The 57671-nt window shown below is 62.9% G+C and carries 43 protein-coding genes, 1 tRNA gene and 1 pseudogene (2 of these 45 only partly in view); 26 read left to right on the top strand and 19 right to left on the bottom strand.

Translation table 11 applies throughout. The features are described 5' to 3' along the window. The 8 genes and pseudogenes from ABIE53_RS31980 to ABIE53_RS08250 all read right to left on the bottom strand — a co-directional run. Positions 1-16086 (bottom strand): annotated as a pseudogene (locus ABIE53_RS31980) (amino acid adenylation domain-containing protein) (it extends 807 nt beyond the left edge of the window). A 103-nt stretch (positions 16087-16189) separates the two neighbouring features. Further along, a complete protein-coding gene (locus ABIE53_RS08280) occupies positions 16190-19783 on the bottom strand; it encodes a condensation domain-containing protein (RefSeq protein ID WP_107710854.1) in 3594 nt (1197 codons plus the stop codon). Between the two features lie 227 nt (positions 19784-20010). After that, positions 20011-20835 (bottom strand): ATP-binding cassette domain-containing protein, encoded by an 825-nt coding sequence (locus tag ABIE53_RS08275; protein WP_029972050.1) that lies wholly within the window; start codon positions 20833-20835, stop codon positions 20011-20013. Between the two features lie 16 nt (positions 20836-20851). Further along, positions 20852-22498: a cyclic peptide export ABC transporter gene (locus ABIE53_RS08270; RefSeq protein WP_192700565.1), complete on the bottom strand. Its 1647-nt coding sequence runs from the start codon at positions 22496-22498 to the stop codon at positions 20852-20854. Positions 22499-22537: 39 nt separating this feature from the next. Next, complete coding sequence (locus ABIE53_RS08265; protein WP_107710856.1) at positions 22538-23422, bottom strand: YqcI/YcgG family protein; 885 nt, start codon at positions 23420-23422, stop codon at positions 22538-22540. Positions 23423-23589: 167 nt separating this feature from the next. Further along, a complete protein-coding gene (locus ABIE53_RS08260; RefSeq protein WP_107710857.1) occupies positions 23590-25026 on the bottom strand; it encodes a cupin domain-containing protein in 1437 nt (478 codons plus the stop codon). Positions 25027-25096: 70 nt separating this feature from the next. Beyond that, positions 25097-25987 (bottom strand): thioesterase II family protein, encoded by an 891-nt coding sequence (locus ABIE53_RS08255; protein ID WP_107710858.1) that lies wholly within the window; start codon positions 25985-25987, stop codon positions 25097-25099. An 18-nt stretch (positions 25988-26005) separates the two neighbouring features. After that, positions 26006-26239 carry an MbtH family protein gene (locus tag ABIE53_RS08250; RefSeq protein WP_107710859.1) on the bottom strand — a complete coding sequence of 78 codons (234 nt, stop codon included), beginning with the start codon at positions 26237-26239 and terminating at the stop codon, positions 26006-26008. 354 nt (positions 26240-26593) lie between these two features. Between ABIE53_RS08250 and ABIE53_RS08245 the strand changes: the two genes are divergently transcribed. The 5 genes from ABIE53_RS08245 to ABIE53_RS08225 all read left to right on the top strand — a co-directional run bounded on the left by ABIE53_RS08245 (position 26594) and on the right by ABIE53_RS08225 (position 30849). Then, complete coding sequence (locus ABIE53_RS08245; RefSeq protein ID WP_107710860.1) at positions 26594-27217, top strand: nitroreductase family protein; 624 nt, start codon at positions 26594-26596, stop codon at positions 27215-27217. Positions 27218-27726: 509 nt separating this feature from the next. Next, positions 27727-28947, top strand: coding sequence for a tyrosine-type recombinase/integrase (locus tag ABIE53_RS08240; RefSeq protein ID WP_107710861.1), 1221 nt, complete (start codon positions 27727-27729; stop codon positions 28945-28947). Positions 28948-29010: 63 nt separating this feature from the next. Next, the gene (locus ABIE53_RS08235; protein WP_376914965.1) at positions 29011-29304 is read left to right on the top strand and encodes a helix-turn-helix transcriptional regulator; all 294 of its coding nucleotides are present in this window, start codon (positions 29011-29013) and stop codon (positions 29302-29304) included. Then, positions 29261-29611, top strand: a complete 351-nt coding sequence (locus tag ABIE53_RS08230; RefSeq protein ID WP_132384641.1) for a hypothetical protein — start codon at positions 29261-29263, stop codon at positions 29609-29611. The genes ABIE53_RS08235 and ABIE53_RS08230 overlap by 44 nt, the downstream gene beginning before the upstream one ends. Then, entirely contained in the window at positions 29608-30849 is a 1242-nt protein-coding gene (locus tag ABIE53_RS08225) for a virulence-associated E family protein (protein ID WP_107710863.1), read from the top strand. Before ABIE53_RS08230 ends, ABIE53_RS08225 begins: the two co-directional genes overlap by 4 nt. A gap of 536 nt (positions 30850-31385) precedes the next feature. Here ABIE53_RS08225 and ABIE53_RS08220 read toward each other — a convergent pair. Next, entirely contained in the window at positions 31386-31538 is a 153-nt protein-coding gene (locus ABIE53_RS08220) for a hypothetical protein (protein WP_165919886.1), read from the bottom strand. Between the two features lie 25 nt (positions 31539-31563). Between ABIE53_RS08220 and ABIE53_RS08215 the strand changes: the two genes are divergently transcribed. The 6 genes from ABIE53_RS08215 to ABIE53_RS08190 all read left to right on the top strand — a co-directional run bounded on the left by ABIE53_RS08215 (position 31564) and on the right by ABIE53_RS08190 (position 34969). Further along, on the top strand, positions 31564-31827 hold the full coding sequence (locus ABIE53_RS08215) for a hypothetical protein (protein WP_132384642.1): 264 nt from the start codon (positions 31564-31566) through the stop codon (positions 31825-31827). 227 nt (positions 31828-32054) lie between these two features. Further along, positions 32055-32450 (top strand): hypothetical protein, encoded by a 396-nt coding sequence (locus ABIE53_RS08210; protein ID WP_107710865.1) that lies wholly within the window; start codon positions 32055-32057, stop codon positions 32448-32450. A gap of 99 nt (positions 32451-32549) precedes the next feature. Beyond that, positions 32550-33497: a hypothetical protein gene (locus ABIE53_RS08205; RefSeq protein WP_107710866.1), complete on the top strand. Its 948-nt coding sequence runs from the start codon at positions 32550-32552 to the stop codon at positions 33495-33497. After that, entirely contained in the window at positions 33494-33883 is a 390-nt protein-coding gene (locus ABIE53_RS08200) for a hypothetical protein (protein ID WP_107710867.1), read from the top strand. The genes ABIE53_RS08205 and ABIE53_RS08200 overlap by 4 nt, the downstream gene beginning before the upstream one ends. A gap of 14 nt (positions 33884-33897) precedes the next feature. Next, entirely contained in the window at positions 33898-34080 is a 183-nt protein-coding gene (locus ABIE53_RS08195) for a hypothetical protein (protein ID WP_132384643.1), read from the top strand. A 163-nt stretch (positions 34081-34243) separates the two neighbouring features. Further along, positions 34244-34969, top strand: coding sequence for a hypothetical protein (locus ABIE53_RS08190; protein WP_107710869.1), 726 nt, complete (start codon positions 34244-34246; stop codon positions 34967-34969). A 67-nt stretch (positions 34970-35036) separates the two neighbouring features. On the opposite strand, the gene ABIE53_RS08185 is transcribed toward ABIE53_RS08190, so the two are convergent. Next, positions 35037-36506: a PIN-like domain-containing protein gene (locus tag ABIE53_RS08185; RefSeq protein ID WP_192700564.1), complete on the bottom strand. Its 1470-nt coding sequence runs from the start codon at positions 36504-36506 to the stop codon at positions 35037-35039. Between the two features lie 148 nt (positions 36507-36654). Continuing rightward, a tRNA-Ser gene (locus ABIE53_RS08180) sits at positions 36655-36745 on the bottom strand. Between the two features lie 110 nt (positions 36746-36855). Between ABIE53_RS08180 and ABIE53_RS08175 the strand changes: the two genes are divergently transcribed. The 3 genes from ABIE53_RS08175 to ABIE53_RS08165 are packed head-to-tail and all read left to right on the top strand — an operon-like array spanning position 36856 to position 38195. Continuing rightward, positions 36856-36996 carry a hypothetical protein gene (locus ABIE53_RS08175; RefSeq protein WP_161966567.1) on the top strand — a complete coding sequence of 47 codons (141 nt, stop codon included), beginning with the start codon at positions 36856-36858 and terminating at the stop codon, positions 36994-36996. Positions 36997-37046: 50 nt separating this feature from the next. Then, a complete protein-coding gene (locus tag ABIE53_RS08170; protein ID WP_107710871.1) occupies positions 37047-37859 on the top strand; it encodes a hypothetical protein in 813 nt (270 codons plus the stop codon). Positions 37860-37871: 12 nt separating this feature from the next. Then, positions 37872-38195 (top strand): hypothetical protein, encoded by a 324-nt coding sequence (locus tag ABIE53_RS08165; protein WP_376914960.1) that lies wholly within the window; start codon positions 37872-37874, stop codon positions 38193-38195. A 100-nt stretch (positions 38196-38295) separates the two neighbouring features. Here ABIE53_RS08165 and ABIE53_RS08160 read toward each other — a convergent pair whose 3' ends face one another. From ABIE53_RS08160 to acs, 3 genes are all read right to left on the bottom strand, one after another. Continuing rightward, complete coding sequence (locus ABIE53_RS08160) at positions 38296-40314, bottom strand: sodium:solute symporter family protein (RefSeq protein ID WP_006051181.1); 2019 nt, start codon at positions 40312-40314, stop codon at positions 38296-38298. A 4-nt stretch (positions 40315-40318) separates the two neighbouring features. Continuing rightward, entirely contained in the window at positions 40319-40777 is a 459-nt protein-coding gene (locus ABIE53_RS08155; protein ID WP_107710882.1) for a DUF4212 domain-containing protein, read from the bottom strand. A gap of 177 nt (positions 40778-40954) precedes the next feature. Then, complete coding sequence (acs, locus tag ABIE53_RS08150) at positions 40955-42937, bottom strand: acetate--CoA ligase (RefSeq protein ID WP_053858991.1); 1983 nt, start codon at positions 42935-42937, stop codon at positions 40955-40957. Positions 42938-43641: 704 nt separating this feature from the next. On the opposite strand from acs, the gene ABIE53_RS08145 reads away from it, so the two are divergent. The 8 genes from ABIE53_RS08145 to ABIE53_RS08110 all read left to right on the top strand — a co-directional run bounded on the left by ABIE53_RS08145 (position 43642) and on the right by ABIE53_RS08110 (position 50195). Then, positions 43642-44208, top strand: a complete 567-nt coding sequence (locus tag ABIE53_RS08145) for a TIGR00645 family protein (protein WP_006051184.1) — start codon at positions 43642-43644, stop codon at positions 44206-44208. A 51-nt stretch (positions 44209-44259) separates the two neighbouring features. After that, a complete protein-coding gene (locus ABIE53_RS08140; RefSeq protein ID WP_006051185.1) occupies positions 44260-45783 on the top strand; it encodes a fumarate hydratase in 1524 nt (507 codons plus the stop codon). Positions 45784-45962: 179 nt separating this feature from the next. Then, positions 45963-46442 (top strand): bacterioferritin, encoded by a 480-nt coding sequence (gene bfr, locus ABIE53_RS08135; protein ID WP_006051186.1) that lies wholly within the window; start codon positions 45963-45965, stop codon positions 46440-46442. Between the two features lie 142 nt (positions 46443-46584). Next, positions 46585-47472, top strand: a complete 888-nt coding sequence (gene murI, locus ABIE53_RS08130) for a glutamate racemase (RefSeq protein ID WP_107710873.1) — start codon at positions 46585-46587, stop codon at positions 47470-47472. A 238-nt stretch (positions 47473-47710) separates the two neighbouring features. Beyond that, entirely contained in the window at positions 47711-47944 is a 234-nt protein-coding gene (locus ABIE53_RS08125) for a (2Fe-2S)-binding protein (RefSeq protein ID WP_029972066.1), read from the top strand. A gap of 314 nt (positions 47945-48258) precedes the next feature. After that, positions 48259-48993: an energy transducer TonB gene (locus ABIE53_RS08120; protein WP_107710874.1), complete on the top strand. Its 735-nt coding sequence runs from the start codon at positions 48259-48261 to the stop codon at positions 48991-48993. A 27-nt stretch (positions 48994-49020) separates the two neighbouring features. Beyond that, a complete protein-coding gene (locus ABIE53_RS08115) occupies positions 49021-49749 on the top strand; it encodes a MotA/TolQ/ExbB proton channel family protein (RefSeq protein ID WP_006051190.1) in 729 nt (242 codons plus the stop codon). A 26-nt stretch (positions 49750-49775) separates the two neighbouring features. Then, a complete protein-coding gene (locus ABIE53_RS08110; protein WP_006051191.1) occupies positions 49776-50195 on the top strand; it encodes an ExbD/TolR family protein in 420 nt (139 codons plus the stop codon). A gap of 393 nt (positions 50196-50588) precedes the next feature. On the opposite strand, the gene ABIE53_RS08105 is transcribed toward ABIE53_RS08110, so the two are convergent. Continuing rightward, positions 50589-51575: a LysR family transcriptional regulator gene (locus ABIE53_RS08105; protein ID WP_053857838.1), complete on the bottom strand. Its 987-nt coding sequence runs from the start codon at positions 51573-51575 to the stop codon at positions 50589-50591. Positions 51576-51696: 121 nt separating this feature from the next. Here ABIE53_RS08105 and ABIE53_RS08100 point away from each other — a divergent pair, with 121 nt between their 5' ends. The 4 genes from ABIE53_RS08100 (at position 51697) to hemP (ending at position 54271) form a co-directional block, all read left to right on the top strand. Next, a complete protein-coding gene (locus ABIE53_RS08100; RefSeq protein ID WP_107710883.1) occupies positions 51697-52575 on the top strand; it encodes a pirin family protein in 879 nt (292 codons plus the stop codon). A gap of 213 nt (positions 52576-52788) precedes the next feature. Then, positions 52789-53187 carry an OsmC family protein gene (locus tag ABIE53_RS08095; RefSeq protein ID WP_029972119.1) on the top strand — a complete coding sequence of 133 codons (399 nt, stop codon included), beginning with the start codon at positions 52789-52791 and terminating at the stop codon, positions 53185-53187. A gap of 86 nt (positions 53188-53273) precedes the next feature. Continuing rightward, positions 53274-53756 carry an SRPBCC family protein gene (locus ABIE53_RS08090; RefSeq protein WP_006053096.1) on the top strand — a complete coding sequence of 161 codons (483 nt, stop codon included), beginning with the start codon at positions 53274-53276 and terminating at the stop codon, positions 53754-53756. Between the two features lie 251 nt (positions 53757-54007). Beyond that, positions 54008-54271: a hemin uptake protein HemP gene (hemP, locus tag ABIE53_RS08085; protein ID WP_006053097.1), complete on the top strand. Its 264-nt coding sequence runs from the start codon at positions 54008-54010 to the stop codon at positions 54269-54271. A 296-nt stretch (positions 54272-54567) separates the two neighbouring features. On the opposite strand, the gene ABIE53_RS08080 is transcribed toward hemP, so the two are convergent. The 4 genes from ABIE53_RS08080 to ABIE53_RS08065 all read right to left on the bottom strand — a co-directional run. Next, entirely contained in the window at positions 54568-55974 is a 1407-nt protein-coding gene (locus tag ABIE53_RS08080; RefSeq protein ID WP_107710875.1) for a 4Fe-4S binding protein, read from the bottom strand. Next, a complete protein-coding gene (locus ABIE53_RS08075; RefSeq protein ID WP_029972116.1) occupies positions 55971-56816 on the bottom strand; it encodes an FTR1 family iron permease in 846 nt (281 codons plus the stop codon). The genes ABIE53_RS08080 and ABIE53_RS08075 overlap by 4 nt, the downstream gene beginning before the upstream one ends. 79 nt (positions 56817-56895) lie before the next feature. Beyond that, positions 56896-57228, bottom strand: a complete 333-nt coding sequence (locus ABIE53_RS08070) for a cupredoxin domain-containing protein (RefSeq protein ID WP_006053100.1) — start codon at positions 57226-57228, stop codon at positions 56896-56898. A 128-nt stretch (positions 57229-57356) separates the two neighbouring features. Continuing rightward, positions 57357-57671 carry the 3' portion of an iron transporter gene (locus ABIE53_RS08065; RefSeq protein WP_006053101.1) on the bottom strand. 234 nt of this gene lie beyond the right edge of the window, so the window shows 315 of its 549 coding nt (coding positions 235-549); the start codon falls outside the window, past its right edge; its stop codon occupies positions 57357-57359.

Here is a 57671-nt window from a genome sequence, read left to right as displayed (position 1 = left end):
TTCGCCGCCGATGCACAGCTCGCCGACGCCGCCTTGCGGCGTCAACTGCCCGCTCGCGTCGACGATGCGCAGCGCGTTCGCATGCAACGCGCGACCGATCGTGATAGGTCCACTCCCAGACACGCGAGCGCAACTCGACCAGATCGTCGTCTCCGTGGGACCATACAGGTTCCACAACTCGACACCGCGTTGCACAAGCTGCACCGCGAGATCGGCGGGCAACGGCTCGCCGCCCGCGATGCCGGTAAGCCGCCCGCGCGACGCCCCATGCCAACCCGATTCGATCAGCAGACGCCAGCCGCTCGGCGTCGCCTGCATGAACGTCGCGCCGCTTTCGTCGATAAGCCGCGCGAGCGCCGCGCCGTCTGCCACCGTTTGCGCGTCGGCCATTTCGGCACACGCGCCTCGCGTCAACGGCAAGCAGAATTCGAGCAGCGAAATATCGAACGACGGCGTCGTGACCGACAATAGTACGTCATCCTGATGAAGTCCCGGCGCGATGCCGACGCTTGCAAGCAGCCGTGCCAGCGCGCCGTGCGAAACCGCAACGCCTTTCGGCCGGCCCGTCGAGCCCGACGTATAAATCACGTAGGCGAGCTGTGAATCGGTGCACGGCGATATGGGCGGCAGTGCGCTTGCTGCGTCGTGGACCAAGGCATGTTCACCGCTTCCCGCGTCGAGCACAATGCGGTTATCGAGCGCGCCACCGAGTCGCGCCCGGCCCTCGTCATCCGCGATGACGCGCACAACGCCCGCATCTTCCAGCATGCCCGCGAGGCGTTCGGCCGGGAACGACGGATCGAGCGGCACATAAGCCGCGCCGCTTCGCCACACGCCGAGCATGCTCGCGATCAGCGCGGGCGAGCGGCGCATGCAGACGGCCACGCGCTCCTCTCGCGCGACGCCGCTCACGCGCAAGCGTGCATCGATTGCGACGGACCAGCGGGCGAGCGTCGCGTAGTCGAAGGCCTCGCCGTTCTGGCGCACCGCGACGCGCTGCGGCACGCGCGCGGCTTCGACCGCAAAGCGCTCGTGGCAGGCGCGCAGCGCGGGCGGCGGCAACGGCAACGGCTCGGCCTCCGGCGCACCGCGCCGCGCCGCGAGTTCGCCGACGAAGCGCGGCGCGCGCTCTCCTTCATCGGCGAGTTGGTCGATGAGCGCGAGGTATTGCCGCTGCAACTGCTCGACCTGCGTGCGCGCAACGCGCCGGCTGTCCCACTGCCATTGCAGTTCGATGCGCGTGGCCGGGAGGATCGTCAGCGTCAGCGGATAGTGCGTGCGCTCGAATGAATCGACGGAGTCGACGCGCAGCGCGCCCGCTTGCGCCGACGCCGCGCGCGTCGCAACCGGATAGTTCTCGAACACGATCAGACTATCGAATAGCGCATCGCCGCTGCGCCCGGCCCACTGCTGCAACGACGCGAGCGGCGTATGCTCGACCTCGCGCATTTGCAGGTTGTACGACTGCAACGCGTCGAGCCACGCGGCTATCGTGACGTCGCCGCGCACCGTCGAAAACACCGGCAGGCTATTGATAAAGAGTCCGAACATATCCTCGGCGTGAGGCAACGATGCGGGGCGCCCCGCCACCGTCACGCCGAACGCGACCGACTGCTTGCCGCTCAGCCCGCGCGAGCAGCACGGCCCACGCTCCCTGCATCAGCGTATTGAGTGTCACGCGATGCCGCTGTGCGGCGCGGCGCACGCGCGCATCGAGCGGCGCGTCGAGTTTCAGCGCGATCTTGCGCGCCGCGCTCGCGGGTTCGCTCGGAGCCGTGTCGAGCGGCGCGGCGAGGCTCGAGGTCAACGTACCGGCATCGTCGGCGGCTTTCAGGCGCTCGCTCCACCAGTCGCGGGGATCGGGCTGCGCCGCGAGCCATTCGACGTAACGACGATACGACGGCGGTGTATGCGCGGGGGCGTGCGCAGCGGCGTGCGTGACGCCCAACGCGCGCTCGTAGTCGTCGAAGACTTCGGCGAGAAGCCGTGCACCGCTCCAGCCATCCGTCAGCACATGATGATGCGTGCGCACGAGATCGAAGCGGCCATCGGGACGGCGGAACACATTGACGCGCATCAGCGGCGCACGCGACGGGTCGATGCCCGCGGCGACGTCGGCCGAGCGCCACTCGGCAAGACGCGCATCGTAGTCCTGCACATCGCGCCAGTCGTGCACTCCGAACGGCAGCACGGCTTCGCGCTGCACGATCTGCAATGCGGCTTCACCATGCCGCCACTCGAAGCGCGTGCGCAACATGTCGTGCCGCGCGATAGCGGCCTGCCAGGCCGCGCGCAGCGCGGTGGCGTCGAGGCGGCCGTCGAGCGTCAATTGCAACTGATTCACGTAGACGCCTTCGCCACGCTGCAACTCGCTGTGATAAAGCAGACCCTGCTGCAAGGGCGTCGCGGGATAGATGTCGGCGATGCCGCCAAGCGCCAGGTTCAGCGCGCGTAGCTGCGTCTGATCGAGGCCCGACAGAGGGAAGTCCGATGCCGTCGCGCCTTGGGGCGCGGCGACGCAATGCGCGATCATCGCGTCGACATGCTGACCGAAAGTATCGACGATGCGCTCGACGCTCTCGCGATCGATCCGCGCCGGGTCGAAACGCCAACGCAGCAACAGCGTGTCGCCGGTGACGATGCCGTTCAGGTCGAGCGCGTAATCGAGGCGTGCGCCGGCGCCGTGGCTGCTGCCGGCATCCTCGGAACTAAAGGCGAAACGCGACGCCGGATCGAACGACTGATCGAAGCGCCCGAGATAGTTGAAGCTGATCGCGGGGCGCGGCCGCGTGCGGCTCGCGTCGAGCAATCCCCAATGCAAGCCCTTGTTCGGCACCGCGCGCACACGTTCCTTGACGGCGATGAGCGCGTCCCCCGGCGCAGCGGGCGACGCGGGCAGCGCGACCGGGAAACGCGTCGTGAACCAGCCGACGGTGCGGCTCAGGTCCGCGCCGTCGATCACGTCTTCGCGGCCGTGGCCTTCCAGTTCGACGGCGATCTCGGCCGCGCCGCTCCATGCGCCGAGCGCCTGCGCAAGCGCGGCGAGCAGCAGTTCGTCGACCCGCGTCCGATACGCGCGCGATGCGTTGTGCAGCAATTCGCGTGTGCGGCGTGCATCGAGTGTCCAGTCGATCGTTTCGCTTTCAGCGACGCGCGTGCCTGCGGGTGCGCGAAGTGGAAGATCGGGAGCAGCGTCGACGACGCTTAGCGCTTCGCGCCACCAGTTTGCTTCGGACTGGACGTTGTTTGATTCGGCATACTGATGAAGTTCACGGACCCATGCGCGCCAGGGCATCGACGGGGCCGGCAGGTGGATGGGTTCGTTGCGTTCTGCTTGTTCGTAGGCGGTTTGCAGTTCTTCGAGAAGCACGCGCCACGAGACGCCGTCCACTGACAGGTGATGGATCGCGATCAGCAGACGGGTTTCGTTTGGAGTCTCGAAGTGACCGATGCGCCAAAGCGGGCCGCGCTCGATGTCGAGGCTCGACTGGATGTTGTTGCAGGCCGTTGCGAGGTCGGCGAGCGAGGGGAGCTTTTCGTGGCGGACGATGGCGGTTTGCGAATCCTTCGCCGCTTCCGTTACCACGGTCTGCTTCCACTCCCCGGCGTCTTTTACGAAGCGCAGACGCAGCGCGTCATGGCGCGCCTCCAGGGCCGCGACCGCGCGCTCGAGCGCCTCAGGCACGAGCCGCCCCTTCACCTTCAGCAGCACCGCCTGGTTCCAGTGCGATTCCCCTTGCGGATAGCGCTCGAAGAACAGCCGCTGGATCGGCGTCAGTGCGAGCGGCGCGCCGTCGTCGGCTTCAAGCGCGACGTGCGAGTCGAGCCGTTGCGCACGCTGCGCGAGACCGCTCACCGTCGGATGCTCGAAGATCTGCCGCGGTGTCAGCCGCCATCCCGCCTCGCGCGCCCGTGCGATGATCTGCAGGCTCTGGATCGAGTCGCCGCCAGCTTCGAAGAAGTTGTCGGTGACGCCCAGATCGTCGCGTCCGAGCACGGCGCTCCAGATCGACAGCAGCACCGATTCGATCTCGTTCGATGGCGCCACGCACTCGCGCGCTTCCGTCTGCGGTGTGGGCAGTGCGGCGCGGTCGAGCTTGCCGTTCGGCATCCACGGCAGCCGCGCGAGTATCGTCACCGATGAAGGGACCATGTAGCTCGGGAGCTTGTGCTCGAGTTCGCGGAGAAGGCGTGCGGTGTCCAAGGTGGGTGATGTCGTCGTGGTAGTCGTTGCTGCGCCTGTCTTTGCAGCGGTACTTGCTGCATCCGTCGTCGCCACGTCAGCCTCTACCGCGCCACCATCTCCCGCCACATACGCCGCCAACCGCTGCGTCTGCCCTTCGCCGACGACAATCACCGCCGCCTCGCGCACGCCCTCGCACTGACGCAGCACCGCCTCGATCTCGCCCGGTTCGATGCGCTGCCCGCGCAGCTTCACCTGCTGATCGAGCCGTCCGAGAAACTCGACAGTACCGTCCGCGCGCATGCGGCACAGGTCGCCGCTGCGATACATGCGTGCGCCCGGCGCGCCGTGCGGGTCGGGCACAAAGCGCTCGGCGGTGAGACCCGCGCGGCCCAGATAACCGCGCGCCACTGTCGGTCCGCCGATGCACAGTTCTCCGAGCCCGCCGACCGGCGCTTCATCACCGAATGCGTCGAGCACGCGCGCCGTGCGGCCCGGATACGGATGGCCAATCGGCACCGTCACGTCGTGAACATCGTCGGCCACAGTGTGGCGATACAACGCGGCGACTGTCGTCTCCGTCGGTCCGTACAGGTTATCGAGCCGGATGTCCGCGAGCGGTCCGTCGCGCCAGCGCGCGAGCGCGTCGCCAGGCAGCGCCTCGCCGCCGACCGTCACCTGGCGCAGCGCAAGCTGCGCGCGCGGCGGCGCATGGCGATGCCACTGCTGCCACAGCGCCGTCGGAATCCGCGCGAATGTCACTTGCCGTTTCACCAGCCGTTCGCTCAGGCTTTGCAGATCCCACGGCTGCATCCCGCGCATTTCCACCGTCGCGCCGCGCAACAGCGCGGGCAGCGTTTCGTGCAACGCGACGTCGAAATTGATCGTCGATGAGTGGAGCACTGTATCGTCGTCGCTGATTCCGTAGGTTGTGAGGAAGTCCCGCAGGTGGGTCCATAACGCGCCGTGGCTCACGCCCACACCCTTCGGTCTGCCGGTCGAGCCCGAGGTGTACAGCACGTAGGCGAGCTGGTCGGGGTGCAGCGCGATGTCGGTGTGGTTCGCTGACTCCGGCTCCATCAGTGACTGCGAACCCACGTCCAGTACTTCACATTCAGCAAGCACCTCCGCCACCCGCGCCGCGCTCGCCGCATCCGCCACCACCTGCACGATCCCGGCATCGCCGATCATCTGCGCGAGGCGCGCGGCCGGGTAATCCGGGTCGAGCGGCACGAACGCACCACCGGAGCGAATAATCCCAAGCAACGCCGCGATCAGCGCCGGCCCTCGCGCGACACACAATCCCACGCGCCGCTCAGCACCGACACCTCGCGCGATGAGCCGCGAAGCAATTGCCGCCGACCACGCATCGAGCTCCGCATACGTGAGCGACTCATCTTCACAGCGCAGCGCAATCGCCTGCGGCGTACGCTTTGCCTGCGCCGCAAGCGCCATCCCAAGCGACTCGAACGCATAAGACGTCAGCGGCTTCGCTTCACGCTGCAAAGGCAACGTCAACGACCCAACCCGTCGCTCCACATCATCGACCATCTGCACAATCACCGCTTCGTACTGCGCTTCGATCCGCTCCACGGTCTCGCGGTCGATGCGCTCGCCGTCCCACGCCCATTCGAGCGAAAGCGCCTGCCCGCGCGGAATGATCGCGAGCGCGAGCGGGTAATGCGTCGGGTCAATTGAATCGACGGACGCGACCTTCAGGCCCGCATCGCCGTTTCGAGCGGCATCGACGGGATAGTTTTCGAACACGACGATGCTATCGAACAGCGCATCGCCGCTGCGCCCGCTCCACTGCTGCACGCGCGCGAGCGGCGTGTGTTCGTGCTGGCGCAGCTCGGTCAGTTCGCCTTGCAGTTTGCGCAACCATGCGCCGAGTTCAGCGCTCGCGTCCACATCGACGCACACCGGCAACGTATTGATGAACAGCGCCGAGCATCCGTTCGACGCCCGGCAGATGCGCCGGCCGTCCCGCGAACGTCGTGCCGTAAGCGACGCCGCGCCGATGTCCATAGCGCGCGAGCAGCACCGCCCACGCGCCCTGCATCAGCGTATTGAGCGTGATCTCGTGACGACGCGCCGTCGCCTGCAAGCGCGCGACGAGCGTTTCGTCGAGCGCGCGGCGCCGCGCATGCGCGCCGGGCTCGGCCGCGCGCGGTTCGCCGAGACTCGCGGTGAGCGTCGCGGGATCGTCGGCGCGCGCGGCCCACGCGCGCCACCATGTCTCGGTCGCGGGATCGTCGGCGGCCTCGCGAATCCATTCGACGTACTGACGATATGGCGGCGCCGTTTCGAATGCCGCAGCAGCACCGCTCGCGCGCATCCGATAATCGCGCAGAACTTCGGCGAACAGCAGCGACACGCTCCAGCCGTCGAGCAACAGATGATGGTGCGTCCACACGACGTCGGCGGTGTGCGCGTCGCGAACGAAGAGCGCGATGCGCATCAGCGGCGCGGCGTCGGGCGCAATGCCATCGGCGAGGTCGCGCGCGCGCCACTCGGCGAGACGCGCGTCGTAGTCCGCGGCGGCTGACCAGTCGTGCGTCTCGAACGGCAGTGCGATCTTGCGATGGACGATCTGCATCACCGCACCGCCGTGCTGCCACGCGAAAGCCGTGCGCAAAATCGCGTGACGTTCAAGCGCGGCCTGCCACGCGGCCTGCATCGCGGCGACGTCGAGCGCGCCGGACAGCGTCGCGCGCATCTGATTCAGATACGCGCCCTGCCCCGCGTCGGCGAGCGTGTGATAGAGCAAGCCGGCTTGCAGCGGCGTCGCCGGATACACGTCCTCGATATGCTCGGGCGTGAGGCCGAGCGCGCGCCACAAATCGGACGATGACGAACCGTTCGCGCCAGGCACGGCGTCCGCAGCCGTGGTGGACGTGAACGTGGACGTCGATGTCGACCCCGACTCAGCGGCCAACGGTCGCGCCGCGCGCGCGAGCTGCTGCACGGTCGGCGCTTCGAACACCATGCGCGGCGTGACCAGAAAACCGGCATCGCGTGCCTTCGAGACGATCTGCAGACTCAGAATCGAATCGCCGCCGATCACGAAGAAATTGTCGGTCACGCCAATGTCGTCGCGCCTCAGCACCGCGCGCCAGACGGTCAGCAAAGCAGCCTCGGCAGGCGTCGATGCGGCGACGGCTTGCGCGGCGTTGGCGACGTCCTCGGGCGCAGGCAACGCGCGTCGGTCGAGCTTGCCGTTGGGCGTCAGCGGAAAGCGCTCCATCTCCACATACGATGACGGCACCATGTGCGCCGGCAAGCGCGCGGCAAGCCATGTCTGCCAGCGCGCGATGTCGCGCGTATGCGGTTCTTCGCGCGGCACGATGTAAGCGACGAGGCGCTGGTCACTGGCGTTTGCGTTCGCACTGCCGCCCGACACGAGCACCGCAGCCTCGCGCACTTCCGGATGCGCAAGCAGTGCCGACTGAATCTCTCCGAGCTCGATCCGGAAGCCGCGGATTTTCACCTGATCGTCATTGCGGCCCAGGTATTCGAGGTCGCCATCGGGCAGCCGTCGCGCGAGGTCGCCCGAGCGGTATAAACGCGCGCCCGGCGCACCATACGGATCGGGCACGAAGCGTTGTGCGGTCAACTCGGCGCGGCCCTGATAGCCGCGCGCGAGACCCGCGCCGCCTACATACAACTCGCCCACCGCGCCCATCGGCACGCGGTTCATATCGGCATCGAGCACATGCAGCGTGAGATCGTCGAGCGGCGCGCCGATCACGCTGCGGGCATCATGCAGCGCTGCGTCATCGAGAGTGCGATGCGTGACATGAACCGTTGTCTCGGTGATGCCGTACATGTTCACGAGCGACGGCAGCACACCCTTGCGACGCGCGCCGTCCGCCCATCGCGCCAATGACGCAGGCTCGAGACGCTCGCCGCCGAAGATCACCACGCGCAGTGAATCGAGCGTGTTGTCATCGTCGGCATGCGTCAGTTGCGTGAATGCCGAGGGCGTCTGGTTCAGCACCGTCACGCGCTCTTTGCGCAGCAGCGCATGAAACGCCGCGGGTTCGCGTGCGCTCCAGTGCGGCACGATTACGAGCCGTGCGCCATGCACGAGTGCGCCGAAGATTTCCCATACTGAGAAGTCGAATGCGTACGAATGGAACAGTGTCCAGACGTCGGATGAATCGAATGCGAAGCTCGATTGCGTTGCGTCGAAGAGGCGTGCGATGTTTTCGTGTGTGATGCCCACGCCCTTTGGCACACCCGTCGAGCCCGAGGTGTAGATCACGTAGGCAAGCTGTTGCGGACGCGGATACATCGCGACGTCGAGCGGCTCATCATTCTGCAACGCATCGCGCAACGCTAGAGCATCAAGCGTCGGCCGCGTGCCGAACAACGCCGCATGCTGCGCGAGACTCGGCGCATCGGTGACGATCAGACGCAACTGCGAGTCATCGACGATATGCGCAAGGCGCTCCGCCGGATACGACGGATCGAGCGGCACATACGCCGCGCCCGCGCGGAGCACGCCGAGCAACGACGCAACCAGCGCCGTCGAGCGCTGCATCGCGACACCTACGCGCACTTCCGCTCCCGCGCCGAGACGAATCAACTCCTGCGCAATCGCGCCCGACCACGCATCGAGTTGCGCATACGTCACCTCTTCATCGCCATCGACGAGTGCAACAGCGTCAGGCCGCGCGTGTGCCTGCGCAACAATGCGCGCAGTCACCGGCTCGTATGCAAACGCGGCGGGCATACAACGCGCCGCGTCGTCACGCAACTCACGCAATTCGAACGACGCAAGCCTTCCCTGCGGCGCCGCGCTCCACTGCTCGAGCAATCCCGTGAAATTGTGCGCGAGCCGTTCGATAGTCGACGCGTCGAACACATCGGTCGCGTAGGTGAACGTCAGGTCGATCGCGTCGCGGGCACTCTCAGCGATGTTGAGCATCAGATCGAACTGCGCCTCGCCGTTGTCGACTTCCTGCAGCGACACGCGCAACCCATCGCCAAACGATGCCATCAGATTGTGGCGCTGCTGCTGATTCACGAGCACCTGAAAAAGCGGCGTGTGCGTGAGATCGCGCTCGGACTGCACCGCCTTGACGACGCTCGCAAACGGCACGTCCTGGTTGGCATATGCGTCGAAGAACCGCTCGCGCACATCGTCGATGAGTTGCGCCGCGCGCATCTCGCCGCGCGGCGCGGTGCGAATCACGACGGTGTTGACGAAAAAGCCCACGACGTTCGCCGTATCCGGCGAATCGCGGCCCGCGAGCGGCACGCCGATGCGAATGTCGGATTGGCCCGAGTATCGATAGAGCAACGCGTCGAACGCAGCGAGAAGCGTCATGAAGAGCGTCGCGCGATGCGTGCTCGCGAGCGCGCGCAGCGCATTCGCGGTGGCGGCCGGCACGCGTGTGCGATGGCGCGCGCCAGGCGCGCGGCGCGTGCCGGTGCGAAACGCGGTCGTAGGGTAGCGCGAGCGTCGCGGGGGAATCGTCGTCGGTGGCGAGCGTGGTGCGCCACCATGCGAGTTGTTCGGACTCGCGCTCGGGTGTGAGTTGCGCGGCGCGTGCGGCGACGATGTCGCGATAGGCAGCCGCTGATTCGGCTGCGTCGTTCGCATCGTTAGTGGCGGGTTCGACGGAACCCGTGAGCGCTGCCGCGCAATGCTCGCGATACAGACGCGAGAAGTCGGCGAACAACAGGCCGATCGACCAGTCGTCGCTAACGATGTGATGCAGCACCAGATGCAGCGCGTGACGATTTTCGTCGATGCGCACAAGCGTTGCGCGGACGGGCGGCTCAGCGGTGAGATCGAAAGGGATGCGGGCGAGCGCTGAGAGACAATCGGCCAGTGCTTTGTCGCCGGCGTTGTCTGTGTCATCGGACGCGGACTTCTCTTCTGTCGGCGGCAGTTCGAGCAGGTGGATCTCGCTGTGGCTCGCGGCGTCGATATGTTGAAACGGAACGCCCTCTACTTCGGCGAAACGCATTCGCAGTGCGGGGTGTCGTTGGGTCAGCGCGCGGAACGCGGCACGCAACGCATCGACATAGAGGCGGCCGTCAAAACGCAGCGCACCGTTCACGTGGTATGCCGCGCTTTGCGGGTCGAGCTTCCATAAAAACCACAGGCTTTGCTGGGATGGCGATAGAGGGATCGGTGCGGTTAGGGTGGATTGAGTGGGTGTGTTGGTGAATAGTTGTTCTGTGGTGGCTGGCACTGCGCGCGCATCAGACGAACTGGTGTCCACAGTAGCAATAAAAGCGCCGACTACTTCCGACGCCTGCGCCAGCGCATCACCGCTGAAAATTTGCGCGCCGCGCAGCAGCGTCGCAAAGTCGTCGAGCCGCGGATGCTCGAATAACGCGCGCAATCCTGGCGCATCGCCGAAGGCCGTCCGCACCGCCGATACAACGCGCACCGCCAGCAGCGAATGCCCGCCGAGCAGGAAGAAATCGTCGAGTGCGCCGACACGCTCAACCCCGAGCACCTGTTGCCAGATCGCTGCAAGCCGCGCCTCGGTTTCGTCGCGCGGGGCGACGTAAGATGCACGGCCCTTTGCGTTGGCGACGTCCTCGGGTCCGGGCAACGCGCGTCGATCAAGCTTGCCGTTGGGCGTCAGCGGAAACCGCTCCATCTCCACATACGATGACGGCACCATGTGCGCCGGCAAGCGCGCGGCAAGCCATGTCTGCCAGCGCGCGATGTCGCGCGTATGCGGTTCTTCGCGCGGCACGATGTAGGCGACGAGGCGCTGGTCACTGGCGTTTGCGTTCGCACTGCCGCCCGACACGAGCACCGCAGCCTCGCGCACTTCCGGATGCGCAAGCAGTGCCGACTGAATCTCTCCGAGCTCGATCCGGAAGCCGCGGATTTTCACCTGATCGTCATTGCGGCCCAGGTATTCGAGGTCGCCATCGGGCAGCCGTCGCGCGAGGTCGCCCGAGCGGTATAAACGCGCGCCCGGCGCACCATACGGATCGGGCACGAAGCGTTGTGCGGTCAACTCGGCGCGGCCCTGATAGCCGCGCGCGAGACCCGCGCCGCCTACATACAACTCGCCCACCGCGCCCATCGGCACGCGGTTCATATCGGCATCGAGCACATGCAGCGTGAGATCGTCGAGCGGCGCGCCGATCACGCTGCGGGCATCATGCAGCGCTGCGTCATCGAGAGTGCGATGCGTGACATGAACCGTTGTCTCGGTGATGCCGTACATGTTCACGAGCGACGGCAGCACACCCTTGCGACGCGCGCCGTCCGCCCATCGCGCCAATGACGCAGGCTCGAGACGCTCGCCGCCGAAGATCACCACGCGCAGTGAATCGAGCGTGTTGTCATCGTCGGCATGCGTCAGTTGCATGAACGCCGAGGGCGTCTGGTTCAGCACCGTCACGCGCTGTTCGCGCAGCAACGTATGAAAGGCCGCGGGTTCGCGTGCGCTCCAGTGCGGCACGATTACGAGCCGTGCGCCATGCACGAGCGCGCCGAAGATTTCCCATACCGAGAAGTCGAATGCGTACGAATGGAACAGGGTCCAGACATCGGCTGCATGGAATGCGAAGCGGGATTGTGTTGCGTCGAACAGGCGTGCGATGTTTTCGTGTGTGATGCCTACGCCTTTTGGTGTGCCCGTTGAGCCCGAGGTGTAGATCACGTAGGCAAGCTGTTGCGAATGCGGATACATCGCGACGTCGAGCGGCTCATCATTCTGCAACGCATCGCGCAACGCTAGAGCATCAAGCGTCGGCCGCGTGCCGAACAACGCCGCATGCTGCGCGAGACTCGGCGCATCGGTGACGATCAGACGCAACTGCGAGTCATCGACGATATGCGCAAGGCGCTCGGCCGGATACGACGGATCGAGCGGCACATAAGCGGCACCCGCGCGCAACACGCCGAGCAGCGATGCAACCAGCGCCGCCGAGCGCTGCATCGCGACACCTACGCGCACTTCCGCTCCTGCGCCGAGGCGAATCAGCTCACGCGCAATCGCGCGCGACCACGCATCGAGCTGCGCATAGGTCACCTCTTCATCGCCATCGACGAGTGCAACAGCGTCAGGCCGCGCATGCGTCTGCGCAGCAATGCGCGCGGTCACCGGCTCGTAGGCAAACGCCGTTTTAGCAACGGCGACAGAATCCGCAGCAAGACCACTCGTCAAATCACGCAGCCGCACATCGGTGCCATTGCTGTCGACAAGCGCCTTCGCGATCCCATCCAGCATCCGCTCGAAATATTCGGCGACGCGTGCAACGTCTTCCGCCGGCACACGCGCCGCATGCCGATGCCACTCGAGCCTCAGTGCATCGCCGCCGCCGACGTGACGCGGCGCGACGACCAGCATCAGCGGAAAATGACTGCGGTTGTGCGCGTCGACGGCGCGCACGCGCGGCACGCCGCCGATCGCATCGAGCGCGTCGTCGAGCGGATAGTTTTCGAACACGATCAGGCTGTCGAACAACGCATCGACGGTCGAGTCCGCCCACTGCTGCAAGCTCGCGAGCGGCGTGTGCTCGACTTCGCGCAACTCCGCGTTATGCCGCTGCAACGCGGTGAGCCACGAGCGCAACGGCGCATCGGATTTCACATCGACCCACAGCGGCAAGCTGTTGATGAAGAGACCGACGATCGACTGCGCATTCGGCAGATCCACGGGCCGACCGGACACGGTCATGCCGAATGCCACTTGCGTGCGCCCCGAAAAACGCGCGAGCACGAGCGCCCACGCTGCCTGCACGAGCGTGTTCAGCGTGACCTGTGCACGCTGCGCGGCGCGCTTCAGGCGCGCGTGTGAGTCGCCGTCGACTTCGCGGATCAGTGCTTGCGCCACCGAACCGTCGACACCGTTCGACGACGATGACCGCAACGCACTGCCGAGCGCGTCGACAAGGCGCGCTGGGTCATCGCGCGTCGCGAGCCGTGCGCGCCAGAACGCCTCGGTGTCGGGTTGGTTGCGCAGCCAGTCGACGTAATTCGCATACGGCGCGCCAGGCGACGCATCGGCCGCACGGCCTGCGTCGAGCGCGGCGTACGCGCGCGCCACTTCGGTGACGACCTGCGCGGTGCTCCAGCCGTCGGTCAGCGCATGATGGTGAGTCCACAACAGATCGTGCGCGCCGTCGGGACGCTCGAATACATCGACGCGCATCAGCGGCGCGACGCCCGGCTCGAAACCACGCGCGACGAGCGCCGTCCGCGCGGTTTCATATGCGTCGTCGTACTGAGCATTTATCGACGTGGTATCCGACGAACCAGGCGCAACAGGAACGATGCACGCATGGACTTCGAACGGCATACGTACGTGCCGCTCGACGACTTGCAACGGCTCGCCGCCAGCAGGCCACACGAAACGCGTGCGCAAAACCGGATGACGCGCGATCACCGCGTGCCACGCCGCGCGCATCGTGTCGAGGTTCAGCGCGTCGATCGTCAGACGCAATTGCGATACGTACATGCCGGGCTCGCCGTCGAGCATCCCGTGAAATAGCAGACCCTGCTGCATTGGCGTGGCCGGATAGACGGCCTCTACTGACTCGCGGGAGGCGCCGGCTTGTGCGAACAAGAGGTCGTCGCCGGCCGCGAGTTGCGCGGTGGGCGATGGATGTGTGGTGGCGTTCGTGGCTTGCGCTGCCGCGATTGGGGTGGCGTTGGTTGCGTTGGTTGCGTTGGTTGCGTTGGTTGCGTTGGTTGCGTTGGTTGCGTTGGTTGCGTTGGTTGCGTTCGTGGCGCTGCTGGCGTTGTTGCCGGCGTTGGTGCCGACGCGAGTACCCACGAAGTCATACGCAGACGCACCGCCCGATGCGCCAACGCTTCCCCCACCGCTCGCCTGCATGCCCGCCCCAGCATTCGCACTCGCATTCCCCACCACCGCCACCGCGACCCGCGCCGCGGCCTCGATCGTCGGATAGTCGAACATCTGCTTCGGCGTCAGCTTGAGCCCTGCGCTGCGCGCCTTCGCGATGATCTGCAAGCTGAGAATCGAATCGCCGCCGATCTCGAAGTAGTTGTCCGTTACGTCGATGTCCTCGCGTTTCAGCACACGTTTCCAGATCCCGGCAAGCGTGCGCTCGGTGTCGTTGCGCGGCTCGACGCGCGCGGCATTCGCGGCCTCGTGTTCGCGCGGCGCGGGCAACGCGGCGCGATCGATCTTGCCGTTCGCGGTGAGCGGCAACGCGCCGAGCACTTGCAGCGACGACGGCACCATATAGTCGGGCAGTTCCGCGGCGAGACGCGCGCGGATCGCGTCAACGTCGAGCGCCTCGGCGGAACTCAGATAGGCGACGAGGCGCGGCGCGCTGCTGGCCGCGCCCTCGCTATCCGTGTGCGCGATCACGACCGCGTCGCGCACGCCATCCTCGGCACGCAGACGCGCCGCGATCTCTTCGGGCTCGACACGAAAGCCGCGGATCTTCACCTGGTCATCGAGACGGCCAAGAAACGCGAATTCGCCGTCCGGCAGACGGCGGCTGCGGTCGCCCGTTCGATAAAGCCGCGTGCCCCGACCGTCGGGGTCGGGCACGAAGCGCTCAGCCGTCAGCGACGGCCTGTTCAGATAACCATACGCGACACTCGCGCCGCCGATGCACAGCTCGCCCGCCGCGCCCTTCGGCACCGCGTTGCCGTCAGCATCGACGATGCGTGCGTCGACGTGCGCGAGCGGATGCCCAAGCGGCAACGTCGCCGCGCGGCTTTGCGCGCCGCAGCGCGTGAGCACGCCGACAGCCGTCTCTGTCGGCCCGTAGTGATTGATCAACCGGCATTCGGGACGCAGCGTCGCGATGCGCTCGGCAAGACGCGTCGGCGCGGGCTCGCCGCCCATCACGAGGCAACGGCGCGGCAGCACGCGCTCGGGCAACTGCGCCTGCAACAGCGCGTCGAGATGGCTCGGTACGATCTTTAGGAGCTCGACGGAATGCGTGTGCATGTAGACGGCGAAGGCATCGGGATCGGCGGCGATGTCGGCATCGATCAGATGCAGCGTCCAGCCGTGCCAGAGCGCGCCGAACAACGACGTGTGGCCGAGATCGGCGGCAGGCGTCGACAGATATGCGGCGCTCGCGATGTCCCCGGGCAGCCGCTCGGAGACGCCGCGCAGATATGCAGCGAGCGCGGCATGGCTTTGCACGACGCCCTTCGGGCGGCCAGTGGAGCCCGATGTGTAGATCACGTAGGCGGGCCAGACGAGGATGCCGTCGTTGAGTTGCGGATAGGCGGCGGCATCGCCGAGATGAGCGGCGAGTGCGGCGCTGTCAGTAGCGTCGCGTAGCGTGTGTGGGTTCAGCGTCGCGATGCCGTCGGGTAGCCATGAGGGCGCGGCTGACTTTGGTGTGGCGTTAGCGTCCGAGTTCGTGGCGGCAGTTGTAAAGAGATTCGTTGAAGCGTTCGCTGCGGGCTTCGTTGCAATGTCGGCTACGGCGCTCGCTGCCGTCTTCGTTGCAATGTCGGCCACGGCGCTCGTTGCCGTCTTCGATGCAATGTCGGCCACGGCGTTCGCTGCGCGATGGACCGTGACATTGGCCACATCATCGAAGCCCGCATCGCTCGCTGCGCTAACCACTGCGTCCAAAGCCCCGCCCATCACAACCACCCGCGCGCCGCAATCCTCAGCCTGCCAGCGCAGCCGCGCTTGCGGCGACGCCGGATCGAGCGGCACGTAACACGCGCGCAATCGCCACACAGCCAGTATCGCCGCGACGAGCGCCGAGCAGCGCGGTAGCGCGAGCACCACGCGGTCTCCCGGCCGCACGCCCTGGTCGGCGAGCGCCGCGGCAAGCCGCCCCGACCACGCCCACAAATCGTGCCACGAAAGCGGCCCGTCGCTATCGACAAGCGCAACGGCGTCAGCCCGTTCGATGGCAAACCGCGCGACGCGGGCGGGCAGGAAATCGGTATCGAAATGGATGGCTTGCATGGTGTCCGTGAAGAATGCAGATGTATTCAGATGTCTGACGCCCGCGCGCGTAAGCGCGGGCCGAGATGAGTCGATGCGCGTCGACACGCGATAAGCAGCGCGCTCAGAACGCGTACGCGCCCGCAACCGGCGACGCGCTGTTGGCCGCTTCTTCGTCATCAAGACGCAATTCGCCGATCGCGCAACGCGGCGTGTCCACGACCTGTTCGAGCAGCGAGACGTAGTGCCGCGCGAACTGCGCGACGAACGCATCGTCGTAAAGCTCGGCCGCGTACGCGAACACGCAGCGCAGTCCGTGGTCGCCCTCGCGCAGCACGTCGAGCGCGAGTTCGAAGCGCGCGTCGCTTGCGTCCGCATCGATCAACGCGCAATGCACGCCATCGAGGTCGAGCGCGGTGTCGAACTCGTCGTGCAGCACGAACTTGATCTGCGCGAGCGGACTGCCGCCCGCGCGGCGCCCCGAGTGCAACGCGGCCACGACGCGCTCGAACGGCACGTCGGCATTCGCCTGCGCGTCGATGCTGTCGTCGCGCACTTCGCGCAGCAATGTGGCGAACGGCTTCGCGCCCTTCACCGACGCGCGCATCGCGAGCGTGTTGACGAAGAAGCCGATCAGCGGCTCCGTTTCCAGCCGGTCGCGGCCGGCGACGGGCACCGCGATCGCCACGTCCTGCGCGCCGCTGTAGCGCGAGAGCAGCGCGGCAAACGCGGCGAGCAGCACCATGAACAACGTGGCGTTTTCCGCGCGCGCAAGCGACTCGAGACGGCTCGCAAGCGCAGCCGGAATGTGTGCGCCGACGCGCGCGGCGCGAGGCTCATAAGGACGGCCGCGTTCGTGCAGGGTCGGCAGATCGAGCAAAGTGTCATAGCCCGCGAGACGGCCGCGCCAGTAGTCAAGCTGCGCGTCGAGTTGCGCGCCGCCGTGGATCGCGAAACGCTCGCGCTGCCACGCGGCGTAATCGGCGTATTGGATCGCTAACGCAGGCAGCGCGTTTAGTGCCTGCTCCGCGCCCTGCTGCGCCGCGCGATAACAAGCAGCGAAATCGCGCAGCAGCACATTGATCGACCAACCGTCCCCGACGATGTGATGCATGACGAAATGCAGTACATGTCGCTCATCGTCGCGGATGAACAGCGTCGCGCGAAACAACGGACCGCGCGTCAGATCGAACGGCTCGCGGGCAAGGCGGCGCAATTGCGCGTTGAAGGCGTCGTCGGTTAGGTTGCGTGCGTCGACGGTTTCCCAATGCCATGCGTTGCGAACAGCCGCCAGGTCTTCTACGGGCGCAATCAGTTGACGCGGCGCGTCGCCGCTATCGTCAAAACGCGTGCGCAACATCTCATGACAATGCACCAGCGCATCGAGCGCGCTTTGGACGGCGTCGCCGTCGAGCGGACCGCCCATCGCGAGTGCGGCCGAAATGTTGTACGCGGGACTATCCGGGTCGAATTGCCACAATACCCATAGACGTTCCTGCGGCAACGAGAGCGGCGCCTCGCCGCGCTCGCCTTCAGCGCGGCGCGTGAGAGCGGCAACCGTTGATGTGTCCTGCGACGGGGCGGCCCAGCGCTTATCTAGCGCATCCGCCAGAACACAAAGCTTCGGATGGCTAAACAACAGGCCAACCGGCACTTCGTGCCCGAACTGCGCGCGCAACCGCGACGCAACCTTCGCGGCCAGCAGCGACCGCCCGCCGAGCGCGAAGAAATCATCCGATGCGCAAGGTGTCGGCACGTCGAGCACCTCGCTCCACACGCGGGCGATAACTTCCGCGGTCGGCGTTAATGCACCGTCCTTCGTGTTTGAAGCGAGTGCATCCGTCCCGGCACCTTGCGTCGGCGCAATTTTCGCATCACGTACCGCAAACGGCACCAACGCACCGCTTTGCCATGCTGCAACGCACGCGCTGCGCTGCAGTTTCCCGCTCGAAGTACGCGGCAGATCGCCGGGTTCGAGCAGTAGAATCAACGCGGCTTCGTACTGAAATGCGTCACCGAGCGCGGCCGCGATCGCATCGAAAATCGTCTCCGGCGACACCTGCCGCGTTCTGCCACGCGGTACTTCCGCCGCGACGCCGATCGCTTCGGCGCCATCCGCTCCTTCAACCGGAAACGCGGTGATGCGCCCACGGCGCAGCCACTCGACGCGATCCGCGAGCATTGTTTCGAGATCCTGCGGATACACGTTCTCGCCGCGCAGCACGATCATGTCCTTGCGCCGTCCGCAAAAAAACAACTGACCGCCGTCGACGAAACCCAGGTCGCCGGTGCGCAGCCAGCGTCCGCGGAAACCGGGCGCGTCGTCGAGAAACACAGCGGCTGTGGCCTCCGGGTTTTGCCAGTAACCGTGCGTGATGCTCGGGCCGCCGCACCATATCTCGCCGATATGCCGTTCCGGCAAGCGCTCGCCTGTGCGCGGGTCGACGATTGCAAGCTCGTGACCGAACGCCGTCACGCCGCAACCGACGACGGCCTTGCTGTCGTCATCCCTCTCGTTGTTCGAAGCGACGGCGCGCGCAATCGGCGACGGCTGCGCGAGCGCCGATGCCGAAAAGCGCGTCTCGGGCGAACCTGTGCCGACCTCAACGCCGGTCAGAAACAGCGTTGCCTCAGCGAGCCCATAACAGGCGTACATCGCGCGTGGATCGAGACCGTGCGCGCTGAAGCGCGCGGCGAAACCGTCGAGCGTCGTCTGGCGAATCGGCTCCGAGCCGCAGAACGCCACACGCAGCGACGACAGATCGAGTCCCGCAAGCTGCGCATCGCGCACGCGGTCCGTGCAGAGTCGATACGCGAAGTCGGGACCGCCCGTGACGGTCGCGCGTTCTCGTGCGATACCGGCGAGCCAGCGCGCCGGCCGCTCCAGAAAATGCAGCGGCGAAATCAGCGTGACCTGGAAGCCGCACAGCACCGGCATCAGCACGCTGCCGATCAGTCCCATGTCGTGATAAAGCGGCAGCCACGAGAACATGCGGTCGCCGGCGCGGCAACCCATGCCGCGCGACATCGCGCTCACGTTCGCACATAAGTTGGCATGACTAACGATGACGCCTTTCGGCGACGCGGTCGAACCGGACGTGTATTGCAGGAACGCGACCGCATCGGGTTCGGCGCGCTCGATGCGAAAGCCGTCGTCGCTGCTTTCGTCCGGCGACACGAGCGTCGCGCCGTTCAAGCCCGGCTCGTGATTCAACGCTGCAAGCGACGCCTGCGATGCGCGCTCGACCACCGCGATGCGCGCCATGCAGTCACCCGACATGCGCCGCAGCCGTTCGATATGTCCGCTTTGCAGCGCTTCGGCCGGATACGCGGGAACCGCGATCATTCCCGCATACTGGCAGGCGAAGAACGACACGACGTAATCGAGCCCGCTCGGCAGCATCAGCAGCACGCGGTCGTTCGGCGCACCATGTTGGCGAAGGACCGCGGCAAGACGCCGGGCGCGCGCATCGAGCGCTGCGTAGGTGAGCTCGTGCGCGTCGGTGTCGCCGTCGACGAGAAAGCGCACTGCCAGTTGATCGGGGCGCTCGGCAACATGCAGCTTCATCACCGAGACAAGGTCGTTCGCGGGAGCCGCCGCGGTCTGGAACGGCGCGTCATCGAATGCCGCCGTATTGCTTACCGCGTGTTCGTGAGCAGCGCAATTCGCCGCGTGCTTGTCCGCGCCATCGTGGCGCGGCGTATTGATAACAGACATCCTCGCCTCCCGAGATTTGCCGCGCGCCGCGCGGCCGTCGTCGCGCTGGACCGCATCGCGCGGCGCACAGCGATCGCCGCCGTCGCATGCGTTGCGACGGCGGGCGTCAATTTCGTAGTCATTGCGGGGAGCAAGGCGTCTCTTGGGAACGCCGTTATGTGATGCGGGTCATGCGGTGCCGGTTACGGTGCATCACAGCGATGCAAACGCGGCCCGGCACATGACGATCAATACGCGAAACTGATTGGCGTGCCGCCGCGCGGATGCGCAACCGTGCCCATCGGCACGCCGTAAATTGCGCCAAGCATCTCTTCTTCGATCAGCTCGTGCGCGCTGCCGCTCGCAAGCAGGCGGCCGCCCTTCAGCGCGATCAGGTCGTCGCAGAAACGCGCTGCCATGTTGACGTCGTGCAACACGACGACCACGCCGAGACCGCGCTGCTGACTCAGCGTACGCACGAGGTCGAGCACTTCCAGTTGATGCGCGATGTCGAGCGCCGAGATCGGCTCGTCGAGCAGCAGGCACTGGCTGTCCTGCGCGACCAGCATCGCGATCCACGCGCGTTGCCGTTCGCCGCCCGACAGACTGTCCACTGCACGGTCCGCGAAACGCGTGATGTCCGTCAACTCCATCGCCTCATGAACCTTCTCGCCGTCGACGCCGGTAAAGCGGCCAAGCGCGCCGTGCCACGGATAGCGGCCGAGCGCGACGAGTTCGCGCACCGTCATGCCGCTCGCCGCGGGCTGCTGCTGCGGCAAATACGCCACCTGGCGCGCGAACTCGCGGTTCTCCCACTCGCGCAACGGACGGCCCGCGAAACGCAGCGTGCCCGCACTCGGCGACTGTTGACGCGCGAGCAGCTTCAGCAGCGTCGATTTGCCCGAGCCGTTGTGGCCGATCAGACCGCACACGCGGCCCTTCGGCAGCGTGAGCGCAAGCGGATGCAACAGCACGCGTTCGCCGATGCGAAACGACACGCCGTCGAGTTCGTACATCGGCTCGCCATGCGCGAGCTGCGCGGACGCGGAAATAACGGACGGATTGGCATTCATGAGCGGTGAATCCTGATCAGTGATAAGCGGACGCGAGACTCGCGGCATGCGCGGCGCCCGAGCCGTCTTCGACGATCTGGCCGAAATCGAGCTTGATAAAGCGCTCGGCGAGATGGAAGTAACGGTCGTCGTGCGTGATGACGAGCACGGTCTTGCCCTTGGCCTTCAGTTCCGGCAGCAGGCGCTTGTAGAAGACGTCCTTGAAAAGCGGGTCCTGGTCCGCGGCCCATTCGTCGAACACATAGAACGGCCGGTCTTCCAGATACGCGACGACGAGCGCGAGCCGCTTGCGCTGCCCTTGCGACAGATCGAGCGTCGAGAACTTGCCGTCCTTCACGCTGACCTTGTGATCCAGTTGCAGATCGGCGAGCAGTTGTTGCGCGAGCGCATCGAGTCCGTCGGCGTGCATGCCGAGCAGCGTGTCGAACAGAAAGAAGTCGCTGAATACGACCGAGAAATGTTGACGGTAGGCGTCGCGCCGCGCTTCGTCGACGGGCTCGCCGTTCAGCAGCACGCTGCCGCTTTCCGGCACATAAAGTCCGACCAGCATTTTCGCGAGCGTCGTCTTGCCGCTGCCGTTGCCGCCGATCAGATACACGAGTTCGCCCGGACGGAACGTGAGGTCGATCGGTCCCAGCGTGAACACCTCGTTTTCTTTTTCCCGGAAGTAGCGATGCGTGGCGCCGTCGAGCGCAATGCTTTCGAACGATGCCGCGACAGACGGCTCGAGCATCACCTCGCGCGGCAGTTCGGCATTGACCTGCTCGATGCGTTCCAGTGCGACGCGCGCCGAACTCAGGCTCGGCATCGCGGCGAGGACGGCTTCGATCGGCATGATCATGTAGACGAACACGATCGCGTAGCCCGACATCACATGCGGATCGACGCGGATGTAGCGCGCGAACACGAAGAGCGTCAGGCCGATGAACGCGAACAGAATGAAGTTGCCCCAGCTCGACGCCGCCGCGTACAACATGTAGCCGCGCGTGCGCTGCACGCGCACCGCTTCGACGTTGCTCGCGAGCGTGTCTTCGACGAACGCGTGCTTGCGGGCGCGATGCAGCTTCAGTTCCTTCGCGCCGTCAAAGAGCGCGCGGAAGTGCTTGACCAGATCGTCCTCGCGCTTGCGCGACGCGCGCAGATGAAACATCGCGCGGCTATGCGCGTAGCGAAAACCCGTCATGCCGAGCACGATCGTCACGATCGCGACGATGAGAATCGGCCACGACATATAGCCGAGATACGCAAGGCAGCCGACGATCACCGCGCTTTGCATCGCGAGCGAAGGCAGGCTCACGAAAAACACGACGATGGTATCGAGGTCCTGCGTGAGCACCGCGAGCGATTTCGCCGCGCCCTGCTTTTCCAGATGCGCAAACGCGGCGTCGCCGATGCGACGAATCGTACGCATGCGCAGCGTCGCCTTCGCCTGCTGACCGAGCCACATGAAGAGCGACTGCGCGAGCGCGCGCATCGCGAGCACGCCGAGGCCCACCGCGAGAAACTGCAAGCCGAGCCGCGCGAGGCCATCGGGCGTCGCGACCAGCGCCTGGTTGATGAGGGCGAGCAGCGCGGCATTGCCGAGGCCGCCGAGCACGCTCGCGATCAGCGCGACGGCGATCATCCAGCGCGATTTGCTGACCAGTTGCAAAAGTACGGACATGAAGCTCCTTTCGTCGCGGCGTCAATGCAAGGGGCCGCGTCAGTTATCGGCGCCCCGCGCATCGTCCCGATGCGCGAAGGCTTTTTCGTGTTCGTTACGCGCGCCGTGCGCGGGCACATGACGGCGCGCCTGCGCCGAATGTGCCGCGGCCTGCGCGCGGCGCTTCAAAAACGGACAGCGCTCCTCGATGGGCGCGTTTGCGTCGTCCAGAAAGTACTGCTTCCATTCGAGGTTGCCCGGATCGCCGTAAAAGCCGAGATCGGGATGCGCGGGAATGTCGTCCCATGTTTCCAGACGCTTGCGCACCTGATTGCGTGCCTCACGGCCAATCACCTTGTTCGTGATGGTATCGACAAATACCGAACGCGGCTGGAACAGCAGCACCATTCCAGGACCTAAATTACGGCTATGGCGCGCGCGAAACGACGGACACGCGCACACCACGAACATCTGCACACCCGCATATGAAAACTCCCACGCTTCATCCATCGGGTCCGGCTGCTGGTCTGCCGCCGGGTCCGGGTCGATGTCGTGCAACCGCTGCAGAATGCCCCAGAAAAGCGTTCGATATGCATCGTGCGAAAGCGGCTCCGGGTCTGGCTCGAAGAATACCGCGATGTTATTTCTCCTGTACTCCGGCCGCACCGCGAGCTCCGCGAAAGTTTGCATCGTCGCGGGCAGATCGCGCAGATCGCGGCCGTTCACGAACGAATAGAACATCTCGCCGCGCCGCTCCGCCATCGTGCCGAAAAAGCACGGATACGCCGGATCGAGGACCTGCTCGCGCAGCGTCGCATATGAAGCGTCCAGCCACGCGGGCGCGGACACCGCGGCGCCCGTCGCTCTGCCGGCAATGATCCGGCTCTTCCAGTCGCTGACCTCGAATCGATCGGCCTCTCCGACAGCACTGTTGCCTGCTTGCATCGTTCGCTCTCTCTTCCTGACCCACTGTTGTGCGCGCCGAGCGCGCGAGGCATCCCGGACCGCGTGGCCGGGACGTCGATACTGTCGTGGGGAAGAGGCACCTCTGTTGTCGATCTTCGCCGTGGGCGCCTGCATGGTGCTGCGGTTTTCTTCTTGTTTGTATTCGCTTACGTCGTGGCCGTCGCCGGTTCGTCGAGTTCGGCGACGAGGGCCTCGATCCACGCATCGGGAATGATCGGCTGGTGATACGTGCATTCGTTCGACACCACCGTCGAGCCATGCAGACGTCCATCGGGAATCAGCACCATGTCGCCTTTGTGCATTGCGTGCTGCATGCCGACGTTGCCCCAGAAGAGCATGTCGCCCTCCTCGATCGTGACGAGGCGATGATCGTTGTGCACGTGCGTCGTCGAACACATTTCGTGCGGTTCGACGAACGTCTCGCGGTCGATGCCCGGGCACTCGGTGTCGATGCGCGCGCTGATGCGATGCGCGAACGCAACGTACTCGCGAATCGATGCAAGCCAGCGCAACTGCTCGCCGAGATCCCAGCGACCACGTGCGGCAAGCCGCTCGCCCGCGACGATGCCTTGCACATACTGCGCACGCGCCGCCGCACCGAAATTATCGGCCACGCGCCGCAATGCTCGCGCGCAGCGCTGTTCGAGCGCGCTTTTCAATGCTTCGGCATCCGTATGATTTCGGCCAGCCGGCTGCAAGTGCGCGCAGGCGCGTTCGAGCGCGAGACCGAAGGCGAGCCATTCGGCTTCGGCCGCGAATGCCGCGCCGATCAGTCCGAACGCGCGATCCGGCCGACGCGCGAGCGCGTACAACAGGTTGCATTTCGCGGTGCTGGTCGGCAGATAGAACTGCCAGTACGCGTGCTGTCGACGCGTCACGCCGCTCGCCGACGCGACGCGTTCGAACAGCGCGTCGTCAGGCGTTTCGCGATGAAGGCTGGGCCGCTCGTCGGGCGGGAGCATGTCGAAGAAGCCGCTTGCGCCGGCGCGCGCGAGCGCGCGGCGCTTGGAGACCGCGAGCGCCCAGCGCTGAACCATGATGAAGCGCAGCCCTTCTTCGAGGTAGTCGTTGCGCATGAGCCGCGCGAAGGTGTCGCTCCAGAACGCAAGCTCGTCGTCGACAATGCGCGTGATGCGCGCGCTCGCAGCGCCGATATCTTCGCTCGTGTTGACGTCTTTCGTCAGGTATTCGAATGCGTACGCTTCGAGAAACGGCGCGATCTGCGCGCCCAGTTCGCGTTTGTCTTCGCTATAGAAATCGGTGAAGCGTTGCCAGTCGGCAGGCTCCGCGCTCAGCGGCGGACGCGCGAGATCGAGCTCATAGATCGACATCAGCGTGCGCCCGGACGCGAGCGCCGGAAGACGGCTCACGTTGTGCTCGCGCACCGGCTTCATGAACTTGAGGAACTCGAAGTCCTCGGGACGCAACGGGCGGCGATGGAAATCGTCGTCGAGCAGCAACTCGTCGACCGTCGCGCTGCGAAACGGCTGCGCCGCCGCGAACTGCTTGATGAGCGCGACGTAGCGCTCGCTGTGGCCAACGAACGGCGAGAAATCGAAGATCGGCAGCGAAGCCTGGCTCATGGTCATTCGGTCCTTATCCGGGTTGCCTCAAACTGCGAGTGTTGGTTGCTGGGCGTTTCGCGCGAGCGAGTCACGCGAGGGCCCGGTGCAACGGTTGCGTCGTCGTGTTGGCGGGCTGCGGCGTTTGTGCGGTTTGCGGCTGGTGTGTTCCTTGCGCTTCTTGCATTCGTTGCGCGAGCGACTCGGCGACCGCTGCAAGTACCACGTCGCGCGCCGTGTCGATGAAAAAATGCCCGCCGTCGAACCAGTGCACCTGGCATGGGCCGCGCGTCTGTTGTGCCCACGCATCGACGTCTGTGCTGTTGGCCGTGGCGGGATCGTCGCGGCCGACGAATACGTCGATCGGACAGTCCAGCGCCGCGCCGCCAGCCGACGTGCCGGCGTGCGCCATCGTATGCGTCGTCATACGCGTCGGATGCGTGCCGCACAAATGAAAATCGGCGCGCAGCAGCGGCAACATGAAGTCGACGAAATCCGCGTCGTCGAGCAGTTCGGCCGGCGTGCCGCCGCGCTCGCGCAGGCATGCAATCATTTCGTCATGCGAACAATCGAGCCAATGCGTTTCGTGTTTGCGGCGCGCCGGCGAGATGGTTGCCGATGCACCGAACCAGACGGGCGCCGGCTTGCCCCGCTCGCGCAGCGCATGCATGAGTTCCAGTCCGACGAGCGAACCCATGCTGTGGCCGAACAACGCGAATGGAGCGCCGCCATCGACGAGCGCGAGCAGTTCGTCCGCGAGTTGCGCGACGAGCGCTGGCCATTCGGTATGCGGCGCTACGGAGCGGCGCATGCCGTGACCCGGCAGCTCGAGTGTGCGCACCTGCACGAACGATGGCAGCCGATGCTGCCAGTCCCGATACAGCGCCACGCTGCCGCCGGCATGCGCGAGACAGACGAGCGTCAGCGTGGTGGGCGCGTCGTGCATCTCAGGCACATTCGGCATGCGATTCGGCGAGCTCATCGGTTCAATGCTCGCGCATCACGAGTTGGTCACGCGGTCGGCCGCTGCGCTCTCGGCCATCGCCTTGCGCAAGCTCAGCGGACGCATATCCGTCCAGACTTCGTCGATCCATTGCAGGCATTCGTCCTTTCTGCCGGACTTGCCCGCTTCGCGCCAGCCGGCGGGAATGGCCTTGTAGTCAGGCCAGATCGAATACTGTTCTTCATCATTTACAACGACAACGAAATTGCTGTTTTCGTCACCCCAGCTCATCGCGGCTCCTTGCTGAACGAAGTTGTGTACGTCTGGTTGATCGGGTGAAGGCATCGGCTGCCCTTCTGTGCCTTCAACATCAAAGCACTGCTGCTTCACTTCGATCGACGGCTTATCCGTTTCGCATTTAAATGCGAATCATTTGCATTTAAATTTACTCGTCGGCCGCTGTGAATGTCAAGGCCGGCGACGTCCTGCTTTTGGTCGCCGTTCTCGCAGCCTCACGCAAACGTGTGCGGCTGCGGAAAAGGAGCTTAAGCCAAAACGTTTCATCAGACAAGCAAATAAGAATCATTTGCATTGTCATGCGTTTGTCGCCATCATCGGCGAGATTGGAAACTCGAGGCACTCGTCATGGACAACTCGCAAAGCGGCAACGTGGACGACACCGCGTCACGGGCGCGGCACGCTTTTTTCGACACCCTGCTCTCGCGTCAGTCGCACTGGCCGCTCGCCGAGCCAAGGCCCAGCGAGACGGAGCTGGGTCTCATCTTCGATGCCGCGATGCGAGCGCCGGATCATGGCTCGCTGCGTCCGTGGCGCTTTGCACTGATACGCGACGACGCGCGGGCCGAGTTTGGCGATGTGCTCGTCGATGTCGCGGCGCGTCGCGAGCCTGCGAAGCCTCGCGCGGAGTTGGAGCATCGGCGGCAGCTTGCGTACACGGCGCCGCTTATCATCGTGATCGCCGCGGCGCCTTGCGCGGACTCGCATGTGCCGGAAACGGAGCAACTGCTGTCGGTCGGCGCGGCCGCGATGAATATGCTCAACGCGATTCACGCGCTCGGCTACGGCGGCTTCTGGGCGACGGGCGCCGACGCCTACGATCCGAATCTGCGGGCCGCGCTCGACTTTGAGCCGTCCGAGCGCGTGCTGGGATTTATTTTCGTTGGGACACCGAAATCTCGTGAGCCTTCGGCGGTGCGGGTGTCGCATTCTCTTTATGTGCGTGAGTGGTTGGGGCGTGCGTCGATTTGAGGTGGCGAGGGGAAGCGTGGAGGAGCGTCGGTGAGGGCTGCGGGCCTGTTTAAAGAGGAGCAGCGGCAATGTAGTCCGTATACGTCTTCGCGCGACCGGAGGGGGCAGGCGGTGCGCTTCATCGGGACAGACGAAAACGTTGCGTGCAGCGGCAATCTTGCCGCCGCGTTTTCTACTGTGAGCGTGCGAGGATCGTCCGAGCAGCCGGCATCGCCGGTTATCACGTGGCAGTCACAATGAGCGGATCGAACGATCGGCAGCAGAGTGCGGGTCGTAGCGTGGGAATTGGATTTGACGCAAAAAAGCCCACGAAAAATCATGGGCTTAATTGGTTTCCTGGGGAGAGAGGGTCCGCATACGACGAGTATCCATGAGTTTGCAAGAGTCTTTATGTCGGCCTGAAACCACCGCCCGGTAAGGCTTTTTGGTGTGCTTGAGTTTGCGTCAGTGTGGTACCATCTGCTCAACAAGTGTGGGTAGAAACGTGGGTAGCTCAACGAGGCGGAACAATGGCGCGACCAATTAAGAAGCTGTCGGCAACCAAGGTTCGACAGGAAAAAACACCTGGCTACTATAGCGACGGCGGAGGCCTGTATTTGCAGGTCAGTCCTAGTGGCTCGAAATCCTGGATCTTTCGATACGCCAGGAACAAGAAGTCGCACGAAATCGGGCTGGGGGCTTATCTGAATGTCTCGCTGGAATCAGCCAGGGAAAAAGCAGAGGGGATGCGGCGGGCGTTGGGGAATGGCGATGATCCGTTGGCCATGCGCCAGTCAGAGCGTGCCAAGATCGCGGCGAAAATGACTTTCACGGAGTGTTCGGACGCTTACATTGAGGCGCACCGACACGGATGGAAGAACGAAAAGCACGCGGAACAATGGACCAACACACTGGCAACGTATGCAGCCCCGTTTATTGGCAAGAAGGACATTGCCCTGGTTGACACGCACGACATCACGCGAGTGCTAGAGCCGATCTGGACGACAAAGAACGAAACGGCTTCTCGCGTTCGCGGCAGACTAGAAAAAGTGCTGGCATGGGCGACTACTCGCGGCCTGCGTAGTGGAGAAAACCCGGCTCGATGGAAGGGCCATCTAGACACTCTGCTCGCAAAGCCAAGCGCGGTGCAGAAAGGCGAACATCACGCGGCGCTGCCCTATGGCGACATTGGCACGTTCATGGACGATCTTCGCGGCATGCAGGGTGTGGCGGCTCGCGCGCTGGAATTCTGCATTCTCAACGCATCCCGAACGGCTGAAATTATCGGCGCACAGTGGAGCGAGATCGACCTAGATGCCAAACTGTGGACTGTTCCAGCGGAGCGCATGAAGATGAAGAAGGAACACCGCGTGCCGCTAAGCAAGCGCGCTGTTGCGATCTTGAAGGAGATGCAAGCGGCGCGCCATGGCGACTTCGTGTTTCCCGGTATGCGTGAAGGGACCGGCCTTTCTAACATGACCTTGCTGGCGGTGTTGAAACGCATGGAGCGCCAGAACCTAACCGTGCATGGGTTCCGCTCGACGTTCCGCGATTGGGCCGCCGAATGCACCAACTTCCCGCGCGAACTGGCGGAAAAGGCTCTCGCCCATGCCGTTCGCAGCGAGGTCGAGGCAGCCTACCAGCGAGGCGATTTGCTCGCGAAGCGCGGAAAGATGATGGAAGCTTGGGCCGCATACTGTGCGAAGAAACGCCAAGACGGCAACGTGATACCGATTCAACGCCAAGCCTAACGCCCAGTACTAAGCCCGTTTAAACGGGCTTTTTTGTATCCATGTGCGGGCTGAGAAACCCTCATGTGGAATGCAAAAACCCCCACGTGGAGAATGTCTGCATCGGTCTTCAAAATCCGACACACACCAACGAAACTTCGGGTACACACGATGCAAACACACCAGCAACCGACGAAGATTATCCGCATTGCCACCGTGCTTGATCGGACCGGCCTATCAAAGCCGTTCATCTATCAAATGATCCGGCGCGGTGAATTTCCAGCGTCTATTCGATTGGCGCCACGCTACGCCGGGTGGGTCGAACAGGAAGTGAATGATTGGCTCGATCAGCGTATCGCGGCCGCCCGTGGTCGATAAAAAAGGGAGCACCACGACCATGGCACTCCCTCAAGAAAAGCAAGCTACCGTCGAAAATTTTAAAGCGTGGGCTGCTGCGACACAAGCGCGACGACAAGCGCTGGAAGCAGCTATCCGCGATGATGCGCGAGAGAACGTTGTTCGATTCACGACGCGGGAAATGCGAAAAGGCTATTCCCTGGATGAAGCTGGCGATATGTTTCTGAAAATCGCTAGGTCGGCCCCGCGTCGCCCGGAAGCGTTTATCCAGGCTGCCCGCGAAACACTAGCCGAAATGGGCTGGACCCCGAAGCGGGAGCGCGCATGACCGATAAGGCAGTAACGGGCGCAGTCGTGACCAATCCGTGGCTGGCGTTTCAGCGCCTCGCTGCCGCTGGGGTCAACGTGCATCCGAACGGACGCGGCGAACCGATTGGAACCGTCTCTAACGTCCGTGAGGTACTGGAAAGGCATCCGCGCTTCACCGGCCGCTTCTGGAACGATACGTTTCACCAACAAGTTTTTACGACATGGGATTGCGAGAAGCCGCGACGCTGGACCGACGTGGACCGCATCGCAATCGCGGATGTGCTGCAAGGCGAAATGGGGTTGGTGAAATTCACGCCCGATATGGTGGAACAGGCTGTGATGGTCCTGGCGATGAAGCACCAACGCGACGAATTGCACGCCTGGCTGAGATCGCTTCGCTGGGATGCTGTGCCGCGTTTGGATTCATGGCTGACGCAGGCGGCCGGTGCGCGGCACGACGAATACCATAACGCCGTCGCACGAAACTTCCTCATCTCTATGGTTGCTCGCGGCATCGCGCCGGGTTGCAAGGTGGACACTATGCCCGTGTTCGAAGGCAGCCAGGGCAAAGGCAAATCGACACTGCTAGCGACGCTGGGCGGCCCGTTCTACGCGGAGCTTACCGACTCCCTAGACAGCAAAGATTTCTTCGTGTCCATCCAAGGCAAATGGCTGGTTGAGATTGCCGAACTGGACGCGTTTCGAAAGTCGGATATTACGCGCATCAAGCAGGTCCTTAGCTCACAAACTGATAGATTCCGGCCGCCATATGCCAAGCATTCCATCGACGCTCCCAGGCGAACCGTATTCGCAGGCACGACGAACGAAAGCGACTATCTGCGCGACGCAACGGGCGCGCGTCGATTCTGGCCGGTAGCTGTCGGCAAGATCGACATCGAATGGCTCGCGCGTAACCGCGAACAGCTATTCGCAGAAGCCGTGGAGCGCTACACGGACCGGGCGACTTGGTGGGAAGTACCCGAGCAGGCGCACCGCGAGCAAGCCGAAGAACGGCGCGAGGATGACGCTTGGGAACCGGCAATCTCCGATTACTGCTTGGGACGCAGAGAAATTGTCGTGTCCGATCTGCTGCGCGACGCCATCGCGCTGGAAATCGCCAAGCAGGGAAAGGCCGAGCAAATGCGCGCGGGAAAAATTCTTCGCGCGCTGGGGTGGGAGCGCAGAACCACCCGAAAGGGAAGCCGACTTGTCAAATCGTGGCTTAGAGTCGCACCCGAAACCGCCACACCTTTTTGACCTATACCCGCTTCGGCGGGTTTTTTTGTTCCCAGCTTGTTACCGGCTTCGCGGCGAGGTGGTAACGCGGAAACCCGTGCCGTATATAGGCTGTTACCTCGTTACCTCTGTTACCACCTCAAATCAAAGAAAAATCAAACTTGAGTAAGTAGGGGTAGAAGATCAGATTGATTGTTTTTGCGGTAACAGTGGCAACACTTCGCGCAGACCAATACCAGCAAGCATTGCGGCGTAACCACCCAATTCCCCAAGGCGGATACGCGGTAACGTGCCAATCCAAAGAATGCGTTTAAACGCATTAAAATCGAGAATTACATAAGATAGAAAAATACAATGACGTCTAGAAAATGTTTCCATAAGAAAACAAATTTGAGAATTTACTCATCAAATTCAACTAGTTACGAATTCAGCACGCGGCTTTGTTTCCATTAATCAACGTTGCAGGCAATTGCGCGCCATCTTAGTATTCGCGTCATCAATTAATGTCTAGAGTACTTCAAATGTCAGAAAGACTTAGCGACGTGGTTCTGGCTGCCTTAACGCAGCAGGTAGCCGGTGAAATGGAACACGTTCTGGTTAGCCGGATTCACGCGATGGGGATTGCAACCGTAACGGTCGGACTGAATACCGACTCCGCGAATGAGTTGCGCCGTGTGGTGCGTCGGATTATCGGAGAAACTGCTCTTCAATATCGCGCTGCGGTGGGGAGCGACGATGCAAACGCCTGATGTCACGAAGAAATATTTGGCTGCTCGTGATGCGCTGGGCAGGCGGCACATGCAAATGCTGCGTGAGGTTGAACGCGGTGACGTCTCCGCCTGGATGACATGCGGATGCATCGTGGCTGCGGAGGCCTTCGCCAACGGATTGAGCGCATGGGACCGCCGCGCAGATGGGATTGTCAGGCCGCGCAGCATTGCGCCGACCGAAGGCAACGGCTTTGCGTACGCGCTGACTCGACGCGGCGTAACAGCATAGCCGGTGCATTGAAGCGACAGCGCGCCGCCTAGACCCTCCCCCCTACATGGGTCCTTCCTGAGGGGGTGACGGCACGGGGTCCAAGGCACCGCCTGAATAAATTTCTGAGAGGGTTCTAAAACCTCACGCTACGACTATGTTCGATATACGAACATTTTGATTCGACAGCCGAAAGCGACTTTCCAGAAGTAGTTCCCGACGCACTTTAACCAACAAGGACCGCCACGATGCACGACGCTACAAACCACGCGATGAACGACCACAGCCCCGCATATGCTTGTACGGCAGAAAGGATGGCCATGCTGTTTGGCATCCCCGCGCAAAACGTTGAGTTGTATGCACGCAATGGCATGCTTCCCAGCCTGGCTGACGGGAAACATGATTGTGTATGGCTTCTCAACCTCGCAATCGGCCAACAAATCACCGCTGGCCAAAATGCATCGTTGCCTGTTACCGCCACTGTCGTGCTGGGCTGGCTGGATTCCATCGGGGATGATCTTGAAGACGATGACGTTCGCGCCTTCATTGCAGTATTCGAGCGCAACGGCTTCACTCGCAGCGATTTCAATTCTGCTCTAGATGCAGCGCTTTACTTCTGCGATTCCCGACAGGCATTGCGGTAGGCGCAAGCAAAACCCCCATGTGTAGTTAGTGCGCAGAAGTCTGAATAATGCAGATGAACGCGCACTTGTTCGGATTCCTACTCATTTGTTAAACCAAAAATGCCCACACAAAACAAGCTTTCAGACCTTTTCGACTTTGCCCGCAACGCGCCAGGCGATAAGCCGTTGTTTAACCAGAATGGCGACGTGCGCGCCGTCATTCCGGGCAGCCCGTCCGTGCGCGGCACTATCGACCTGAACAGTGACGAGCTGCCGAAAATTCAGGCCGCAGATGGCACGCTGAAGCGCCCGCCGAACGGCAGGCCCGCAGTGGAAAACCTGCGCATCGACGCAGCAATCGTGCGCCAGTCGCTGGTGGCACAGGCTGGCGCCGAAATCATTATTTACAAAGACCCCACCGAAGCCGTTTCGACAGGCGTATTGGGCGACGTAGTGATGATGAGCAAACAGGCTTACTTCGAAACGTTCGAAGCTGCGCCGTTTGCCCTTGTTGCGGACGGCTCGGAAGTGGCCGCCACGCCGCTGCCGATCAAGCGCGCTGCCATTCATCTGGACGCAGCAGGCGGCCCGCAAACCAATACGGCCATTTATGGCCTGCGGTTCGAGTTCAGCCGGGCCACCCTGAAAGGCTACCCGTCGATTGAAGACTCGATCATGCACGCCATTGCTCAAGGCCTGGCGCGCACGACGGATGCCGTACTGACGGGCGCAATCATCGCAGCGAATCCCGCCGCGTTTAGCCTGGCTGACGCTGCCGCCGCAGGTGTTCGCATGAGGGAGCTGCGGGCACTGGTCGGTACGGCTGGCCACGGCGCCGCAATCGACAACAACGGCGTGTTGCGCGCTGCTGGCATTGCTGCCGAACTGACGCCCGATATGGCTGCCACCATCGTGGGTTCGTTTGCACGTTCGGCCGTGATGATTCGCAGCGACGTGGACGTGATCGTGGACCGTACCAACATCGACGGTTCGCTGGCCGTGACGGCATGGGCTGCCCTTCAGTCGCTGCTGCCGGATACGACGCGTTTCTGGACGGTGCAGGCATGAGCGGCGGAATTCATGCCTATCTCAAAAAGATGGCGCGCCTGACCGGTCGGAAGAAATCGCCAAAACTGGTTAAAAAATCGGCGCCCATCATGCTGCCGCAGGAAGTCCAGCACGCGGTGGACAGCGCTAGATATATGGCGCGCACTCCGACCCAAAACGGCCCGCGCGTGATCGTTTCCATGGTCGGATTGGGGCGGCTGGTCGTGCAGGATACGACCGATCTGGAAGCGCGGATTTTGCGGGCATGGCCAGAACTGGACCCGGCACAGGTGGCCCGCGTGATACGCGCCATCAATGTAGGGGTTGCCAATGAGCTTGCGCAGCCCGGCTTAGGTTTCAGGTTGCCGGATTCTGCAAAGCCCTGGATGGAACGGTTTAAAGATTGAAAGGCGCTGTCAACATGCAAACAAACACTTTTGAAGCAACGGCAACCAAAGGCCGCTTTACCGTGGTGGCTGAAGCTGAATTGATGAAGCACATCGAACAGCACAGGCAGCGAGTGCAGCAGCAAACGGGTGTGCGGCTGTCACTGAGCCAAGCCGCCACCGGCCTGCTGCGCCGTGGACTCGAAGTAGCGCAATAGTTTTCCTCCCGGGTTGCCGTGTTGGCCGAGCGGTAGTGTGACGGGCAAATCACACTGATTCGGCTGTTTTCGTTCCGCGCTGGCCCCGACGCCGGAAGTATCGGGGCAATCACAACGACAATCAGTGTCGTGCATTTCCGGTGTCTCGCTATATACTTAAAGCATGAAACTGGACGCCGAAGCGCTGTACGTCAATCTAGGCACTCTCGTCGCGACGATGCCTGATTTGAGCGCGAACGGTCCCATCGCTCCAGAAACGTATCAATGGATGGGGCGAGCGTCCGCGTTGATAGAGCAGTGCGCGCCACTTGCAGACACCATTGCTTTCAATTTCGCGATGCAAAATTTGGACGCTGCTTCTCGGGAGCGCCACGCACGAACCATCGCCGCCGTTTTACACCGAGCATTGGCGCGCGCGGAACTGGCGGCACCCGCCGAAACCCAAGGCGCATTCATCACTGTGGGAGAGCAATTCTCCGCAATATCGGCAGTTTCAAAAATACTTGGCAATGCCCGCGACGACGTACTGATCGTGGACGCTTATGCGGATGCAACTATCCTCACGGATTTTGCCGTGTTGGCGCCGGAGACAGCGACCATTCGCGTCCTCGGCGACGAACACTCTGTTAAGCCAAGTCTACGGCCAGCGGCGACGAGATGGGCCGCGCAGTACAAGGCCGTTCGGCCGCTAGACGTGCGGCTCGCGCCCGCCCGGGCTTTGCATGATCGTCTGATTGTGACCGACGGCGGCTCGGTCTGGATTTTTACGCAATCGCTCAAAGACTTCGCTGGGCGCGCGCCCGCATCGATAGTTAAGGTGCCCGTTGATATCGCTGCAATGAAGGTAGCGGCTTATGATGCGATCTGGCAAGACGCGACTCCACTGTGACATTCGCACCGCTCAACGGGCAAAAATTTACAATTCAGTGATCGCCGAGATGCATGGTCTGCCGCAGTTATGTCCCGGCACCCTCACTTATCTTGAACGAATCATCGAATTGCAAAAAGACGCACTTTATCGCGGGGGAAATTGACGCATATTCGACTGCTTTTTTGCGCAGAGCGGAACTAAGTCCGTCGGTAAACGGCATCGACACGAATGCTATCGTGAAGGTGGCATAGGACTTAGATGTAACCTCCATCGTGCAGTCCAGAAAGAGACCGAGGAGATTTGTTTCCATCCCTCGCATGTCGTCGTATACGCAATGAATACCACGTGCCTTGGCTTCGTCGCGGAGTATAAATTCCGGGAATCGACCGAAACGCGTATCGACGGTTTCGTCTGGAAGGCGCTGATCTTGGACCCAAGCCAGCACGGCTTGGCGCACGACGCTCGGTACGTCCTGTCCCGTCGTGGAATACATGCTGCGCCGGTTTTTCCGCGACTTGGCGAATCGTGAAACGTAAGAGTGACTCACTCCGGAATTCATCAGGCGCAATACGCTCAACAGTTCGATCGGTTCGTCGGCACCAGAGGATGCCTCCGACACTTGCGCGACATCTTGTGCAGCTACTTCTCTGACCTCTGTTACGGAAGATTCGTCGATTTCTGCATTCAAAAATCGACGTGCGTGGACAAGAAACTGGTCCACGGCATACATCCAAAACGCCTCTACTCCCGCCTCTCGCCGTATTTCCTGTATGAGTTGTGGCTGCGGTCCGAGAGTTTTACCGGATTCTCTTAGCCACCAATCCTCTTTCTTGTCGTTGGTAACAAAAATAACCTTTCTCAAGCTACTGTTTTTAGCATGAGCAATCACCTGACGCCACACGATCAAGTCGCCATATTCTGATGGATACTTGATACCATCATGAAAAAATTTGGCGTCGGCGGGATTTCGGCCTTTCGCAGCATCCTTGAAACCGGGTGGAATTTTTCTCTCATATCGAGCCTCCCCATCGGAAACGAACGCATTTACAGCGGCCTGATTTTCTGGAGGTGGCCCCACGTTGTCGCCCAGAATCGTCTCCAATCGCTCGCGAACCTCGTCGTCGTGGCTGATTGCCAACTGCCGCGATTTTCCCGCGCTCACGGCGCTCCTAATCTCCTGGATGGCACCCTTCAGTGACTCACGCAGAGGCGCAGTGTCAATGCCCAATCCACGGCGGTCCAATTCCAGTTTCTCCACTGCCTGGACGAGCTTCGACTCGGCCGCATCCAGTTGCTCCACAGTCTCCTCGAACTTCGCGTTCTCACCGGCGATAACCGACACTCGGTTTCGCTGAAACTCCAAAGCAACGTTGAAAGGTATCCACAAGCGGTCGGCAATGCTCTCCAAGACTTTGAAAAGGTCATCACGAGCTTGTTGCGGGTAGCGGTACAAACTTAGCAGAACGTTGGCGTCCAGTACGAAAACGGCCTCACGCCAAAGACCAACAAGATCGTCAGAGGTGGGTTGATAGAATCCCGCAAATGCCTTGCGCATACCGCTCCACTCCGATGTTTCACTAGAACAATGCCGCAGCCTGGCCAAAAGTCAGTGACGAGCCGCCGCGCTCAATGTGGGTAAAAACGTGGGTAGATCTGCCTCGAAAACAAAAAAGCCCACGAAATCATGGGCTTAGTTGGCTTCCTGGCGGAGAGAGGGGGATTCGAACCCCCGATAGGCTATTAACCTATACACGCTTTCCAGGCGTGCGACTTAAACCGCTCATCCATCTCTCCGCGGGGAGCCGAATTATAGCAAACTTCGGGCCGTCCGCCAGACCCTTTGCGAGAATCGCGTTTGACCAGCGCATAGGCCGACGGCGCATCGCATCCTGCACCGAGCCGGCGTGAAAAAAATGATCGTCAAATACGCGCACCGCAATATCGGCGGCAGCGCCGTTCTCATCGACGAGCAAAATAAAACTACCGGGGAACCGTTCGCGAACCGCACGCTGGACCAAATAACGGCAAACATCCCAAAAACATGAGCGCCGGGCAATCTGCTAGCGTTACGTCATCACGAGCGACGAGGCTGACGATGGGTGGAACTGAACTAAAGACAGATTCGTTTCAACGCTGGCTGATGTACAGCAAGGATGCCTACGCGAGCGGGCGCATCTTTCTTTCCACCGAGCAGAAAGAGGCAGTTGAAGAAGGCAAGAAGTTCTCCCAACGCGCATATGCCGATATATGGGCAAAGGACGCCGCGCTCGTTGGGCGGGTCCGCGCTTTTCTCGGGACGAATTTCCATTGGCACCAGCGGCTGGCAAAGAATGGCGCTGACCTCGAGGTCATAGAAACATTGCAGTCCATGATTCGCGGCGAGAGTGTTGTTCTGATTGCCGAGCAATCGCGCACAGGCGGCGCGGGCGGCAATCCGTCACCGAAGCCCCAAGGGCTTCCCGACTTCCGCAGCTCGTTAATGAACGATTGCGGAATGTCCTACGATGCGGCGACGGCTTACATTGACCGCTATAACGACATGGTGGACCGGATAAATGCGGGTGCAGCCCGCAATGCGAATGCGGCCCCTTCGTCACTGGCCGACGCCAGGAGCAATCTCACGGACACTGCTACGCCGCTAAGTGATGCACAGCCGTTCGAGTACGAAGCAGACACAACGACCGGCGATTCCTTCGAGATAGCGAAAACGCCGAACCTGGGTGATGCTGGTTGGTACACGAATCCCGGTTCAGGGCAAATGCGTCTATTCGGCGATGACCGAAAGCCGATAGTCGATCTGGACTTTGATCACATTCATAACGGGCTGCAGCCTCATGCCCATAACTGGGGACCTGGGGGACGCGATTCGGGCAATGATGTCGTTCCCTTCAGCCCCTGGAACCCCTAACGAGAAGCCACGATGCAACAATACCCCTCATTTCACGATTGGTTTCTCGTCGGAGTCGCAGTCGAAGCCGACACGAAAACCGTTGTGGTCGTCTTGCGCAGTGACGACAAATCCAATCAAGCGCAGCTGGTATTCGCGGGCGCGTCGCGCTGTCTGGCGAATGGCTTTGCCGCACAGAACATCGTCTATCAATTGAAGATTCTCGAGGACTTCGATTCCGCCGAATACAAATCGGCAGTCACTGCGCTGGAGGAGGCGCACCCGTGGGGGCAGCCACTGGCCGCGAAAAAAAATTGCCTCGTTTTCGAGTTCGGTCGGCGCGGAAGTACTGGTTGAATATCTCACCCTGACGGTGACTCAAGAACCGCTTCCCGCCACGTGAACGATACCGCGCGCAGTTCCACTTCGGGCCGTCCCCGCTGCCGCAACGCCCCCCCTACGGATGCCGAATATAATCCACCAACGCCCTCGTATAAGCATCCGGCTTCCGATCAAAAAGACTCACACCCACCGCCACCAGAAAACCCGCCGGTACGCCGAACACGCCCGAGCTGATCGGCTCGATGCCGAACCAGCGCGGTCCCGCGAAGCCCGTCATCTGCGCGAAGAACGGATACGTCGACACGATGTAGTAGATGCACACGAGCAGCCCCGCCAGCATGCCGGCCACGGCGCCGAGGCGCGTCGTGCGCTTCCAGAACACGCCGAGCACGAGCACCGGAAACAGGCTCGATGCCGCGAGCGAAAACGCCGCGCCGACCAGAAAGAGAATGTTGCCGGTATTCAACGACGCCACATACGACGCAAACAGCGCCACGCCCAACAGCAGGATCTTCGAAATCGTCACACGCCGCTGACTCGACGCGCCCGGGTCGACCATGTGGTAATACACGTCGTGCGATAAAGCATTGGCGATCGTGAGCAGCAAACCGTCGGCTGTCGAGAGCGCCGCGGCCAGCGCGCCCGCAGCAATCAGCCCGGACATCACATACGGCAAGCCCGCGATCTCCGGCGCGGCCAGCACCACCATGTCGGGCTGCATCTGAATTTCGCTCCATCGCACGATGCCGTCGCCGTTGGTGTCGGCGAGACTGATCAGCGTCGGCTCGACCTTGCGCCATTGCGTGAGCCATTGCGGCAAATCGGCGAAGTGATGACCGACGAGATTCGTCAACATCTCATACTTGATCAGCACCGCGAGCACCGGCACGGTCACGTAGAAAAGCGCCACAAAAAACAGCGTCCAGCCGACCGAGCGACGCGCCGACGCCACCGACGTCGTCGTGTTATAGCGCGTCAGAATATGCGGCAGACTTGCCGTGCCGAGCGACAGACACAGCAGCAGTGAAAGAAAATTGCGCTCGTGCATGCGCCGGTCTTCGTCGCTTGCTGTGGGAAACGGCTCGTGCATCGGCAGCGGCGCGGCCGCGCGCATCAGCATGTCATCACGCTGCTGAGTCCACACGACCTGCGCGGCGGCGGCATCGCGTGGAAACTGCTCGAGCGCTTTTTCGCGCTCCTTGATTTCGCGCAGCGGACCATTGCGCCGCCGCAAATCGGCCACCTGCTGCGTGAGCCGCAGTTTCTCCTCGACGAACGAATGCGGCAGCATGTCGAGCCGCTGCTGCATCAATGCGGCACGGCGTCGATAGTCGTCGCGCACGGTCTGCTCGAGCGGCTCGTCGCGCACCTGCTTCTCGAGACTCTCCATGCGCTCCATCAACCGGCCGTAACTCAATTGAGGCACCCAGCCGAGTCCGTCCTTGTGCGCGATCATCGAAACAGGAATCAGGATCGCGGCGATCAGAATGATGTACTGCGCAACCTGCGTCCACGTCACCGCGCGCATGCCGCCGAGAAACGAGCACACGAGAATGCCCGCGAGTCCGCAGAAAATCCCGACGGCGAAGTCGACGCCGATGAAGCGCGTCGCAATCAGACCGACGCCCTGGATCTGCGCGACGAGATAGACGAACGAACACAGAATCGCGGACAACGCCGCGAGCCCGCGCACCGCATTGCTCGAAAAACGCGTGCCGAGGAAATCGGGAATCGTATAGCGCGCGAGCTTGCGCACGTACGGCGCGAGCAGAAACGCGACGAGGCAATAGCCGCCGGTCCAGCCCATCAGGTAAGCGAGGCCGTCGTAGCCCGTCGCGTAGATCGAGCCGGCGAGCCCGATGAACGACGCCGCCGACAGCCAGTCGGCCGCGGTCGCCATGCCGTTGAACGCCGACGGCACGCGCCGCCCGGCAACGTAGTATTCGACGAGATCGGACGTGCGCGACAGCAAGCCGATCACCGCATACACGGCAATCGGCACGAACAGAAACACGTAGCCGATCCACATGCCCGGACCGGTTGTGCGCTCGATGCGCCACATCACATAGATGAACAGCAGGAAGCCGAGCGTATAGAACGCGTATGCGCGGATCAGCCGGTTCGTGAGCTTCATCGGCTTAGAGTCCGCGCGTGCCGGAATCGGCGGCAATGCGGTTCGCAGCGGCGTCCGTTGTGTGATTTATAGCCTGATTTACAGCGCTATTCTCGACGTCGTTCGCATCGGCAACAGCAGCGGCAGCAGCATCGGCATCCGCAAGAAACGCGCGCTGCAACCGGCGATCCGCGCGCTGCATCGACAGGATATAGACGACGATCAACGCCAGGTAGATCAGGATCGCGCCTTGTGCGCCGAAGTAAAACGGCAAGCTGAAGCCGGCGATCCGCACATGCGCGAGCATCGGCGCGGCGAGCGGCAACAGGAACGACACCGCGAAGCCAACGCTCATCAACGCGGCGATCAACGTGACGTTAAAGCGCCAATACTTTTGATGCGCGCGCGCCAACGCCTCCGACACCGCAGGCGGTTCGGGCGGGGGATTGTGCGTGGCATGAGAGGTGGAGTGCGGCGCGGCCATGCGCCTATGTATCAAAAAGGCACCGCGCAGGCAATCGGGATTGTCCGCGCGATGCCGGATCGCGGATCGCCGATCGCGGAACGCGGCATCGGGCGAGAGGCGCATCGATCGACACGCCTCCGCCCTTCATAGGCGCCGGAATGATCCCAGCGTGATCCCAGCGCGAGCAGAGCAGCCTTACAGCGACTCGCCGAGCTGATCGAGAATCGCCGGGTTCTCCAACGTGGACACGTCCTGCGTGATCGCCTCGCCCTTCGCAAGCGAGCGCAACAGACGGCGCATGATCTTGCCCGAACGCGTCTTCGGCAGGTTCTCGCCGAAGCGGATGTCCTTCGGCTTCGCGATCGGACCGATTTCCTTGCCGACCCAGTTGCGCAGTTCATTGGCGAGCTTCACCGCCTCTTCGCCTTCCGGGCGCGCGCGCTTCAGCACGACGAACGCGCACACCGCTTCGCCCGTCGTTGCATCGGGACGTCCCACGACCGCCGCTTCAGCGACGATCGGATTCGACACCAGCGCCGATTCGATCTCCATCGTGCCGAGACGGTGACCGGACACGTTGAGCACGTCGTCGATGCGGCCCATGATCGTGAAGTAGCCGGTCTCCTTGTCGCGCACCGCCCCGTCGCCGGCGAGATACAGCCTGCCGCCGAGTTCCTCGGGGAAATAGCTCTTCTTGTAGCGGTCCGGATCGCCCCACACATTGCGCAACATCGAAGGCCACGGCCGCTTCACGACGAGAATGCCGCCCTGCCCGTTCGGCACGTCCTGACCCGTTTCGTCGACGACCGCCGCCATGATGCCCGGCAACGGCAGCGTGCATGAACCGGGTACGAGCGGCGTGGCGCCTGGCAGCGGCGTGATCATGTGACCGCCGGTTTCGGTCTGCCACCACGTATCGACAATCGGGCAACGGCCGCCGCCGACGTTCTCGTGATACCACACCCACGCTTCCGGATTGATCGGCTCGCCAACGGTGCCGATGATGCGCAGCGTGGACAGGTCGTAGCTTTTCGGATGCACTTTCTGGTCCGCTTCGGCGGCCTTGATCAGCGAGCGGATCGCGGTCGGCGCCGTATAAAAAAGCGTCACCTTGTGCTTCGCGATCATGTCCCAGAAGCGGCCGGCATTCGGATAAGTCGGCACGCCTTCGAACACGACCTGCGTGCCGCCGAGCGTCAGCGGACCATACGTGATGTAGCTATGGCCCGTGATCCAGCCGATGTCCGCGGTACACCAGAACACGTCGTTGGCCTTCCAGTCGAAGGTCCACTTCATGGTTTGCGCGGCCCACAGCAGATAGCCGCCGGTGCTGTGCTGCACGCCCTTCGGCTTGCCCGTCGAACCGGACGTGTAGAGGATGAAAAGCGGATGTTCCGCGCCCACCCACTCGGGCGCGCATTGATCGGACTCGGCTTGCATGAGTTCATGCATCCACAGATCGCGGGCTTCGTCCCATGCGATCTTGCCGCCCGTGCGCTTGTAGACGATCACGCTCTTCACCGCGTCGCAACCGCCCATTGCAAGCGCTTCGTCGGCGATATTTTTCAGCGGCAGCGCCTTGCCGCCGCGCATCTGTTCGTCCGATGTCACGAGCGCGACCGCGCCCACGTCGACGAGACGTTCGTTGAGCGACTTCGACGAGAAGCCGCCGAACACCACCGAGTGCGTCGCGCCGATACGCGCGCAAGCCTGCATCGCGACAATGCCTTCGATCGACATCGGCATATAGATGACCACGCGGTCGCCCTTCTTCACGCCGCGCTTTTTCAGCGCGTTCGCAAAGCGCGATACACGTTGCAGCAGATCCTGATAGGTGACGTTGGTGACGGTGCCGTCGTCGGCTTCGAACACGATCGCGACGCGCTCGCCGTTGCCCGCTTCCACATGACGGTCGATGCTGTTGTACGACGCGTTGAGCTGACCGTCTTCGAACCACGTGTAGAACGGCGCGTTCGATTCGTCGAGCACCTTCGTAAAGGGCTTGTTCCAGCTTAGCGTCTCGCGAGCAAGACGCCCCCAGAAGCCCTCGTAATCCCGCTCCGCCTCGGCGGTCAGCGCATGGTAAGCGTCCATGCCGGAGATCGTGGCGCCGGCCGCTGCTTGCGCGGATGGCGGGAAAACACGGCGTTCCTGAAGAACCGATTCAATCGCAGACATCGACAACCCCTTGGTGAAGATGAAAACCTGTGCCGGCGCACGTTCGTGCGCCATGTCATGTAGACGCCGCAATCGAAGCACGATTGCGGCGCGCTGTCTCCCGCCCTCGCGCGAGCGACCCGCGATGGATCGCCGCGCCGCGGCCGGCCCGCCTCTCCTTCACTCGTACGGCAATGCAGCACGAATGGAGGCGAGGCCGCGTCCGCTCTCATGTTGAACCATAAGCGGTGCAACTTACCAGCCACTTACGCGAGCCGCATCGGCGTGCCCGCAAAAACCCTTATGCGATTCGTACGACGCTTTGCACAAAAAGCGCATGCTGTTGACGCTTGTTCGCGCAACGAGGCGCTTACGGGGGGCCCACTTAACCTCGCGGTCAAGCGGCTAACACAATGCTAACTGAACTAGCCGCCCGCATTCCAGTTCGAATCGCGCGTCTCAGGATGACGCGCCGCCGCCCTGCCCGCCGCACCGCAGCAAGTCCGGCCGACGCTGTACAATAGCGCGCGCTGATACGAGCGCCGCGGCTCACATCTTGTTGTGCGCCCGCGCCGCGCCGTCCGCGCCTCGCTTTGCGTGCCGACCCGCGCGCGTGACCCGCACGCTGGCCCGGCGCATTTGGTTCACGTTCCGTCACCTGCGTTAGATCCGACTCTTGCCTATGTCCGCTTCGCGACCCGACTCCGCGCGTTTCACGCCGCCCCATGCGCCCGCTGCCCGCCGTCATCTTCATGAGCCGCTGGCTGCAGGTGCCGCTCTATCTCGGCTTGATCGTCGCCCAGGGCGTGTATGTGGTGCTGTTTCTGAAGGAAGTCTGGCATCTGGTCACAGCGTCGATGACTCTCGACGAAACCAACATCATGCTCGTGGTGCTGGGTCTCATCGACGTGGTCATGATCTCGAACCTGCTTATCATGGTGATCATCGGCGGATATGAGACCTTTGTGTCGCGGCTCGGTGTCGAAGGTCATCCTGACGAACCGGAATGGCTCGATCACGTGAACGCGGGCGTGCTGAAGGTGAAGCTCTCGATGGCGCTCATCAGCATCTCGTCGATCCATCTGCTTAAGACGTTCATCAGCCCGGACCAGAACACGACGCACGCGATCATGTGGCAGGTGATCATCCACGTCGCGTTCCTGATTTCCGCGCTCGTGATGGCGTTTGTCGACCGCCTCACCACGCACACGCATCCCACTCATTTTCAGGAACCCGCGGATTTGCAGCCGCTGGGTTCCGCCGGTTCCTCTCCCCTGAAAGCGCACGACTGACCGCATAGCCTGCGAACAGAAAGAAGCGCACTGTCCCCACCGAGCTTAGCCATGACCGTCATCAAACAGGAAGATCTGATCCAGAGCATTGCTGATTCGCTTCAGTACATCAGCTACTACCATCCGCTCGACTACATCCAGGCGCTCGGCCGCGCATACGAACTCGAACAGAGCCCGGCCGCGAAAGACGCCATCGCGCAGATCCTCACCAACAGCCGCATGTGCGCCGAAGGCAAGCGCCCGATCTGCCAGGACACCGGCATCGTCACGGTGTTCGTGAAGGTGGGCATGGACGTGCGTTGGGACGGCGCGACGATGAGCGTCACGGACATGATCAACGAAGGCGTGCGCCGCGGTTATCTGAATCCCGACAACGTGCTGCGCGCGTCGATCGTGAGCCCGCCCGAAGGCGCGCGCAAGAACACGAAAGACAACACGCCGGCGGTGATTCACTACGAGATCGTGCCGGGCGACAAGGTCGACGTGCAGGTTGCGGCCAAGGGCGGCGGCTCGGAGAACAAATCGAAGTTCGCCATGCTCAATCCGTCGGATTCGATCGTCGACTGGATTCTGAAGACCGTGCCGACCATGGGCGCAGGCTGGTGTCCGCCGGGCATGCTTGGCATCGGCATCGGCGGCACGGCTGAGAAAGCCATGCTGATGGCAAAAGAATCGCTGATGGACCCGATCGACATTCAGGACGTGATCGCACGCGGCCCGCAAGACTGGATCGAGGAACTGCGCGTCGAACTGCATGAGAAGGTCAACGCGCTCGGCATCGGCGCACAAGGTCTCGGCGGTCTCGCCACCGTGCTCGACGTGAAGATCATGGCCGCGCCGACGCACGCCGCGTCCAAGCCGATCGCGATCATTCCGAACTGCGCGGCCACGCGTCACGCTCACTTCACGCTGGACGGCTCGGGCGTCGCGAAGCTCGAAGCGCCGTCGCTCGACGCATGGCCGAAGGTGCAGTGGGAGCCGAACACGGAAACCAGCAAGCGCGTCGATCTGAACACGCTGACGCCAGAAGAAGTCGCCGCATGGAAGCCGGGCCAGACGCTGCTGCTGTCGGGCAAGATGCTGACGGGCCGCGACGCCGCGCATAAGCGCATCGCCGATATGCTGGCGAAGGGCGAAAAGCTGCCGGTCGACTTCACGAATCGCGTGATCTACTACGTCGGCCCGGTCGATCCGGTGCGCGACGAAGCAGTTGGTCCGGCAGGCCCGACCACGGCCACGCGCATGGACAAGTTCACCGAGACGATGCTCGCGCAAACCGGCCTCATTTCGATGATCGGCAAGGCCGAGCGCGGACCGGTCGCAATCGAGGCAATCAAGAAACACAAGGCCGCGTATCTGATGGCCGTGGGCGGCGCCGCTTATCTCGTGTCGAAGGCGATCCGCAGCGCGAAGGTGCTGGCATTCGAAGACCTCGGCATGGAAGCGATCTACGAGTTCGATGTGCAGGACATGCCGGTCACGGTCGCGGTCGATTCGAACGGCACTTCGGTGCACCAGACCGGCCCGAAGGAATGGCAGGCAAAGATCGGCAAGATTCCGGTCGCAACGGTCTGATTGGCCGCCTGACGCGTCAAGCGTACTGAGAAGCCGGGGCCGCGGTCCCGGCTTTTTTCATGGGCGGCATGCGTCACATGCAAAGCCGGGAACCGCGTCAAGATGTTCTGTTCTCTTGGCTTTTTCAGGCATGGCGTTTATTGTTGTTGAAAAATTGAAGTCCCCACCAAGGAAAGATCATGCAAGGCGACAAGAAAGTTATCGAGTATCTCAACGCCCAGTTGAAGAATGAATTGACCGCGATCAACCAGTACTTCCTGCACGCGCGGATGTACAAGCATTGGGGTCTCGAGAAACTCGGCAAGCATGAATACGACGAGTCGATCGGCGAAATGAAACACGCCGACTGGCTGATCGAACGGATTTTCATGCTTGACGGTCTGCCGAATCTGCAAGACCTGCACAAGCTTCTGATCGGCGAGGAAACCAAAGAGATTCTCGAATGCGACCTGAAGCTCGAGCAGATTTCGCAGAGCACCTGCAAGGAAGCTATTGCGTATTGCGAATCAGTTCGCGATTTCATCTCGCGTGAAATCTTCGTGAAGATTCTCGACGACACGGAAGAGCACATCGACTGGCTCGAAACGCAACTCGACCTGATCGACAAGGTCGGCATTCAGAATTACCAGCAAACCGCGATGGGCTCGGTGGAGTCCTAAGCGGATCGCATCGCAAGGCCACGCACCGGCGCATGAGCTTCTGACTATTCATTCGGGATAGCATGCGCCGCGCTGGCGATATACTTGGCCGCTTCCCTTTCCCCGCTTTGCCTGACCGTCGCGCCGCGCGTCCCGATCGCCCATGCCAGCAGAATCGCCGTCTTCGAATGCATCAATCGCTCGGTCGAGCGTCGCTTCGCGCGCGCCCGTCGGCATTTTCGACTCGGGTCTCGGCGGCTTGTCGGTGTTGCGGGCGGTTCGGGCTCAATTGCCCGACGAGGCGCTGCTGTACGTCGCCGATTCGTTGTACGCGCCCTACGGCGAGCGCGACGACGACTTCATCGCGGACCGGACACTCGCCATCGGCGAGTGGCTCGCGAGGCAAGGCGCGAAGGCGCTGATCGTGGCCTGCAACACGGCGACCGCGCAATCCATCGCGCTGGTTCGCGAAAAGCTGAGCATCCCGCTTGTCGGCGTCGAGCCGGGCATCAAGCCCGCCGCGCTGCAATCGAAAACGCGCGTGGCGGGCGTGCTCGCCACCCAGGTCACGTTGCGCAGCGCCCGTTTTCAGGCGCTGCTCGAGCGCTACGCGGCCGATTGCCGCTTCATCTGTCAGCCCGGTCACGGGCTCGTGCAGGCCGTCGAGCGCTGCGACGTCGGTTCGGCGGAGTTGCGCGCGCTGCTCGCAAGCTATCTTCAGCCGATGCTCGCCGCCGGCGCCGATACCCTCGTGCTCGGCTGCACACACTATCCGTTTCTCGATGCGGCGATCCGCGACATCGTCGGCGACCGGATGGCGTTGATCGACACGAGCGTGGCGATTGCCCGCCAACTCGAGCGCGTGCTCGAACAGCACGGCGTGCGCGCAACGCCCGAAACGGCAGGCGCCCCGCCGCCGCGCTTTTATTCCACCGACAACGGCACGCATCTGCGGCAGCTTGTCGCGACGCTGCTGAACATGGACGCGCAGGTCGAGCGCGTGCTGATTCCGTCGCGCCGTACCGCTGCGCTCTCGTCGCAGCCGGCCTAGCGCCCTTTCGGCGCGGTTTCCGACGCCGTTTCTGACGCCACTTCCGACGCCACCGCGCGCGTTTTTATGCGGTTTAAGCACCCTCCGCTGCGCCGCGCGCCGCCAGCCCGCGCCGTCGCGTCATAGTCGAAACCCTTCTAAGAGTCTGGTTTTGTTACAAAAAACCACCTGAGACGCTTGCCAAACCGGCCAAACAAAATGATAATAATTCGCATTAACGTTAGCTATGACGCCCGCCATGATTGTCTGTGTCTGCAAGTCTGTTTCTGACCGAAAGATCCGTGCCTCGATCGCGGAAGGCGTTGACTCGTTCGACGAGCTGCAATTTGAGCTCGGCGTCGCCACCTGCTGCGGCAAATGCGCGGACTCGGTGCGCGACGTGATGATGCAAAGCGGCGTGTGCTCGAGCCGCTGCGGCTTCGAGCATCAGCAGGCCATGCCGGTGACGTTTTACGAACGCAAGGCGGCTTAAGGCAAGTTCACGACACGCGGCGCGAGGCGCACAAAAGCACCTGCGCCGTCTTGTTGCCGCACTGCCCCCGCCGCTTCGCGTTGAGATGCGTTTTTGATGCTCATCTTTCGGCGCTTTCGAGCGCTTTTTATTTAGTCCACTGCCGTCAGCAAGCCAGTATTCCTGCCAGCCAGCGACCCGCTCACCCGTCAAAGGAGCCCGAGATGGAATTGCTGATTGGTTTCGTGACCACATTGTGTATTTCGCTGCTGATCTTCCGAACATGACGAAGTATTGTCAGGCGTGCTGCATCGACAGCGCGCCGCCACGCTAACATGCAGGCTTCGCATACCGTTTCAGCCGGCGCCGCACCGGCTTGGTCCAACCGAATGAATCCCCGCGTCCTGACCGCGACCGCCTTGGTCGCGGCGGTTCACGTCGCGTTGCTCGCCGTGATCCTGACACTGCGTCACGACCCGGTGCAGCCCGCGCTCGAGTCGCGCGTGATGACCGCGCAATTGCTGCCGCCCGCGCCGGTTGCCGCGCCGGCCGCGGTGCAGTCGGTCGCGCCGCCGCCGCCCACGCCCACGCCGCCGGTCCACAGCAAGCCGAAGGTGCAGCCCAAGCCGACGCCGAAGCCTACTCCCGCGCCGCTGCGCGAGGCGCCTGCGCCGTCGCCCGTGACGGTCGCGCCACCGGAGCCGGCCGCGCCTGCCGCTCCCGCCGCGCCGCCGACGCCTGCCGCACCGGCCGCGCCCGCGATCGGTCGTCAGACGATGGAAATCTCTGCGCCGAAGAACGTCTCGCACCTCGACTGCAACATCGCGAAGCCCGACTACCCGGCGCTGTCGCGGCGCCGCGGCGAAACCGGCACCGCCTATGTGAAGTTCGTGGTCGGCCTGACGGGCAAGCTCGAGAACATCGAATTGAAGAAGAGCAGCGGCTTCAGCCGTCTCGACGACGCCGCGCTCGCCGCCGCGCATGCGAGCGCGTGCAAGCCCTATCTCGAGGACGGCCAGCCCATTCGGGCCGCCTACACCCAGCCTTACAACTTCAATCTCGAAGATTGAAGCGGATTTCAAAATAAAGGAATTGCAATGCAAAACTACGGATTGGCGCACGTCTGGGCGCAAGGGGATTTCGTCACGCGCGGCATCGCGCTCGCGCTGCTGGTGATGTCGGTGATGTCGTGGAGCGTGATCGTCATCAAGGGATGGAACGTGATGCGGCTGAACCGCCTCACGAAGAACGCGGAGCAGGCGTTCTGGCATTCGGACGATCTCGCCGACGGCGTGAAGAAGCTCGGCGCCGGCGCGTCGACGCCGCAAGACAATCCGTTCCTCGCGCTCGCGCTGTCGGGCCAGGAAGCCGCCGATCATCACCATCAGACACAGCCGCATCTGCATGACCGGATGGATGTGTCGGACTGGGTCACGCGTTGCCTGAAGGACACCATGGACGAAAGCGTCGCGCGCATGCAAAGCGGTCTCGCGATTCTCGCGTCGATCGGCAGCACGGCGCCGTTCGTCGGCCTGTTCGGCACCGTGTGGGGCATCTATCACGCGCTGCTCGCCATCGGCGCGAGCGGCCAGTCGTCGATTGACCAGGTGGCCGGGCCGGTCGGCGAAGCGCTCATCATGACCGCGTTCGGTCTCTTCGTTGCGATTCCGGCCGTGCTCGGCTATAACGCTCTCACGCGTGCCAACAAGGCGATCGTGGCGAAGCTGAGCCGCTTCGCGCATGGCCTGCACGCATTCTTCGTGACGGGCGCGCGCCTGTCGTCGACCAAGCGCGACGGCCTGCGTCTCGCCGCTCGCGCCAATTAAAGTGCACTGAACGACGAGGCACACCGATGGCAATGAGCCCCTTCGCCGGCGACGATGACGACGGCCTGATGAACGAAATCAACATGACGCCGCTCGTCGACGTCATGTTGGTTCTCCTGATCGTTTTCATGGTGACGATTCCCGTGATCCGTCACGCGGTGAAAATCGATCTGCCGCATGCAAGCAGTCAGAAAGAAGACACGAAGCCCGCGCAAGTCACCGTCGCGGTCGACGCGGACGGCAATGTTCTGTGGAACGACAAGAAGGTCGACGAAGCGCAGTTGAGCGCGAAAATTGCAGAGGCCGCGCAGGCGAATCCGCAGCCGGAACTGCATCTCGACGCGGATCGTAAAGTGCCTTACGAAAAGGTCGCGCAGGTGATGTCGGCCGCGCAGGCAGGCGGCCTGACGAAGATCGGTTTCGTTACGCAGCCCAAGGGCAAGTGAGCGCTTTGAAACGCTGGCCGATCGCGGCCGGCATCGTCGGAAAATGAAGAAAAGCCCTTGAAACAGGGGCTAAAAAGTAAAAGGCCTTCATCGTCGGATGAAGGCCTTTTTTTGTGCGCGCTCGGCGCCTTCGGGCGGCGGGATCATTTGCCTTCGGTCGAAGACTGCTGGCTCGGATCACCGCATGCGACAGCCGTGCTCGACACGGACAGCGCGGTCAGCCCTATCAGGCTCGCTATGATAGCGGCCATGAGTTTTCGCATAAGAGACTCCTTAGCGAAGGGATTTCAATATAGCGCCGTGAGCTCGCGCATTCAAGCAAACGCTGATTGAAAGTACTCATGACAGGCCACGCTTCAATGCTAAAAACGATGCCGCACAGCGCGCGATCTGCTAGGGCGACACCGCCGCCGCAGTTCGCGAGACGGGCCGCTCGGCCGGCGCCGGGCATTCGGGCAAGATGTGCTTGCCGTCATCGGGATCGAGCATCTCGACCAGATAATCGACGAAAGCGCGCACGGCCGGCACCATCCCCTGCCGCGACACGAATACGGCGTACAACTGCGGCGCCGGAAAGGTCCAGCCCGGCATGACCGGCGACAATTGCCCGGTGCGCAACGGGGCGCCGTACATCATCTCCGGCAACGCGGCGATGCCGACGCCGCACAGCACGGCTTCGCGAATCGTCGACAGATCGGCGGTCACGAGACGCGGCTCGTGTTCGTGCACGTGACGGCTGCCGTCGGGCGCGATCAGGTGGTAGACGTGGCGGCCGTCGGTCGTCGGCACATCGAGCGTTTCGAAGCGCGCCAGATCGTTCGGCTGCAACGGCGGCGCGTTCTGCTGCAGCAAGCTCGGCGCGCCCACCAGCATCTGCTGCGTACGCCACAGCGGACGCACGACGATATTGGCGTTTTCCGGCGGATCGGAGCGCACGCGCAATGCGACGTCGATCGAATCTTCGAACAGATCGACGACGCGGTTCGTTACGCGCATGACGACCCGCACTTCGGGATACCGATGCATGAATTCCGGCAGGATCGTCGACAGAATGGTCTGCGAGACCGTGACGGGCACGCTCACGCGAACGGTGCCGCGCGGCGACGAGCGTAATTGCTGCACGACGTTCACGGCCGCCTGCGCTTCGCTCAGCATCGCCTGGCAATGCTGGTAGAAAAGCTGGCCGGCTTCGGTGAGCGCGAGCTTACGTGTCGAGCGCTGCAGGAGCCGCACGCCAAGCGACGCTTCGAGCTCGGTCAGGCGGCGCGACAGGCGCGATTTGGAGATGCCCAGCACGCGCTCGGCGGCGGAAAAGCCGCCATGTTCGACGACCTGCGAGAAATACATCAGGTCGTTCAGGTTGTGTGAATCGATCTTCATCTATCGTTCCAGTAATAGAACAATCCATTGCGTGGCGGCGGCTGGCGCCCCGAAAAACGGTCCCTATAATAGCCCTATGTTTCAAAAACAACGCTATTCCCGAATTTTCGAGGTGACATTGATGAGCACGACACGCACGATCGAACGCACGTTTCCCGCCGTTCGCACGACTGAAGGTGGCGGCTTCGTCGTTCACCGCCCTTTTCCCACCCGCATGCTGATGGACTTCGATCCGTTCCTGCTGCTCGACGAAATGGGACCGATCGACTACGCGCCCGGCGAAGCCAAGGGCGCGCCGGACCATCCGCACCGCGGCTTCGAAACCGTGACGTATGTGCTCGAAGGCCAGTTCGGCCACAAGGATTCCGCAGGCCACTCGGGCACGCTGCAGGCCGGCGACGTCCAGTGGATGACCGCCGGCGCGGGCGTCGTGCATAGCGAAATGCCTGACCCGTCGTTCGTGCGTACCGGCGGACGCGTGCATGGCCTGCAACTGTGGGTGAATCTGCCGCGACGCGACAAGATGATCGCGCCGCGTTACCAGGACGTGCCGTCGGCGAAGATTCCGGTGGCGACTTCCGCGGACGGCAAGGTTCGCGTGAAGGTGATTGCGGGCGAGGCGCTCGGCGTGAAAGCCGCCGTCGAAACGCGCACGCCGATTCTTTATCAGCACTTTTCGCTGCAGCCGGGCGCGACGATTCGTCAGCCGGTGCCGGCCGACTATCGCGTGTTCGCGTATGGCCTGTCGGGCAAGGGCTTTTACGGCGAAGACGAAGCGCGCCAGGAAATCGACGCGCGCAAGATGGTGGTGTTTAGCGACGACGGCGACGCGGTCACGCTGACAGCGGGCGCGGAACCGCTCGAGGTATTGCTGCTCGGCGGCGTGCCGTTGAAGGAGCCCGTGGTGCGTTACGGTCCGTTCGTCATGAACACGGAAGATGAAATCCGCCAGGCGGTGGTCGATTATCAGGCCGGCCGGATGGGCGCGATCACGCATTGAACGGGCCGCGCGCGGGCGGCGCCACGCCGCGCGCGTGCAACCACAGCCACTTCTACCCAGCCTCGCGCCAAAGTACGGTGTGAGGCGGCCTCATGGCGCAAATGCCGCCGACTTCGTTCACAATAGCGATTCCTGCCGCGCGCCCGTCTCTCCGACCTTTCAGGCCATAGAACCGCCGCGCGCGGCGATTTTGGTCCCTGCATAGGAGCGCGCATGGCAGAAGCCACCGTCACCGCCCATATCGGTTCGACGAATTATCAGGTCCATTTCGACGACGGCAAGCACACGTGGCTCGCCGACGAACCCGAATCGCTCGGCGGCGGCGATCGCGGCCCCACGCCGGTCTCGCTGCTGCTGTCGAGCCTCGGCGCGTGCACGTCGGTCACGCTGAAAATGTACGCGCAACGCAAAGAGTGGCCGCTCGACGAAGTGCACGTCACGCTGAACATCGAAACCGGCGACGAAGGCTCGACCATCGACCGCAAAATCACGCTGCACGGCGAACTGTCCGACGAACAGCGGGAACGGCTCTTGCAAATTGCCAATGCGTGTCCGGTTCACAAGATCCTCACGCGCTCGATCACGATCCGTTCCGGTCTGACCGTCGCGTGACTTGCGAACGGCCCGGCAAGCGCGTAGCCGGCCGTGTTGAGTTAACGCTTGCAGCGCTTGCAACGCTTTCATAGGATGCTGTCGTCTTGAATTTCGAACACCTTATCCAGATCAACGATCCGTTGAACCCGTTTGTCGACTCGATGACCCGCGAGCAGTTGTGGGAAGGGCTCGTGCTGCGCGCCGAACAGCCGCAACTGTTCGTGATCGGACTCGACAGTTGCACGATTCTTTCGCGCGAAGGCAACACGCTCGAACGCGAGCTGCACTACGGCCAGGCGACGGTCCGCGACCGCGTCACGCTGCACGAAAGCCAAAGCGTGCGCTACGACATCCTGCCGACGGCGGATTACGTCGGCGGCTCGCTGACCATGACCATCGAACAGCCGGACGAGCTGCAGCTATTCTTGCGCTTCGAATACGCGACCACGCTGCCCGTGTCCAACGACCAGGACGCCGTGCAGACGCAGGAGATCGTGAAGTCCGCGTATCGCGAGAACGACATCGACACCGTGCGGTTAATCCGTCAGTTCGTGCAGGCAAAACAGGAGCCGGGTTCGCTGCACTGACTCGCCGTAGCCAACGTGAGTCGACGGCCGGAGCCGCGCTGGCGAGTTGCAGCGGGCGGAAGCCGTACCTTCGGTTGCAACCAAAGGCGCGGCGCCTCGCACCGCCGCGACCGCGTCCAGGCCGCAACCCGCGCTGTACCACCCACCTCCCCCGACTATCGAAACGCTGACCCGATGAATTTCTGCCCCTTGTAAATAGGAATGGTTATCATTTAGAATTCATCCATTGAATCAAGCAACGGCAAAGACGAATGACCGATACCACTCGCCCTACCACGCTCAGCCTGCGCCGTTCGGCTGCCGCGCTGACCAGCCGTCCGAAATCGGCGGCGGTCACATCGACGGCTGCGGTCAGGCCCGCTGCCAGCCGAGCGAACGAATCGGCGGAAACGGGCGAGCGCGTGTTGCGCAGCGACGCTTTGCTGCAAGGACACAGTCACATCAGCATCGTGCACAACGGCGAGACGTACCAGTTGCGCGCCACGCGTCTCGGCAAGCTGATTCTGACGAAGTAACGACGAACCGGATTTCAGTACCAGGTATTGTGGGGACCACCTCCTCGAGAGGTGTTGGGCATTAGCCAGCCACGACGGCTTGCACGTGAGAACTAGACCCCTTCGTGCAGACACCAAGCCAGCCGTCGCAGCCAGCCAGGCCGCTTTTTTCGGTTCCCGCCGACGCGCGCACGAAACGCCGTGCACGGTCATGCCAATGAAAAAGCCGTGGAGATGAGGTCATCTCCACGGCTTTTGTTTTTGCGGCCGACGATTCGAGATCGAGGCGAACGGGACGGATTGCCCGAAAGACTCGTCTACTTCGACGCCCAGCCCCAGAACATCAACCACCACGCGCTATCCACCACGGCCAGTGCCGCGATGAACCACAGCATCGCAAGACCGCGCCGCACGAAGTGCTCGCTGTAACGTCGCGTGACGAGCCATGCGAGCCACGCGCTCCACACGTTCGCAATGGCAAGAATCGCGATGCGCACGTCCGATGCCCACCACAACGGCACATGCTCGGCGCGCAGCAGCGACAGCGTGGTCGCGGACAAACCCAGAAACACGCCGGCCCCGGCAAGCGGAATCAGCCCTTGCGTCAGATGATGCAGACGCACGCTGCTGAAACGTCCGAGCGTGCGCGTCGCGCCCACCATCAGAACGAGCAGCGCGGTGCCGTAGACGAGCGCCGTCGCGAGGATATAGCCGATCACCATCGTGCCGTCGAGCCACGAGAACACGTCGTTCTGTTCCGGGTAATGCGTGAACAGGAACCACGGCGCATTGGTCTGCAGCGGCCAGGTGATGTCGCGATCCACGAGCCAGGTCGCGAAGAACATCTTCAGGTCGATGAACCAGCGCGAAGCTGTCCAGTGAAATGCGCCGATCGCGATGCCGAGCAGGCCGTACAGAATCAGCGCGGTGTCCCACACGTTCGCCTGCTTGTCGCCGAGTTGCACGACTTCCGACGACGGCGCGCGCCACGTCAGCGCAATCGCGTCGCGGTGGCCACTGCAACGGCCGCACATGTGGCAGTCGGACGCGCCCTTCATGTTGCGCAACGGCACGAGCGGCGCGCAATTGATCGGAATCACGCGATGCCCGTGCTCGCCGTTCTTGTACGAACGGCGCCACGCGTCTTCATCGACCTTGTAGTGGAACGGCGCGAGGCGCGCCAGAAGCGAGAAAACCCCGTTCACGGGGCAGAGGTATTTGCACCAGACGCGCTTCTCGCGCCCGTAAAGCAGGCCGATGACGATAGCCGCGAGCGTCGAGCCGCCGAGCACCAGCAGCACCGCTTTCGGATACTGGTACACGCTCACCATCTGACCATAAATGGTCGTGATGCCGAACGCGACGAACGGCCAGCCGCCCCAGCGCATCCAGTGCGGAATCGCCCTGCCGCGGCCGTGCTTGCTGGCGAACTCCGCGAGCGCGCCTTCCGGACACAGCACGCCGCACCAGACGCGTCCGAGCATCACCATCGACAGCAGCACGAACGGCCACCAGATGCCCCAGAACACGAACTGCGCGGCAAGCGTCAGGTTGTTCCACAAATGCGCGCTGTCGTCGGGCAGCGGCATCACCGCCGGCACGACGATCAGCAGCGCATACACCGCGACCACGACCCACTGGATGCCGCGGATCACGGAACCGTGCCGCTGCATCCACTGCCCCGCCGCGGCGAGCCGCCCCGGACGGGTCATCAACGTACTCATGCTGCGCGCCCTGCGGCCTGCTGCGCCGGCTTGCGGTTCGCGCGCCGCAGCAGCAGATAGACGACCGCCCAGTACACCGCATACGCGATCAGGTTCATCAGCGCCGGATGCGCGCGATAGCCGGTGAGCGTGGCGACCAGCGAGCCGAAGGTGCTCGAATCGTCGAGAATGCCCGATGTATTCCACAACTGGTCGACGATGGTCGGCAGGACTTCCTTGTCGATGAGCTTGTCGACGCCCGTCTGAAACAGACCCGCGCCCAGGAACAGCAGCATGATTTCCGTGACGCGGAAAAAGAGCCGCCACGAGAAGACCTTGCCGCCCAACTGCAGCACGTAGAACGTGAGGAGCGCGAGCGCGAGGCCGATCAGCACCGCAAGCATCTGCGCGCCGTCCACATGACCCGACTGGCCGAAGCCGAGGCCGTACAGGAAAATCACCGTCTCGCTGCCTTCACGCGCGATGGCGAGTGCGACGAGCAGCGCCACGCCCCACCAGTTCGAGTCGCGCTGGCTTTGTTGCAGCGAGCGTTCCATGTCGCGCTTGAGCGAGCGGCCGTGCTGCTTCATCCACAGCACCATTTGCACGATCAGCACGCAGGCGACCAGCACCATCGCGGTCTGGAAGTAGTCCTGCGCGTCGCCGGACAGCACTTCGGTGAAGCCGACGAGCGCCGCGCCGAGCGCCACCGCCGCAATCAGGCCGGCCACGACGCCGCCCCACAGGTACGGCAAACCGCGGCGCGCGTCGTCGTCGCCATTTTTCAGCCACGCGTACAGAATGCCGACGACCAGCAACGCCTCGACACTTTCCCGCCACACAATGAATAGAATCTGACCCATCAAGCACTCCCTTCTGCACTGCCACTGCTGTCGCTGGCGACGGCGGGCCGGGTGCCCCGCGTCCGCCTCGCCAGCACCGCTACTTCGCGACGATCACGCCCTGCGCCTGCTGGTGAAAATCGTCGAAAAACTTGTACTCGCCCGGCGAGAGCGGAGCGATCACCACGAACGAATCGGCGCCCGGCGCGAGGACTTTTTCCTTGCGCAACTGGACGCTTTCGAATTCGGCCGCACCCTTGCCCGTATTGCGCACTTCGATCTTGATGCGCTGCCCTGCCGGCACTTCGATGCGCGCCGGCGTCAGCTTGCCGTCGTTCATTTCGAGCTTGAAGGTGAGCAGATCGGCTGCCTGAGCCGCGCCCGCCAGCAGAATCGACGATGCCAGGACTGCGATCTTTCGGTTGATTCTCATTGGTGTTTCCAGAAAACGCGGCGCGAGGCATGACTCCACGCGCCGCCTGCTGCATTCACTCGCATTCACTCATTTGCCACGGATGGCTCGCATACTGCGATGCGACCCGCTGCGGCAAAGCGTGGAGATCAGTACCCGCCCTTCTTGCCGATGCCGGCGAACGTGAAGTCGTATTCAAGCGTGAACGGTTTGAACCACGGACCCACGCCGGTTTCCTTGTCGACGTGACGGCCGAACGCCATGTGGCCGGTTTGCATCGGCGCTTCGACGGTCAGCTTCAGGTGATATTTGCCCGGGCCTTGCAGCTTGACGTTGTCGCCGTAGTGCGGGCCGTCGTTGGCGACCATCGCCATCAGATCGCCCTTTTGCGTGTCCTTCGAACCGGCCTTCGTCAGTTCGTAACGCACTTGCAGATACGGCATCCAGTCGCCTTCCGCGAAACC

The organism is Paraburkholderia sp. OAS925 (assembly GCF_040543975.1).
GTDB lineage: Bacteria > Pseudomonadota > Gammaproteobacteria > Burkholderiales > Burkholderiaceae > Paraburkholderia > Paraburkholderia graminis.
This window is presented reverse-complemented; position numbering and strand designations above follow the sequence as displayed.

Coding starts and splice junctions, on each gene's coding strand:
- ABIE53_RS08215 (WP_132384642.1), top strand. CDS start 31,564: ATGCAAACGCCTGATGTCACGAAGAAATATTTGGCTGCTCGTGATGCG.
- ABIE53_RS08275 (WP_029972050.1), bottom strand. CDS start 20,835: ATGAATGCCAATCCGTCCGTTATTTCCGCGTCCGCGCAGCTCGCGCAT.
- ABIE53_RS08260 (WP_107710857.1), bottom strand. CDS start 25,026: ATGAGCCAGGCTTCGCTGCCGATCTTCGATTTCTCGCCGTTCGTTGGC.
- ABIE53_RS08270 (WP_192700565.1), bottom strand. CDS start 22,498: ATGTCCGTACTTTTGCAACTGGTCAGCAAATCGCGCTGGATGATCGCC.
- ABIE53_RS08110 (WP_006051191.1), top strand. CDS start 49,776: ATGGCAATGAGCCCCTTCGCCGGCGACGATGACGACGGCCTGATGAAC.
- ABIE53_RS08070 (WP_006053100.1), bottom strand. CDS start 57,228: ATGAGAATCAACCGAAAGATCGCAGTCCTGGCATCGTCGATTCTGCTG.
- ABIE53_RS08145 (WP_006051184.1), top strand. CDS start 43,642: ATGCGCCCGCTGCCCGCCGTCATCTTCATGAGCCGCTGGCTGCAGGTG.
- ABIE53_RS08170 (WP_107710871.1), top strand. CDS start 37,047: ATGGGTGGAACTGAACTAAAGACAGATTCGTTTCAACGCTGGCTGATG.
- ABIE53_RS08100 (WP_107710883.1), top strand. CDS start 51,697: ATGAGCACGACACGCACGATCGAACGCACGTTTCCCGCCGTTCGCACG.
- ABIE53_RS08140 (WP_006051185.1), top strand. CDS start 44,260: ATGACCGTCATCAAACAGGAAGATCTGATCCAGAGCATTGCTGATTCG.
- acs (WP_053858991.1), bottom strand. CDS start 42,937: ATGTCTGCGATTGAATCGGTTCTTCAGGAACGCCGTGTTTTCCCGCCA.
- ABIE53_RS08160 (WP_006051181.1), bottom strand. CDS start 40,314: ATGAAGCTCACGAACCGGCTGATCCGCGCATACGCGTTCTATACGCTC.
- ABIE53_RS08240 (WP_107710861.1), top strand. CDS start 27,727: ATGGCGCGACCAATTAAGAAGCTGTCGGCAACCAAGGTTCGACAGGAA.
- ABIE53_RS08080 (WP_107710875.1), bottom strand. CDS start 55,974: ATGAGTACGTTGATGACCCGTCCGGGGCGGCTCGCCGCGGCGGGGCAG.
- murI (WP_107710873.1), top strand. CDS start 46,585: ATGCCAGCAGAATCGCCGTCTTCGAATGCATCAATCGCTCGGTCGAGC.
- hemP (WP_006053097.1), top strand. CDS start 54,008: ATGACCGATACCACTCGCCCTACCACGCTCAGCCTGCGCCGTTCGGCT.
- ABIE53_RS08190 (WP_107710869.1), top strand. CDS start 34,244: ATGAAACTGGACGCCGAAGCGCTGTACGTCAATCTAGGCACTCTCGTC.
- ABIE53_RS08225 (WP_107710863.1), top strand. CDS start 29,608: ATGACCGATAAGGCAGTAACGGGCGCAGTCGTGACCAATCCGTGGCTG.
- ABIE53_RS08245 (WP_107710860.1), top strand. CDS start 26,594: ATGGACAACTCGCAAAGCGGCAACGTGGACGACACCGCGTCACGGGCG.
- ABIE53_RS08210 (WP_107710865.1), top strand. CDS start 32,055: ATGCACGACGCTACAAACCACGCGATGAACGACCACAGCCCCGCATAT.
- ABIE53_RS08195 (WP_132384643.1), top strand. CDS start 33,898: ATGCAAACAAACACTTTTGAAGCAACGGCAACCAAAGGCCGCTTTACC.
- ABIE53_RS08105 (WP_053857838.1), bottom strand. CDS start 51,575: ATGAAGATCGATTCACACAACCTGAACGACCTGATGTATTTCTCGCAG.
- ABIE53_RS08185 (WP_192700564.1), bottom strand. CDS start 36,506: ATGCGCAAGGCATTTGCGGGATTCTATCAACCCACCTCTGACGATCTT.
- ABIE53_RS08255 (WP_107710858.1), bottom strand. CDS start 25,987: ATGAGCTCGCCGAATCGCATGCCGAATGTGCCTGAGATGCACGACGCG.
- ABIE53_RS08200 (WP_107710867.1), top strand. CDS start 33,494: ATGAGCGGCGGAATTCATGCCTATCTCAAAAAGATGGCGCGCCTGACC.
- ABIE53_RS08115 (WP_006051190.1), top strand. CDS start 49,021: ATGCAAAACTACGGATTGGCGCACGTCTGGGCGCAAGGGGATTTCGTC.
- ABIE53_RS08075 (WP_029972116.1), bottom strand. CDS start 56,816: ATGGGTCAGATTCTATTCATTGTGTGGCGGGAAAGTGTCGAGGCGTTG.
- ABIE53_RS08280 (WP_107710854.1), bottom strand. CDS start 19,783: ATGTCTGTTATCAATACGCCGCGCCACGATGGCGCGGACAAGCACGCG.
- ABIE53_RS08205 (WP_107710866.1), top strand. CDS start 32,550: ATGCCCACACAAAACAAGCTTTCAGACCTTTTCGACTTTGCCCGCAAC.
- ABIE53_RS08265 (WP_107710856.1), bottom strand. CDS start 23,422: ATGCAAGCAGGCAACAGTGCTGTCGGAGAGGCCGATCGATTCGAGGTC.
- ABIE53_RS08120 (WP_107710874.1), top strand. CDS start 48,259: ATGCAGGCTTCGCATACCGTTTCAGCCGGCGCCGCACCGGCTTGGTCC.
- ABIE53_RS08235 (WP_376914965.1), top strand. CDS start 29,011: ATGTGGAATGCAAAAACCCCCACGTGGAGAATGTCTGCATCGGTCTTC.
- ABIE53_RS08165 (WP_376914960.1), top strand. CDS start 37,872: ATGCAACAATACCCCTCATTTCACGATTGGTTTCTCGTCGGAGTCGCA.
- ABIE53_RS08250 (WP_107710859.1), bottom strand. CDS start 26,239: ATGAGCTGGGGTGACGAAAACAGCAATTTCGTTGTCGTTGTAAATGAT.
- ABIE53_RS08095 (WP_029972119.1), top strand. CDS start 52,789: ATGGCAGAAGCCACCGTCACCGCCCATATCGGTTCGACGAATTATCAG.
- ABIE53_RS08155 (WP_107710882.1), bottom strand. CDS start 40,777: ATGGCCGCGCCGCACTCCACCTCTCATGCCACGCACAATCCCCCGCCC.
- ABIE53_RS08125 (WP_029972066.1), top strand. CDS start 47,711: ATGATTGTCTGTGTCTGCAAGTCTGTTTCTGACCGAAAGATCCGTGCC.
- bfr (WP_006051186.1), top strand. CDS start 45,963: ATGCAAGGCGACAAGAAAGTTATCGAGTATCTCAACGCCCAGTTGAAG.
- ABIE53_RS08230 (WP_132384641.1), top strand. CDS start 29,261: ATGATTGGCTCGATCAGCGTATCGCGGCCGCCCGTGGTCGATAAAAAA.